Genomic DNA, 43006 nt, shown 5'->3' on the forward strand with positions numbered 1-43006 from the left:
GATGAGGCTTTTTTGTTGAATGTGGCGGAGGGATAGGGATTTGAACCCTAGAACGGGATAAACCGTTGCCGGTTTTCAAGACCGGTGCATTCGACCACTCTGCCATCCCTCCGAACGCGGTGAATAATAAGGGTATTGGCGAAAATGTAAAGCCTTGATGTGTTCAATGGCACAACAAATGTGCAAAATGACACAAAAAGGCTCGCGTTTGCACAATATTTACCCTTTTTAGTCTTTAAAACGCTTTGATTGCAAGCTTGCCTCTCTTGTTGGCGAGCACTAACAAGAGAGGTTTTTATCACAGCAATAAGACTTAGTGCACTAAACCACGACGCTTTAATAGTGCGTCAGTAGATGGTTTTTTACCGGCAAAGTCGATGTAGCTTTGCATTAGATCCTGGCTGTTACCTTTTGACAATACGGTGTCGCGGTATTTTTGACCGTTCTCTTGGGTTAATCCGCCGTGCGCCATCATGTGTGCAAAAGCATCTGCTGCAAATACTTCGGTCCAAAGGTAAGCGTAGTAACCCGCAGAGTAACCGCCGCCGAAGCTGTGGCTAAAGTAGGTGGTTTTATAACGCGGTGCGATTGGGCTGTAGTCTAAACCGTGTTTTGCTAGTGCTTGTTTTTCAAAGGTAGCAACATCGGCAATTTCAGTGCCAGCAGGAATTGAGTGCCATTCCATATCAAGCAATGCAGCCGCTAGGTATTCAACCGTGCCAAACCCTTGGTTAAAGGTGTGCGCTTTTAATACTTTAGCAAGTAATTCGGCAGGAATCGGCTCGCCTGTTTGGTAGTGCTTAGCGTAGTTTGCTAGCACGGCAGGGTCGATGCTCCAGTCTTCATTAGCTTGTGATGGAAACTCAACAAAATCACGTGCCGTTTTGGTACCAGCTAAGCTTGGGTAGTTAACTTGTGAGTATAAACCGTGAATAGCATGACCAAACTCGTGGAACAATGTACTTACTTCGTCAAACGTTAACAGGGTAGGTTGACCTTCAGCAGGCTTTGGTACGTTAAGCGCGTTATACACGACAGGCTTAGTATTTTGCAAGAATGATTGGCTAACAAATTCATCCATCCATGCTCCGCCACGCTTGCCTGGGCGTGCATACATATCTAGATAGAACAAGCCTAGCGAGCTGCCGTCTTTGTTAAAGATTTCATAAGCGGTAACGTCTTTGTGCCATACAGGTAAGTCGTTACGTGACTTGAAGGTGATACCATAAAGTTTTTCCATAGCGAAAAACAGGCCGTCAGTGAGTACGGTGTTCATTTCAAAGTAGGGTTTAACTTGGCTGTCGTCTAGGTCATATTTTGCCGCACGCACTTTTTCGGCATAGTAAGCCCAGTCCCATGCTTCAAGCGTAAAGTCTTTACCGTCTTTAACTATTTCAGCTTGAATATCTGCCGCTTCAATTTTGGCTTTAACTAATGCTTTAGGCGCTAAGTCATCCAAAATGCCATAAACCGCTTCTGGGTTTTGAGCCATTTGGTCGCCTGTAGAATAAGCTGCCCATGTTGGGTAGCCTAATAGTTTGGCTTTTTGTGCTCGCAGTTGGGCGATTTTGATATTAAGCGGGCTGTTTGTGTCCATTGCGCGATAAGCTGACGTTTCCCAAAGCTTTTTACGTAGGTCGCGATTTTTAAGGCTAGACAGTAGCGGTTGGGTTGTGGTGTTCACTAAGGTAATCATGTAACCGGTTTTGCCTGCTGCTTTTGCTGCAGCGGCTAATGATGCGATGTCATTGTCTGACAAGCCGTCTAGCATGGCTTTGTCTTCAACTACAATTACGTCGTCTTTAAATGATTTTAAAACGTTTTGTGAGAAGCTGGTTTCAAGTTTAGCCAGCTCTCCATTTAGCTCACGCATTTGGGCTTTGTCTTCTGTTGACAATTCAGCACCTGCGCGCACAAAGCGATCGTAATAAACGTCTACTAAACGTAAGTCTTCACCTGTTAATGTGGCTTTGTTTTTGTAAATAGCTTGAATACGAGCAAAAAGCTTTTCATCTAGATAAATGTTGTCCATGTGAGCAGTTAACTTAGGCACAACTTGCTCTTCGACACTAATGAAGTTGTCGTCTGAAATTAAGCCTGTAAGGTTAAAAAACACCCGTTGAGTGCGGTCTAATATCGCGCCAGTTTTTTCAAGTGCAACAACGGTGTTGTCGAATGTTGGTGCGTCAGCGTTGTTGGTAATGGCTGCGATTTCAGCTTTATGCTCTTTCATACCTTGTTCAAAGGCGGGTAAATAGTCTGCAGCGTTAAACTTGTCGAACTGCGGCGCCATGTATTGTAATGGGCTTGGGACTAACAGCGCGTTTTCGGCGGTTGCAGGTGCTTTGGTCGTTGTTGTAGGTGCTTCTGCTGTGGTTTTGCTTGCCATTGCGGTATCTGCTGTTTGTTCTGAACATGCACTAAGCATCAATGCCGCACTTACGGCAGTGGTAATAAGAGTTTTACGCATTAATATATCCTTGGGTCTTGGCCCTTTTAGGTGTTTTTATGCCTATTCAAAATGTGTTGTGCGGCTGAATAGTGACAATAAAAACATAAAGTAATAACCCCTTTACAATACCAAGCCTACGCCTTGCAGCAAAGGTTAATGGTATTAACTAAGATTAATTATTGTAACTAAAGTTGCCAATAGTGATGTTTGTTAGATTTTAAGGCTATCTGACCGCAATTGTAGTGGTAATTTGTGGATATTCGCGTAGCTTAATAGCAATAGAGAGTACGACGAGGGTGATAGATGAAAGCGGGTAAACACGATACAAAACTGCTCAAGCTCGCGATGGAGATTGGCATGGGATACGCGCAAAAGCGTGGTTTTGATGATTTTGGTAAAGGCATCTCGCCAAAAGATAAAGTGGAATGTATTTATCGATTACTGGTTCAAGACAATTTAATCCAACCCTTAGCCGAAGATAAAGACGATGGTCCGAATCGTAAGCATAAACTGATATTGTGGATTAGTAAGCAACTGCCTAAAGAACATGAGCTTTTGAACTAAGGTTACCAACCTACACCATAAATTAAGCCCAAATGAAATGGTATTTCATTTGGGCTTTTTAGCATTTAGATTAAGTGTGAATTGCTCATACTCACTGCCATTTTTTATTCGACTCGCTGTAATTCTAGCGCGACTCAATCTCAATAATTTTTAAGCGGATTAACTGCTTTTGCCATTGCTGCTTATTAACACCTTCTACCCAAATAGTGTCACTTTGGCGATGTTGACCATTACGCAGGTAAGTTTCTGGCATACGGAAAATAGCTTCCCAGGCTTCAATTTTTTCTGTTTTGAGCAATGCGCCGTTGTCATTGTAAAAACTCACCTCAACTTCAACAACCGTGACATGTTCGTTACTGGTGCTGTCAAAATCGAACACTAATCCGAGCTCATCGTCTTTCCATTTTGTGTCTGCAAGAGTGATTTTAATGCCGTCTTTAGCCGTGCTACCCAATAATTCTGGTTGTGCTAACGCCGCTGCAGTTAAGCGTGTGGTTGATACTTGAGTATTAACTGCAGGCGCAGCCGGCACGGTAATCTTTGGTGCGACAACAGGTGCTGTTACTGCAGCAACAGAAGCGGCAGTTGCAATTGCAGGCGGTGTTATTGCGTTGGCTTGCTTTGCGATGTCGGCTTTAGCCGCTTGCACTGGTTGGGTTACTGTTTCGGTAATAATGTATTCCCAAGTGAAATCGTCTTTTAGACGAACATTGGTGCCATTTTCTAAGGTGATAACAGCAATATCGGCAGCCATTGCTACTGGTGCAAGTAATAGAAGTAGAGCTGATGCAATCGCATTAAGTTTGGTTTTCATCTATTTATCCTGATTGAAAGTCTTTAACACTTTGGCTCATTCTACGTACTTTTATCGTTGAAATGGAAAAAAGTATTGTTGGGTATTTATATTTTGCTCCAGCATGTCATAGCGCCTTTTTTTATGCTTGTGTCGCGATTGATAGGTTTGTGTAAATTGATTTTAAAGTGTTAATTGTAGGTTAAAAATCATACTAATTTAAACGCTGTTTTTTGATGTCGATCAAATTTAAGTACCTCTTTGTGAGTAATATTGATCATGTTTCAACTAAATTGAGGACATGCGATGAAAACTTATTATTCAGTATTAATGTTATCTTCTGCTTTATTGCTAAGTGCTTGTGGTGGTAGCGATAGCACAACCGATGAAGGACAATTTTCTTTAGGAGTGTCTGATGCTCCTATGGCGGGAGTATCTCGGTTAGGGTTAGTGATGAATGAACTTGTTATGACGGACGCTAATGGAGAAATACACCGTTATAACTTACAACATAGGGAGTTTAATTTACTCGATTATCAGGGCATTAATAGGCATCTTGCCATTGATAATATCGATTTACCTGTTGGCCAATATCATAATGTCCACGTGACAATTGATCAGGGCGATGGTAATCAAGGTTGTTACGTTGAAGATGGCCAAGGCCGACATAGTTTGCAAGTTGAAAATGGTTACTTGCCAATAGATGATGTGCAGATTATTGCTAATCAGCACCGTGTAATGACATTGGAAATTAACTTGTACCAAGGTCTGCAAATGGAGCAAGAACAATACCAATTGCGTCATCGTGCAATGTGGTCAGTCGACAATAGTCAAATGGGACATTTAATTGGAGAAGTCGATCCGCAATGGGTTGCCAGTTGTGAAATGGACTATGCCGATCTCACTCCTATTGGAGGGGAATTTTATCATCTAGCCTATTTATATCCTGAAAGTGTCACCTCTCTTGAGCAAATGGCCGATATGGGGACAACTCCTCCAGACGGGCTAACGGCTCCGCTATCGGTGAGCCGATTATTACAAACTACAGAGGGTGATTGGTATTTCGCAATGGGTTATTTACCCGAAGGGAACTACCGCGTTGGTTATAGCTGTTTAGGTCATTTAGATGATCCAATCCTTGATGACATTAGCGCTGGACCATTTGTCATGTATAAAGATGCAGGCGCTATAACGATTGAAACTGGCCCTCTTGGTGGACAACAAACAGTGCATGAGTGTGGCGATGGCAATGGTGGGCATCATGGTGGTTAATGTTGAAGCCAATTGATCTTGCTATCATTTTATTAATGCTTTATCTGTGACGAAAAAAGAGGTTGCCCATTTTACTTGCTCAATCAACTAAGTCAGTAAGACATCAATCAATGATGTTTTACTGACTCTAGCGGCGTTGTTTTCCTATGTTCATACTCATTGTGTCGCGCTAGATAATGGTTTTAGCGCGCCATAACCTCAGTTGTCTCTGTCAAAATAATCCAATAAAAACCAATCAATATTAGCGATTGCTGAAGGTGATGTGGCTCATAAAATCTAACATTGGTGCTAGAAACGGGTTTTGATTTACAGAGTAAAGAGTAAACTCATCTTTAACATGTAAAATTTATACATGAATAATATTTGAGGAGTAGAGTTATGTTTTGTGTGCAATGTGAGCAAACCATTAGAACACCAGAAGGCAATGGCTGTAGTTACTCGCAAGGTATGTGCGGCAAGTTAGCGTCGACGTCTGATATTCAAGATTTATTAATTTATATGCTGCAAGGTGTTTCTGCTTACGCAGTTAAAGCCCGTGAGTTTGGCATTGTAGACAACGAAATTGATGTATTTGTCCCTAAGGCCTTTTTTGCCACACTGACTAACGTAAACTTTGATGATGACCGTTTAATTGATTATGCCTATCAGGCTCAAACGTATCGTGACCAATTAAAAGCGGCTTATATTGCTGCGTGTAAAGGCAAGGGCGTAGAGCCAGAAATGGTTAGCGCACAAGGCGAGCTATTGCTCGGCACTTCAAAGCCTGAAATTTTAGCCCAAGCACCCATTGCACTGCCTAATCGCGGTGATGTACATGAAGATATTCTTGGCTTACGTTTATTATGTTTATACGGTTTAAAAGGTGCTGCTGCTTATATGGAGCATGCTCGCGTATTAGATCAAACAGACGTTGATGTGGCCGCCGAGTTCCATAAAATTATGGCATTTTTAGGCGAAGACTCTGTTGATGCTGACAAGTTATTTGCAACAGCAATGGAAATTGGCCAATTAAACTATCGCATTATGGCGATGTTAGATTTAGGCGAAACCACCTCATTTGGCCACCCAGAACCGACTCAAGTGAATACCAAGTCGGTAAAAGGTAAAGCGATTTTAGTGTCTGGCCACGACATGAAAGATTTAGAGCTTATTCTTGAGCAAACCGCAGGCAAGGGCATTAATGTCTTTACTCACGGCGAAATGTTACCAGCACTTGCTTACCCAGCCTTTAAAAAATACGCGCATTTAGTCGGTAACTACGGCGGTGCTTGGCAGAATCAGCAAAAAGAATTTGCCACTTTCCCTGGCGCAGTGGTGATGACCTCAAACTGTATTATCGACCCTACAGTGGGTGAATACTCTGACCGTATTTATACTCGCAGTATTGTCGGTTGGCCTGGTGTGACTCATGTTGAAGGTGATGACTTTAGCGAAGTAATTAACAAAGCGTTAGCGCTTGAAGGCTTTGCTTACGATGAAATCCCACACATGATCACCATCGGTTTTGCCCGCAATGCGTTAATGGCGGCGGCACCAACAGTGGTTGAAAACGTTAAGAATGGTTCTATTAAGCACTTCTTCTTAATTGGTGGTTGTGATGGTGACAAATTAGAGCGCAATTACTTCACTGACTTAGCTAAGTCTGTACCTGATGATTCAATTATTTTGACCTTAGGTTGTGGTAAGTACAAATTCAATAAATTGGAATTTGGCGACATTAACGGTGTGCCACGCTTGTTAGATATTGGCCAGTGTAATGATGCTTATTCGGCTATTCAGTTAGCGTTAGCGTTAAAGGACATTTTCGAATGCGATCTTAACGACTTACCGTTAAGTATTGTGTTGTCGTGGTTTGAGCAAAAAGCGATTGTCGTGTTGTTAACCTTGCTGTCTCTAGGGGTGAAAAACATTCGTACTGGCCCGAGTGCACCAGGGTTCTTAACTGAAAATTTAGCCAATATCCTTGAGCAACAATTTGGTTTACGTACCACTACCGATGTTGAATCAGACTTAAAAGCGATGATCAAAGTAGCGTAATCCTGTCATAACAATAGTGCATTTAAGCAAAGCTTATTTGCACGATTGCGATTAAAAGCGATATGAGATTTTCATATCGCTATCGTGTTTTTTACTGCGTTAAAGGTATTAAAATGAGTAGTACTCCCTCAGTTGGTTTTTCATTTTCACAAGCGCTTTCTGCCCAAGCGGCAAAAAAGGTGACTCCTGTTATCGAGGCCCCCGTTATCGAGACTCCGCCTACGGCTCAACCAGCTGTATTGACAGGCTCGAAAGCACTTTTGGCTGCTGATAACTGGCAACGAGGTGAGGTGCAACTGCGCTGTGTTGAAAAATGGAATGAAACCCATGATGTGGTGAGTTTTCGATTTCAAGGACTTGAACCGGTTAAGTTTAATTTTAAACCGGGACAGTTTATTACCTTTAAACTAAATATTAATGGCGACAAGGTTTACCGCAGTTACACTATTTCATCGTCACCTTCACGACCATTTTCGTTAGTGGTCACGGTAAAAAAAATCGCTGGTGGTTTGGTGTCTAATTACTTAACTGAGTCGCTCAATGTTGGCGATGACGTGACGGTTACTGGCCCTGATGGAATATTTAACTTGATCGACATTGAGGCCGATAAGTACTTATTGTTAAGTGCCGGTTGTGGTGTGACGCCAATGCATTCTATGTCGCGCTGGTTGTGCGATACCACTACCGACAGTGATATTGCCTTTGTACACAGTGCCAAAACGGTTAATGACATTATGTTTGCGGATTCGATGGCGTCAATGGCATCACGAAGCCCGAGTTTTAATCTTAATTATGTACTTGAGTCAGACAGTAATAAGCAAGATTTAACCGATAAACATACTTCTACAGGTTGCGAAGGTGGCCGCTTGAGTTTAGAAACCTTAGTCAAGTTAGTACCAGATTATCAACAGCGTACCGTATTTGTGTGTGGACCAGAACCCTACATGGCTGCGGTAAAATTAATGCTTGAAGCTGCTGAATTTGATATGAGTCAGTTCAACCAAGAAAGCTTTGGTGCAAGTAGTGCCATGGGGTTGAAAGCTGCGTTAGACAGTAATCCATCAACAGAACGGTTTATGCTGAGCATTGGCGATAAGCAGGTTCAGTTAACGGGTGATCAAAGCTTACTTGATGGCATTGAGTCGGCAAAGTTACCGATGATTGCTGCATGTCGTTCTGGCGTATGCGGTGCGTGTAAGTGTCAGGTTGTTTCAGGCACTACAGTGTCGTCTAGCAAAATGGCGTTAACTGCTGACGAAATAGCAGCAGGCTTTGTGTTGGCTTGTTCAACTAAAATAACCTCGAATGTACGCTTACAAATGTGATCGGTTTTACCGCAGTTTATAGACGCTGACCTTGTATCGGTCGGCTCATGCGCTATTAGTTTATAGCGATACTATTGCAGTCGATTAAATTTGCGTTGCCATTGAAGGAATTAAATATTTTTGGGCAAAATCATTGGCATTTACAGGTTTCCCAAAATGATAACCTTGCCATATGTTGGCACCTTGCTTTGCCACAAAATCGGCTTGAAATTGGTTTTCGACGCCTTCTGCTACCAACGATAATTGTAAATTATTTGCCATGGCGATAATGGTGTTAACTAACTGTCGGCTTTGTTCTGAAGTTTCAAGATTACGAATAAAACTGCGATCAATTTTAACCGAATTAAACGGGTAGTTTTGCAAATAACTGAGTGATGAATAGCCGGTACCAAAATCATCTAAAGACAACCGGATCCCATGATGGTGTAACTTATTTAATATTTCTTGGGCATGTGTAGCATCGTGTATAAACGCATTCTCTGTTAGTTCTATTTCAAGTAAGTTGCCAGGTATTTTATATAACTCAAGCAGTTGCACAATCTTATCTATCAAGTAACTATCTTTGAGCTGTACAGGAGAAATATTAATCGCTAGGTAAAAGTCTCGGTTATATAATTCGCGCCAGTAAGCTAATTGTTTCAACGCATTTCTCAACACAAAATAACCGATTTCAATGATCTGTCCAGATTGTTCAGCATTTTCAATAAAGTCGACCGGTGACACTTGGCCTAAAGTTGGGTTATACCACCTGATAAGTACTTCGGCACCAATAACATTTTGGCTTTGGGTGTCGACAAAAGGTTGGTAATTTAACGACAACTCATTGCGATTAAGCGCACCTCTTAATAATGACTCCATTTGTATACGATTAGATAGTTCGGATTCCATTTTGGGGTTAAAGAACTTATAGCCATTGTTATTACTTATTTCACAGTGTGAAAGTGCAGCGCTGGATTTTCTGGAGAGCTCCATAAAACAACTACCATCGTTAGGATAAAATGATACGCCTATTGCGGTGGTAATGGATGCTGGGAAGTCCTCAACATGGATAACTTGAGCAAAATGTTGACACAAACGACTGCAAAAAGCCGCCATCTTATCGACATATAGCTGTTTTTTGGTGGAGATGACGATGCAGAATGTGGTTTCACTGACAGTAGCAAGGTAGGCGTTATTAGTAATAAAGCGCTGTAGCTTCTGAGCCACTAAATTACGCACTTTTTCACTCACGTCATAACCTAAACCGTCTTGAATCACCTTTAAGTTTGTGATGCTGAAATGGACTACTGAAATACTGGTAAATTCATTTTTTGTCGTCAGTTGGTTAAACATAGTTTCGAGCTGGTTGAATTTGGGTAAACCAGTAGCAGTGTCGAAACGTTGCTGAATATCTAATAGTTTTTCCGCCGCAACTCGTGAGTCGATTTCTTGCATTAAATCGCTGTTAAGCTTCTCTAATTCTGATGTGCGCTGCGCAATATGAGTTTCTAATTGTAGGTTAACTTGTGATAATTTTTGTTTTTGATCTAACATTTCTAGATTACTTTCAATGTTTTGGCTAAAACATTCCAACAGCATAATAAGATCATCGGAGTAGTTATTTGATTTTTTGTCTAGTATGCAAATGGTGCCAAAGGGCTCTCCATCAGGCCAATTAAGTGGTAAGCCATAATAAGAAACCATACCCACAGCAAGATCAGGGTTGTGACTCCAGCGAGGATCTTTTAGGGCATTTTCGACATGTAGTGCTGTTTGCTGCTCAATCACTGATTCACAATATAAACTATGTCCCAGCATGTCTTTCATCCCAGGCCCATATGGGCTGTCGGCATTATTGTTGGCGACAAACACTTCCATTTCATTAGTATGAAGTTTCATAATTAACGATGCAGGCACTTGAGCGACCTTAGCGATGAGGTCTACTGTAGTTTGCCAAGACATGAGCATTTCTGGTGGTATCGAAATCGTGTTGTTTTTCAACAGCGGGATTACCTCTTCTTTATAGTATTGCGACTCAATAAATAAACCTTAGTTCGATAGATATAACGATTATAAATACGCTTAATAGTCTATCGTTCTGTAAATTCGATTGTTATAGCTGATAATAGAAGTTTTAAAAACTAAGCCTATAAAAATAAACGAATTTTACTTATACGATGCAAGGCATGTTATGGGATCTGTAGAGGCTATGGAATGAAGGGGAAATACGGGCTGTGTAATTTCGAAAGCATCCGTGTCTTCGCTGCGTAACGGTTCTGGCTATGCTAAGCGCAGTGGAGGCTCTTCATCCATGAATCTCTTACATTTCTTACATACCATCATAAATATGTCATATAACGGTGTTGAGCATAAATGTTGTCTGAAGACTTAAATTTATGCGGTTGTTATTTACAAACTACTTAAATAACCTAGGTTATGCAAACATTAGTTAAATCGCTATCGGATGAAAAATATTCGTTTTGTGATGCAACTCACGTAAGAGGTTGAGTGTAAACAAACAGCTATGTGATTTTTCTTTCAAGTTAAACTGTATGAGTCTTTAATAAAATCTCATAACGATTGAAGCTAAATTCATTTTCTTGGTATTGAGAGTGAAGCGTCATGCCTAGTTTTGTGGCCACGTTTATCGAGCCGCTATTTATATCGACAACATTGGCATAGACGATGCCTAAATCCATCTGTTGTTTGGCATATTCGATACAGGCTTTGTTGGCTTCTGTGGCTAAACCAATACCCCAGTAGTCTGGGTGTAAGCGATAACCAATATCGACGGCATTAATACGTGTTTCATTTTTAAAACCGCAAAACCCAATAACAGTATTGGTCTCTTTCAGTACCACAGCCCAACGGCCAAAACCGTATTGCTGATATTCAGCTAACCAAATATTGGTAATGATATTTTCGGCATCGGTTAGTGTTGTGCACATTCCCGCATCACCAGTATAGAGGCTGACTTGTTTTGGGGTATTAAAGTGTAATACGGCTGGCGCGTCATCAAGAGTAAATTCTCGGATAATTAGCCTGGGTGTTTCAGTTATCACTTTCATTGGTTTCCCCCATTATTATTTTTATGACCGCAACGACTTAATCACTATGCCACAACTAACCTTATCCCTTAAGTGGCTTGAGGTTAGCTAAAACCCATTACAAAGTGGCTCAAGCTTGTGGTAGGTTAACATATTCAATTTCTCCGTTTAAGAAGAATAATATGACCTGCCTTCGTGTTGTTTACCCACTATTAGCGTTAGCGATTTCAGCTTCGTTGTTGTCTGTTAATGCTGGTGCAAGTGAACTCGACCAATCTGTGGTTCAAGCATTACCAAAGCTTGAGCAACTGTATATACACCTGCATCAACACCCTGAATTGTCATATCAAGAAAAAGCCACTAGCCAACGTATGGCGCAAGAACTCAAGCAATTAGGCTTTGAGGTTACGTCTAATTTTGGCGGTTATGGTGTGGTTGGTATTGTCAAAAACGGTAATGGACCCGTGGTGATGATCCGTGCAGATATCGATGGCTTACCCATTATTGAGCAAACGGGCAAAAAGTACGCCTCGACCGTAACAACCCTTAATGCAGACAACAGTCGCGTTGGGATTATGCATGGTTGCGGCCACGATATTCACATGACCAGTTTAATTGGCACCGCGCAGCAACTAATGCTCCACAAAGCCGACTGGCAAGGTACTTTGATGATGGTGGCTCAACCCGCAGAAGAAGTCGGTGGTGGCGCCAAAGCTATGCTCAAACAGGGTTTATTTAGCCATTTCCCTACACCAGACAGCATTATTGGTTTGCATGTGAGTGCGTCAATTCCTGCTGGCAAAGTCGGTACCGTAAGTGGTTATGCCTTGGCGAATGTTGATTCAGTTGATATTACCATTAAGGGTAAAGGTGGGCATGGCGCTTATCCGCACGCAACGATTGATCCTGTGGTACTTGCTGCGCGCACTGTACTTGCACTGCAAACCATTGTTAGCCGTGAAATATCGCCGTTAGAGCCTAATGTGGTCACTGTTGGGTCTATTCATGGTGGCTCAAAACACAATATTATTTCCGATGAAGTGAAGCTTCAGCTGACCTTGCGATCGTATAATCCTAAGGTTCGTGAGCAGCAAATAGCGGCGATTAAGCGTATTACTTCAGGTATCGCTATTAGTGCTGGCTTGCCAGATGACCTTATGCCAGTGGTGTATGTGCATGATGATGAAACCATTCCATCAACCTATAACGATCCCACGTTAGCCGCTAAGGTTAAAGCCAGTATTGAAGCCGAGTTAGGCAGTGATAATGTGCTGGTGGCACCACCGGTAATGGCTGGCGAAGATTTTGGTTTATATGGGCTCACTGCAGAGAAACGTCCTATTACTTTATTCTGGCTTGGCGGGGTAGAACCTAGCCAGTATCAAGCGAGTGTTGAGTCTGGCGATACCTTGCCGTCTTTGCATTCTAGTCAGTTTGCCCCAGATTATTCGTTAACTATCCGCACTGGGGTTAGGGCTATGACAAAATCCGCGATGGATTTATTTAATCAACCAGCAAAATAAACGCAAAGTATTAAAGGATAGGGTTTCATTCAACGATAAGCGTAATAGCCGCCTTCGGTACTATATAATATACTGACGGCTATTCTCATTTTTGGAACATGGGCAGTATATGATTATCTTTAGCACCAACCTTGGCGATTTTACCGTAGAGCTTGAAATGGAACGTGCGCCGGTTTCTTCAAAAAACTTTTTAAAATACTGCCAAGATGGTTTTTATGAAGGCACTATTTTTCATCGGGTTATTAAAGGTTTTATGGTGCAGGGTGGTGGCTTAACCGCCAAAATGAAAGAAAAGCCAACCCGTGACCCTATTGCCAATGAAGCCAATAAAGGGTTGAACAACGTGTTAGGTACTTTGGCGATGGCTCGAACAGATGCGCCGCATTCTGCTACTGGGCAATTTTTTATTAATGTCGCCGACAATGATTTTCTAGATCACGCTGCAATGACTAATGCGGGTTGGGGTTATGCAGTGTTTGCAAAAGTGACTGCCGGTATGGATGTTATTCAGCAAATGGAGCGAGTTAAAACAACGACGATGGCAGGCCATGAAGATGTACCGCGTGAGCCGATTATTGTTGAGAAAGTGACGATTGTTGACGAGAAGCCCGTCGCTTAAGTGCGCTGCACTATGTAAACACTCGCTATTAATCATTAGCGAGTAAGTAATAGCTATTAAGCACTAGCGATTAACTATTAGCTATTAGTACTAGCTTAAAACAACGCAATAAAAAAGGTTCGACATCACTGTCGAACCTTTTTTGATCGGTTGTTAAACCACAGTACTCACATTAAAGAGTGAAACGAATACCAATGGCAACGCCGTCATCTTCAGACACTTCCATTCTGGCTTGTTGTGCTTTGTCGGCACTGGTGAAATCGCTGTAATCACGGCGAGCTTCAACATATAAAACAGTATCTGGGTCAAATACATAATGTAAACCTACTACGAAAAACTGACGTTTGAATACGTCATCTGGATCGGTATTGTAGTTAGGTTGGATCACGTAGTTAGAGCCAGCATCAAGAATATTGTACGAAATAAAAGTACGAATATTATTATCGAACTTATATGAGAACAATGATTCAACACCCACAGCGTCGTTAATTAAACGACCGATATTGTCGGTGTCATGATTTTCGTTTTTGTTTACGTTGGCAGCAGCATAAAAACCATTCTGGTCAAAGTTACCCCAAGTGATACCCATACCGTAAATAAGATCAACAGCAGTGGATGAGCCACCGTTACCAAAGGTCACATCAAACTCACCACGGTTAACACCGGCAGTTAGTACCAGTTTATCAGTTGCTTGGTAAGTTACTGCGCCGCCATAGGTATAGTTATATTCAACTTGTTGTGCCGACGTTGAACTTGCTGCCCATAATTCTTCACAGGCATCTTGAGTAATATTTTCAACATCACAAGTATAGAAAGCACTGTTTTTAAGCTGGGCTTGCACGGCAAAACTTACGTCGCCAAAGCTGTTACGGTACTGAACTGTTTTGTCACCACGACCAACGCCGTTTACCGCGCCGTCATCTTTGTTATAAGTGTAAACACCGGCAGTGTTTCCGTCCCATACAAAGCCATAGTTTGTGCTGTAGACCACGTCATACCAAGCACCCCATTGCTTGCCAATGGTGATGCTACCGTATTTGTCATGCGATAAACCGGCATAACCAAGACGGTTATAGAAAAATTCTTCTTGAATTGATTCAAAGCGATTGTTGTAAACAATGTCTGTGCTACCTACCGGATTCACACCCCATTCAAGCAAGGCGTAAGCTTTCCAGTCATTTTGGAGTTGACGACTAAAACCAAAATTAATCCGTGAAGCACCGTTAACAACTTCTGTTTCACCTTGGGTATTGATCACGCGCGCATCAATAAATCCACCAATTTTAACCGCATTGACATCATCTTTATAAACTTCGATTGCCGACGCTGCAGGTGCGATAAGAATTGTTGAAATTAATGCTGCAATTAATGTTCTGTTCATTTTAGTCTCTTGTCTTGTTGTTTGAGTAAGCACAGCTTAGTCCGTTAATATTTCTTTCCATTGAGGCGACGGAGAGTATCAAACCTATGAGTGACTCATAAAGTGAAATATGCTCAAAAAAGGCGATATATCTCATAAAATTCGTTGTTCAATGACTTAGCAAAACTGAGTGTTAGTAATGAGTTGCGTGATAGTTAATAATTGTGAGTAAATGTTATTTGGTGGTTGCTTATGCACTTAATATGGTTTTTTATCTATTTTTTAAGGAGGGTGTTTTTTAAGCGTTTATTTGATGTAGATCGCGACTTTATTTCACCAATGGCATACGCTTAATTTAGCACTGTTATCGATTTTATCGGGGGCGACATTATGGACATGACTTTGCAATTTCACGGCGCAACTCAAGAGGTCACTGGATCTTGCCATTTACTTACAGTCAAAGGGCAGCAAGTGCTGCTTGATTGTGGATTAATTCAAGGGAGTAAAGCTGACGCGTTACGTAATCACGATCCTTTTCCATTCGACGCGGCACAAATCCATGCCGTGGTATTAAGCCATGCACACATTGATCATTCTGGCCGTCTGCCTTATTTGATAAACCAGGGGTTTACTGGACCCATTTATACTCAAAAAGCCACCGCAGAGTTATGCGATGTCATGTTGCGTGATGCCGCCATGCTGCAAGAAAGAGATACCGACAGGCAAAATAAAAAACGTGCAAAAAATGATTTAGAACTGCTAGAGCCGCTATTTACCGAGAAAGATGTTGATCAAGTGATGGCGCAGTTTGTGATGGTAGATTACGGTCAACGCGTACAGGTTTCCGATGCGGTAGAGGTTTGTTTATCTGATGCAGGACATATTTTAGGTTCTGCTGTGGTTGAGTTGTGGTTAGGCGATAAACCGGAACAGAAAAAACTGGTTTTTAGTGGTGATTTAGGTCGTGCAGGTATGCCCGTTTTGGATGATCCAACGTTTATTGAACAAGCTGATTTAGTGCTAATGGAAAGTACTTACGGTGATAGATTGCACCGCAGTTGGGAAGATACATTGGTTGAACTGAAATCAATTTTTAAACGAACAACTCGTGAAAGTAGAGGCAATATTTTGATCCCGGCATTTTCTGTTGGCCGATCTCAAGAGCTGCTTTATCTGTTCCATCTATATGCCAAAGAGTGGGACTTATCGCGTTGGCGTATTTGTTTAGACAGTCCAATGGCGATTAAAGCAACTGAGGTATATGTTAATAATTATCCGTTGATGGACGATGACTTTAAGCGTTTTACCCGCATGTCACCAGGCAACCATCCGTTGTTATCTAGTGCTGAATTTGTGTGTAGCACCGAAGAGTCGATAGAGCTGAACGATATTCATGAAGGGTTAATCATTATTGCAGGTAGTGGTATGTGTAATGGTGGCCGAATTCGTAATCATTTTGTGCATAATCTATGGCGTAAAGAAGTCGATATTATTATTTGTGGTTTTCAGGCAATGGGAACGCCAGGGCGAATACTAGTCGACGGCGCTGAAGAGCTGACGATTCATGGCCAAAGTATTAAAGTGGCTGCCAGTATTCATACTGTCGGTGGGTTATCAGCCCATGCCGACCAAGCTGAATTATTGTCTTGGTATCGTCATTTTGAGCAATCACCCGCGGTGATCTTGGTGCATGGTGAACTAGAAGCACAGCAAGTATTGATTGAAGCACTTAATCAAGACAGTGCCAATAAACCGAAAAATAGCGCGATTGCCCAACGAGGAGATTGCTTAGACTTAAACGCGTTACCTGAGTTTGTGTGGCTGAATACGGCGAGTGAATATAATGAGCTATCAGAAACGTGATTCGAGTGAGTGTGTTATTAAGTTAACGATTGCTTAGCCTGCGGGCTAAGCATCAATTTCGTGTTGCAGCTTTTCAATATCATCTAATATCCGCATAAATTTTTGGCCAAATTCAGTCACCTGGTATTCCACTCTTGGTGGAATTTCAGGGTAATTAATTTTATTCAAAATGCCAAATTCGATGTTTTTTTTCAAACATTGATTCAATACTTTGGTGCTGAGGCCTTCAACTGATTTTACCATTTCACCGGGACGGTTAATGTTATTGGCTAATAACTGATACACAGTTAGTGACCATTTGCAGCCGTAAATGGTTTCGACCATACGGGCACTTTTTTCTGGAGCAGACTTTCGCAGAAATAATTTTTCTTTTGTATTCATTAATATGTACCTAAAAGTGCCTATAGGACTTAATTGTACTTACTATTCAATCGGATAGTTTGCCAATAAGCTTAACACACTTACTCTTTTATTAGGTGTGTTCAAATGACGAATTCAACTCAAACAACAGCGCTGATTATTGGCGGCACAAGTGGTATCGGTTTTGAAACGGCGAAGCAACTCGTGTCTCAAGGTGTTGATATTATTATTGTTGGCAATAAAGCCGACAAACTCAATGTCGCAGTGGCACAACTGTCTTTACTTGGGAGTGTCAGTGGCGTTCAGGCCAATTTATACGACCAACAAGACCTGAGCCGTTTGATCAATATTATCGACTCCATGGATCATAAAATCGATCATCTAGTTAATGCTGCAGGTTATTTTAATCCTAAGCCGTTTTTAGACCATCAAGTGAGTGATTACGATATATACATGGAGCTGAACAAGGCCATTTTTGTGATTTCACAAGCGGTAGCCAGAAACATGATTAAACATCATGGCGGTAGCATAGTGAACATTGGTTCTATGTGGGCTAAACAAGCCATTAAAGCCACACCATCAAGTGCATATTCTATGGCTAAAGCGGGTTTACATGCATTAACTCAACACATGGCAATGGAGCTGGCGGACCATAACATTCGCGTTAATGCTGTATCACCAGCCGTTGTGAGTACGCCAATTTATCAAGCCTTTATTGAACCGCAAGATATGGCTGGTGTGCTTGATAGTTTTAATTCATTCCATCCAATTGGCCGAGTTGGAAGTCCAGCCGATGTAGCCAACAGCATTGTGTTTTTGTTATCAGAGCAAGCGGCTTGGGTGACAGGCGCGGTATGGGATGTTGATGGTGGCGTGATGGCTGGTCGTAACTAATTAATACCTTACAATTGGATTGCACACAGCCACTACCCGGTTAATGCAAAAAACTCTTTAGCAGGGGCTAATTAAGTAGCAAAGAGCTCATTAAGTTGGTGCCATAGGACTGCCGTATCTGTATCTGAGATATGGCAGTGTGGGGTGAGCTTTGTTGCCACGTCTTAGTGACTAATTTAGCCACTAGCTTAGTCACTAACTCATAAACCAACTTATACACTAAGGCATTAGATTAAATCACACTGAATAAGCGTTAATATTTCATTCTATAAATAGCTGTGACGCGTTAAGCTATAGATAAATAAGTGATGTGAGCGGCGTGATGAAGTTAGTAACAATTAATAAAAGCCAGTATCGTTCGGTTAACAATCAAGTACAGATAGGTTTAGTGGCAACACTGGCTATTTTGTCGGTGATATTTGGTCAGTTGATGATCTATTTTTTTGGCGTTAAGCCATTACCCGGTGCTGAGGCTACTGGCAATTTTCACCTTAATTTTACTGGGGTGATTTTGGCGTTAATGGTGTGCAGTTTATTAATACGTAACCTGCGTACCAAACCGAAATTTTATGAAGTGTATTATGTGTGGCAACTGAAGCAGTTGCAGAACAAAATTTACCGCAAGCTGAAATCAGTTCAACAAGCCGCCAAAGACAATAACCGTGATGCATTAGTGATACTCAGTTTTTATTATCAAAGCTTGGCGCTAGTGTATGAGTTAGATAACAACACCTTAACTATTTCAAACGTCAATAATGAGCTAGATAAACTGCAAAAATGTATCGATGCCGCCGGTGTTTCTGTTGATGCTGATGAGTTTACTCCCGAGATGCTACAAGCCTTTTAGATCATCATCTATTGATAATTTTTTGCTAACTAGATAGCTTGGTTTTCAGTGGATGCCAGCAATTCTTACCTTAAATAAGGAGCCATGATGTCAATATTGGCGGATATTCCTTTTTCATTACTCGAACTCGCGCCGATGCGCGAAGACGCCAGCGTCGCTGAAACATTACAAGGTAGCCTACGTTATGCTCAACATGCCGAAAATGTTGGTATTAATCGTTTTTGGTTGGCTGAACATCACAATATGCCAGGCATTATTTGTTCGGCAACCTCGATATTAATTGGCTATATAGCAGGTGGGACTCAACGTATTCGTGTTGGTGCTGGCGGGATCATGTTACCTAACCACGCACCCTTAGTGGTTGCAGAGCAGTTTGGCACCTTGGCCAGTTTGTATCCCAACCGTATAGATTTAGGCTTAGGCCGCGCACCCGGTAGCGACCAAGTGACTAGTCGTGCATTGAATCGTGATGATAGCCGAGCTGAACACTTCCCAGAAGAAGTGAGCGAACTACAGTCATTATTAGGTCCGCGATCACAGCGTCAACAAGCTGCATCCGCCCAAGTGCGAGCGATTCCGGGCGAAGACACTAATGTGCCAATTTGGTTATTAGGCTCAAGTTTGTTTAGCGCTCAGTTGGCTGCTAAACGTGGATTGCCATATGTATTTGCAGGCCACTTTGCACCGCGTTTTTTATATGATGCAGTTGAGCTTTATCGACGTGAATTTATTCCTTCAGCAGTATTGAGCAAGCCTTATGTTATGTTGGGATTACCTTTGGTCGCCGCCCCAACAGATGCTGAAGCAGAATACCTTAGCACTAGCTCTAAACAACGTATTTTGGCATTAATTCGTGGCAATGAAATGTGGCTTAAACCGCCTGTCGATAGTATGGATGGGTTGTGGAGCGAGCAAGAGAAAAGCTACGTCGATAACTTTTTAAGTTTGTCGGTGTGTGGCGGACCAGCAACGATTAAACATCGACTTGAAGTGATTGTTCAACAGCTTGGCGTTGATGAGCTTATGTTTACCAATGACTTGTATGACAGTGAACACCGTTTACGCGCCCTGGATATTTTAATGAGCGTTAAACAATAAAATTGTCTGAATAACGATAACATCCACAAATATGATTAAGCGTTCACAACGTGTGAGCGCTTTTTTTTGTGGCATAACAAACCTGTGTTCATTGATATTCATAAAGTGGGCACGGGTGCTCTCTAACATGGGTAGTGGCTATTTGGGTTGCCTTGTAATGTTGAATTAATTGATTCATATTAAGTTAATCAATGACTACACGGAATGTTGCCAATGCCTATGCTGAGCGTTAATCGTTTATGCCACCCGAACCTTGTCTTATTACTATTCACTGTTTTACTTAGCGCTTGCTCTGTCAATTCAGAAAATAGCCAAAACGCTTACCATTTACCTCAGTTTAATCATGCTTTGATTCAATCCACTTCTGCCGAAAATGTGCCTGAGATTTCCAGCCTGACTTATCTCTCCGAAATACAGCGACAAGAATTAGCTGGGTTTATCGCCAGAGATAACATTAAAGCACTGCCCAATCGCTTAAAAGTGTCTGAGTTTATTAACCATAAAATGACTAATTTCAATTATGAAGGGAAAAATTATACCAGTACTGAGTCATGGAGTAATCAGTCTGGTAATTGTATGGCATTAGCATTGCTGACCTATTCAGTCGCAAAAGAATTGAATGTATATCCGGTATTTCAAGTGGTTCATGCCGCGCCAATATTGACCAATATCACCTCCGATATTCTTGTTACATCAGACCATGTACGCACATTTTTGTATGATGAAAAACCGAGTGGGCATTTTCTTAGTGGCGGTATTGCTACTGTGATTGATTATTTTCCAGATCGTTTTGATCGCACCGGTGAAATCGTCTCAGAATCTAAATTTTTAGCGATGTTTTATCGTAATTTAGCGGCCGATGCCATGCTAGAAAAAAAGTATGAATTTGCTTTTATCTTACTTGAGCAAGGGCTAAAGCTAGCGCCAGATTATGATGCTTTGATTAATATGATGGCCATTACTCATCGCCGTTTAGGTGACGAACAGACAGCCGAAAAACTCTACCTATATGCCCTTGATATTAAGCCGAATTCCTTGGCAGTATTAAGTAATTACCGCTTATTACTGGAATTACAAAGCAGAACTGCTGAAGCAAAAAAGATCGACCAATACTTGTTGTCGCTTGAGTCGAGTAACCCATACAGCTACTACAGTTTGGGTATTGAGGCATTGGAATTCAAAGACTATAAAACCACCGTCATCTTCTTAGAAAAGTTTATTGATAACGCGCCTTATTTCCATCCGGCTTATTTTGCGCTAGCCAGAGCTCAATTGGGTCTAGGTAATACAAAAAAGGCTCAGAAAATATTAAAAAAAGCGATTGAACTCACTGATATGCCAGACAGTAAAAAGCACTATTTAGCCAAATTAGATATGTTAAAAAAAGTGCCTGATTAAGTGTTGATGGTTCATTAAACAGTCGTTGTTCACCACGATGATGGCCTTTGAAATCAACATAGAAAAACCAAGACAGATGTCTTGGTTTTTTGTTTGTAAGTCAGTAAAACTGGTTTACCAAAAGCTTAAATCGCTTGACCGTTTACGGTTAATTTTACATCGATGTTGCCACGTACTGCGTTTGAATATGGGCAAACTTGGTGGGCTGTTTTCACTAACTGTTCAGCTTCTGCTTGGTCGAGTACAAGTTCAACTGCTAGCGCTACTGTTAATGCAAAACCACCATTGTCATTGGCACCGATACCGACAGTTGCTGTAGTTGGAGCTGCCTTGATAGCGACTTTACTTTGGCTGGCTACATGCAGAATCGCGTTAGAAAAACATGCGGCATAACCGGCAGAAAATAACTGTTCTGGATTAGTAAACTCACCACTGCCACCCATTTCTTTTGGGTAACTTAATTGTAAATCTACTTTTTTATCGTCGGTAGAAACTTGGCCATTACGGCCTGCTAATGCTGTTGCTGAAGTGGTATATAGTGCTTTCATAGTAAACCTCGTGTAAAAGTAAGTTAATTTAAGTTGTGCGCAATCTAATTGTGTTTACTATAACTAAGCCAAAAATAATTTGCAACTACATTGTGCGCAATTTAATTTTCATTGTTGTCTTATTATTTAACAATCACTGTCTAAAAATCACTATTCAATGGCTGTAAACCTTAGTTGTGCTTCAGTATCAATTTGATTAGCTTGTCATTCTTCTGTCACCTTTTTGTCATCATTAGCTCTCACAATAGCCACTCATTAGACCTCTTAGGCAGTGCTAAGCATCGCCACATAATATGCGAACGATAAAAAATAAGGATAGGCTATGAAACGGTTTGTAACTCGTCGTGACTTTTTGGCTATGTCAGCTAAAGGTGCTGGGGCGGTAGTGGTGTCTTATGGATTAATGGGCTGTAGCAGTGATGACGATGTCGTATCGGGTCAATTTTTACAAGGTGTTGCCAGTGGCGACCCTGCTGCAGATGCGGTGATTTTATGGACTCGCGTTACGCCTGATGTTGAAGGTGATATTACTGTGTCATGGGAAGTCGCCACTGACAGCAACTTTAGTCAAGTAGTCACAAACGGCCAAACGATAACAAATCAAAACCGTGACTATACCGTTAAAGTTGACGCTGTCGGGCTTGAAGCTGGGCAGCAGTATTTTTATCGCTTTAAGGCCGGTGATACGGTATCGGAAATAGGGCAAACACGCACATTACCTCAAGGTAGCGTGGCATCTGTTAAGTTGGCGGTAATGTCATGCGCTAACTTTCCTGCTGGTTATTTTAATGTGTATGAAATGGCTGCACAGCAAAATGATTTGGATGCTGTCGTGCACTTAGGCGATTATTTATATGAGTATGCTCGTGGTGAATATGCCAGCGAACATGCTGCCGAGCTTGGGCGTGAAGTGTTGCCAGCCGGTGAATTATTTTTATTAGACGACTATCGCACCCGTTACAGCCAATATCGTAGTGATGCGAGCTTACAAAAGCTACATGCCAAAGTACCGTTTATTACCGTGTGGGATGACCATGAAGTGGCCAACGATACCTGGAAAGAAGGTGCCGAAAACCATAATGATGGTGAAGGGGATTTTGATCAACGCAAACAAGCCGCACTACAAGCTTACTTTGAATGGCTGCCAATTCGTCCATGGAGTGAAGGTAATCATGAAGAAATTTACAGAAGTTTTAATTACGGTAACTTGGTTGATTTGCACATGCTCGATACTCGGGTATTGGCTCGCGATAAACAATTAGAATATAGCCAATATATTGATGCGACCACAGGTGCATTTAACAGCAGCACATTTCTCGCGGATGTAACCGATACTAACCGCACCCTGTTAGGCCAGACTCAACTATTGTGGTTACAACAAACTTTGTTGCAGTCTACTGCTAAGTGGCAAGTATTAGGTCAACAGGTGTTAATGGGCAAAATGTTAATGCCTGCTGCTATTGCGACTCAGCAAATGAGTATTCCGCAGTTTGCTGAGCTTGCCGGATTAGCGCAGCTAGCGGGCCGTGCTCAAGCGGGCGACCCAACGTTAACCGCAGAAGAGTTAGCTTACTTACAAGCGAATCAAGCCAAGCTGACGCCAGAGGTGATTGCATTACTACAGCTGCCGGCAATTCCATACAACTTAGATGCGTGGGATGGTTACGCCTACGAGCGCGAAGTGATTTTAGCGACAGCAAAGTCGTTACAACATAACTTGGTGGTTATTGCCGGTGATACCCATAATGCATGGGCCAACGATTTAACCGATAGTGGTGGCGATATTGTCGGAATAGAATTTGCCACAAGCTCGGTGTCATCCCCAGGTCTTGAGTATTACTTAGGCTTGTCTGATGCTGAAATGCCGGCAACTGAAGCAGCAATAGTCGGTTTGATCGCCGATCTTAAATACGCCAATTTAAAGGATCGCGGCTACTTATTACTGACATTTACTGAAAATGAAGTTCGCAGTGATTGGCAATACGTTGATACGATTTTAGATAAGACATTTGTTCAATTAGATGCTCGTGGTTACAGTGCCACCAGTACCGCTGGTAGCCCTAAAGTCACGCCGGTGTCGTAATCAGCTGATGTGAATTAGTCGATACAATTCAGCCACCTTAAAGGTGGCTGAATGATTTATATAAGCGGCATAACGCTTAATTAAACATATAACTAATCTACCGTTAGTCTATTGTTAGCACGACAATTTTTAACGGATGATTGTCATCAAACGCGGGGAAGTCTGGGTGGCAATCTAACCACTGAGTCGCAGTGACTTTACGGCCTTGCTTTTCTACGCAACGGACTAGGCTGTCGTACCATGCTTGGCGATCAACTTTAGCGACATTATTACAACAGACAATTTTACCGCCGACTTTTGTGGTTAATACTGCTGGTTTAAATAAACCTTGGTAATCATTGACTAAGTCGACAATGCCAAAGGCGCTTTTAGCAAACCGTGGCGGGTCTAAAAACACTAGGTCGAACTGAGTCACACGCAGTTTAGGGTATTTAGGCAGTTTTTGATTACGACGACCGCCAATAGGCAAACCCGCTAATTGACGCAGTGCCGGAAACGCATCACTTTGAACAAATTCACACACATCAGTGACATTGTTTAGCTCAGCATTTTTTTGTCCCGCAGCTAATGCAAATGATGAAAAGTCGACATTCATGACTTTACGAGCACCGCCCATCGCTGCAGCAGTACCAATACCACAAGTGTATGAAAACAAGTTTAGAACACTCTTACCTTGGCTGTTAGCGCGTACATATTCACGCCCAATACGCATGTCTAAAAATAGCAGCGGATCTTGACCTTCATGGCGCAACTTGGAGGTAAAAGCGATGCCATTTTCATGGATGACTTGCTCTGATTGCGAGAAGTCTTGGGCTTCATTTTCGGCATGATTGACCACACGAGAATGGCTGCCTGAGCGATCGTTATAGACGATATGATAGTCCGCGTGCGCAGTCAGTAGGCTTGATATGTCTTCAAGTTGCTGAGCCGATAAGGTTTGGTGAAATGTTTGAATCAGCCATGCATCGCCGTAACGGTCAATGTTAAGGCCATTTTCACCTTCAACGGTACCGTGAAAAACCCGATAACAATCAGTATTATCTTTGGCAGCTTGCTCAAAAAAAGTGGCTCGCTTGGCTAAAGCATCGGCTAAAACAGCTTGAATGGACATGAGGGCTCATTAAATGGTGTGGCTATTGGCGCGGATTATAGCAAACATTCTAACTTAGTGAAGTTGCAGTACAGACTATTAAGCGTCGCAATTAATCTGGTAGATGCACCTTAAAGGTTTTGTCTGCAATGATTTTGCCATTTAACTCCAGCGTCATGCGCCAATTACCGACTTTATTAGTGATCGGTGCCCAGATGCAATCACCCAGATAAAAGCGCCAATCATTTTCTTTGATAAATATCTCACCATCAAACGGTGGGCTAACATTACCGTCGTCATCGGTAATGTTAGGGTGGTAAATACAATAAGTGAGTACTTGGTTTTTAGCCTTTTTGATGCGCGTGATAAAGCCAAATTCGGTGTCGATAATCGCAGGCACATGAACTGTTGCCGCTAAAAATCGCGGTAATTCATCACTATCGCTATTCCATTGGCTAAAGAGTCCGCTATAAATAACGCTTACATCGGCTTTTAACTTACTCAAGGGCTATCCCTTTATAGAATGATATTTAGTGTTTATCGCTCAAGTGCTTAATCGCCGCTTGCAGAGCAAAATCATAACCTTGTGCGCCTAGGCCACAAATTACTCCTAGGGCTTTATCTGAAAAGTACGAATGGTGCCTAAAAGGTTCGCGGGCATGTACGTTAGATAAATGTACTTCAATAAACGGAATCGCTACCCCAAGTATGGCATCACGCAAAGCTACACTGGTGTGCGTAAAGGCTGCTGGATTGATAATAATAAATTGAGCGTCGGTAGCATGAATTGCATCAATCAATTGATACTCGGCATTGGACTGAATATGTTCAAGCGTAACGCCTGCCTGAGTCGCATTTCGAGTTAATTCGTCCACAATAGTGGTGAGTGTTTGGTGACCATAATGTCCGGGTTCGCGACGACCTAATAGGTTGAGATTAGGACCGTTGATCAATAAAACTTTTGCTGTTTGGCTCATGATGGTTCCTATAAAAATCGCAAGGTAAGTCGGCTTAATATGCAGCACAAAAGAGGGTTCAACAAGCATTCTTACCGAAGACGGTTATCAGGTAAACCAAAAAATGCTCAACTAGGGTAAGACCTTAGCCATTGAGTGATGGCGGATTCACTTTGTTGCTAATAATTTGCTAGTGATTTGCTAATGACTTGCCAAGAATTCGCTAGTGATTTTTCCATAATACGCTAGAAGTCAGATTTATTTTGGCGCATTGCTTTAGTGGCACCGCGTTGTTTTTTGGTTTCAATGCGTCGCTTTTGGCTGCCTTTTGTCGCCTTGGTTGGTATACGTGCTTTTTGTACTATGCCGACGCTTCTTACCAGTTCAATAAATTGTTCCAGTGCGGTTTGGCGGTTAAAGTCTTGGCTGCGTGATTGCTGACATTTTATAATCACTTTGCCACTTTTGGTAATCCGGTGATCGGCTTTTTCAAGCAACTTTTGTTGGTAGAACTCGGGCAAAGAAGATGAGGCAATATCAAAGCTGAGTTGCGCTGCTGTTGATACTTTATTGATGTGCTGGCCACCCGCACCACTTGAACGGACAAACTGCCATTCAATTTCGTTATCTTGCAATATGACGCGCTGAGTTATTTGTATCATTCTGTTGTCGTGTTCCCCTTAATTAACGGTCATAAACTTGTAACGCTGCTTATTGTTTTTAACGCGGCATGTTTATGTGCTGTGGTTACATTCTACCGCAATCTGGGAAACTTTTCAGGGTTGTCTGCAGTGACATGTATGGCAAGAAGTGGTTTAGCCTTAGCAAGGGTATCGAACTAAAAAGCCTGACAGGCCTCAGAGTTATGACATATTTAATGAAATAACTAGAATAGTTTTGCTATCATATCCGTCATTGTCGCTTTACACGATAACATCACCGTATAAAGTCTGTTCTATGGCCTAGTTAGAGGGCCGGAGTTGCCGTTATGTTATGCCAAATCCCCGATATCACTAAAGGTGTCATCAGCTTATTTGTCAGTGGCCGTTTATCGGCACAAGATTACCGTACCCGTTTACAGCCCGCCATTAAGAGTTATCGTAAAGACTGGAATCAAGTGTGTCTTTATATTGAAGCTGATGTGCTGTTGGAAGGCTGGGAGTTTGGCTCATTAACGGGTAGTGGAGAAGTTCAGCTACCTGCATTTGATGCGTTAGTGTTTGTGGGCGGCCCAGATTGGGTGGGTAATTCTGTTCGGCTGATGGGACCCTTTATGCAGGGCGAAGTTGCATGGTTTCCATTAGAGCGTAAACAAGAAGCCATTACTTGGATTGCCAAACGATCTCTGCGCTAGGGTCATTTTTGGCTGTTTTTTGCTCGGTTATCGCTTGTTTGTATCGAACTACGGTACATCATAAGTTTTGCCTTGTAGCTAATTGTCACAAACTACTGCAAAATTCATCTAGAAAGGTCAACAGACCCTAGTATTGATTTTATTACTTTAGAAAAGGATAGCTTATGTCATTGTCAAAGTTGTTTGCTGTATCAAGTGCGTTATTGTTAACCCTTAGCTTAACGGCATGTGCTCCAGAAGTGGGCAGTGAAGCTTGGTGTAAGCAAATGAAAGAAAAAGAAAGTGGTGATTGGACTGCCAATGAAGCAGCTGATTACGCTAAACACTGCGTATTTAAATAATATCGTTTAGGAGTGGGTGGTTGAGTTATTCCGTTTTGCCCTTTATGGCTAATATAGCCAAATTATTGATTGCTTTAGTGCTACTGCAATTTGTGGGTGCCAATTTAGGTGCGCATCAATTACACGTGGGCAACAGCAACGAAGAGCAAAATAACCACCCGCATCTTCAGTTCACTACCGAAGTGATAAGCATCGCCGAGTGTGTCGATTGTGCTTGTGCACTCAATGGTTCATTGCTGCACTCGGTTAATGATGACCATCAGCACGCTGACAATATTACCGATATTGAGCAAGTTGATGTGTGTTTAGATTGTCAGTGTCATGGTGGTCATGTGGCACTTGCTAATCTTAACGAGAATATAGCTAGTGACCATTTTCATGACCTTTATGCAGACACTAAGCTGAACTATTTACCTCCTGAGTCTTTCCCTACTTATCGTCCTCCCATCGTTTAATTCCTTTAAAACACGTTTGTACTGTTTAGCTTCACCTCTATATTCGCTGTTATTGTGCTAATGAATGCTTTTTTGCATTCCATTATGGCGTGATATCTCGCTTGTAATGACGGTGGCTAAGCCTATTTCCGTTGATATTTATTGTCGACGGTCTAGATTGTTTTTAGGATTAACCATGAAAACCAAATCAGTCCAAGTACGACCTTTATTGGCAGCGTTGAATGCCAACGCTATGTTGAGTCATTTTGTGAGTCGTGCTCCGTTAAATGTTGCGCCATGCACTCAGCTCATCTCTCCGTCAAGCATTCGGCAATATGACCGCACTAACTCCAGCGTTTCGCGAGCATTATTGTTCAGTGTAGCGCTATTGCTATCATTATTTGCACTGTCTAGTTCGGCTGTGCAAGCCAGCAGTGAATCAACAGAGGCCGCTCATCTAGAGTCGTTGTTAACCTTAAGTGCAGAGCAGCGCCAGCTGGCGGGAGTGGAAGTGGCTGAGTTAAGTGCGACTGCGTTTAATTTACAGGCAGTCGCTACAGCTCAGCTGGTTGTTGATAAAGACAAAACCATTACCATAGCGCCGCAATTAGATATGCAGGTGCTTAAGCGCCATGTGGTGCCAGGGCAACAGGTGCAAAAAGGCCAACCATTATTGACTATCGGTGGGGCGGATATTGCTGCGGCGCAAGCTGATTACGTTAATGCAGCAACGGAGTGGGATCGCATAAAGCGCATGAGCAAAGGAACGATTAGTGCCAGTCAGCGGATGCAAACTGAGGTCAATGCAGAGCTTAAACGTGCCATTTTACAGTCGGTAATGATGTCCAAACAACAGATAGCCGAGCTAGCAACGTCGCCTGGTTCAATTGGTCAGTTTCAGTTGTTGGCTCCTATAAATGGCCGTGTTCAGCAAGATGTTGCCACAGTAGGACAAGTGCTAACCGCGGGCACACCTTTGATGCAACTAACCGATGAATCGTATTTGTGGGTAGAGGCTGAACTGACGCCATTACAAGCAGATCAAGTCAATATGGGCACCGATGTTTTGGTGCGAGTAGGAAGCCGTACTCGAGATGGTGTCATTATTGGGCGTTCGCATGAAATTAACTCGCAAACCCGCACTGAGCAAGTGTTGGTGCGGATGGCAAATCCAGGTCATGACTTACATGCTGGCGAGTTTGCCGAATTATACCTAGCAGCAAATCAAGGGGCTGAGCCGCTTGGATTTATTGTGCCAGATGCAGCGCTAACACGCAGTGGTGACGGTGATTGGCAGGTGTTCATAGAGCAAGACGGTGGATTTAGTGCAGTAGAGGTTTCTGTGGTGGAGCGTCAACGCGGACTGAGTTTTATTCGTGGTTTAGTACCACAAACTCGCGTTGTTGTATCTGGTGCTTTTTTCTTAGCATCTGAGCAAGCAAAATCTGGCTTTGATATCCATAACCACTAAGCGCTAAGGCATCATAATGTTATATAAATTAATTGAGATTGCCGTTGAAAAGCGGTTATTGGTGTTACTTGGATTACTGGCCACTGTGGTGGCATCGGTATTCATGTTACCAAAACTAAATTTAGATGCGTTTCCGGATGTCACCAATGTGCAGGTGACCATTAATACTGAAGCGGAAGGTTTGGCGGCAGAAGAGGTCGAGAAGCTGATTAGCTATCCTGTCGAATCGGCAATGTATGCATTACCGGCGGTGACCGAGGTGCGTTCATTATCACGTACTGGCTTATCGTTAGTGACCGTGGTGTTTGCCGAAGGTACTGATATTTATTTTGCTCGTCAGCAAGTGTTTGAACAACTGCAAGCTGCAAAAGAGTCGATTCCTGCGGGTGTTGGCACCCCTGAAATCGGCCCAAACACTTCAGGTTTAGGGCAAATTTATCAATACATTTTACGGGCCGAGCCCGAAACCAATATCAGCGCATCTGAGCTGCGTAGCTTAAATGACTATTTAGTGAAGCTGATATTAATGCCTGTGAGTGGCGTGACTGAAGTGCTTTCATTTGGCGGCGAAGTGTTGCAATACCAAGTGCAAGTTGACCCTAATAAACTGCGCAGTTATGGCTTGTCGCTGACCCAAGTTAGCCAAGCATTGGAAAGTAATAACCGTAATGCTGGTGGTTGGTTTATGGACCAAGGCCAGGAGCAATTAGTGGTTCGTGGTTATGGTTTGTTGCCCGCTGGCGACGCAGGTTTACAGGCCATTGCCGACATTCCGTTAACCGAAATCAATGGCACGCCAATACGAGTGGCCGACATTGCTAATGTGGCTTTTGGTAGCGAAATAAGAGTCGGTGCAGTGACCATGTCGCGCAGGCAAGCAGCGGCTAATGGCTCGTCGTCCGATGTACAAGCGCTGGGTGAAGTGGTTGCTGGCGTTGTGCTTAAACGCATGGGCGCCAATACCAAAGCCACTATTGATGACATCAATTCACGTATTAGTTTAATTGAGCAATCCTTGCCAAAAGGAGTGTCATTTGAGGTGTTTTACGACCAAGCGGATTTAGTCGATAAAGCGGTCACGACTGTGGTTGAAGCGCTATTGATGGCCTTTGGATTTATCGTGATTATTTTGGCGTTATTTCTGGTCAATATACGGGCGACATTGTTGGTATTACTGTCGATCCCAGTGTCGATCGGGATCGCGTTATTGATCATGTCTTATTACGGCATGTCAGCTAACTTAATGTCTTTAGGTGGTCTTGCTGTTGCGATCGGTATGCTAGTTGATGGTTCAGTGGTGATGGTCGAAAACATCTTTAAACATGTTAGCGGCCAAACTGGCGCCAACCAATCTGCTGATGTTCATTTTGATAGTGATAGTGATAGTGATAGTGATGTTGATGTTGATAGCGAATCTGATTCACAAACCCAAAGCATGGCGATTAGGATCATTCTGGCGGCAAAAGAAGTGTGCAGTCCTATCTTCTTTGCAACAGCGATTATCATCGTAGTATTTATGCCGTTATTTGCCCTAGAAGGTGTAGAGGGTAAATTATTTCAACCCATGGCAGTGAGCATTATTCTCGCCATGATGGCGGCATTAGTAGTGGCGTTATTTGCGGTGCCTGCATTGGCGGTGTTTCTATTTAAACGCGGTATTGTGGTACGTCAAAGCAAGGTGTTGGCACCCATTGACGCAGTCTATCGACGAGTACTGACACTGGTGCTATCAAGCCCTAAATCAGTGATGTTAGCGGCAGTTGTTTTGTTTGCTGCAAGCATGCTGTTATTGCCAAAGTTGGGCACTGAATTTGTGCCTGAATTAGAAGAGGGCACCATCAACTTACGGGTGACACTGGCGCCTACAGCCAGTTTGGCCACTTCGGTTAACGTCGCGCCTAAAATTGAAGCCATGCTGCTTGAGTTTCCCGAGGTGGAATATGCGTTAAGTCGAATAGGGGCTCCCGAACTTGGCGGCGACCCTGAACCTGTGAGTAATATTGAAATATATATTGGCCTTAAACCAATAGCGCAATGGACATCGGCAAGCGATCGCTTTGAGCTACAGCGTTTGATGGAGCAACGGCTAGCGATATTCCCAGGATTATTGTTAACCTTCTCACAACCGATTGCTACTCGAGTCGATGAGTTGTTATCGGGCGTTAAAGCGCAGTTAGCGATTAAGATATTTGGTCCAGATTTGAGCATCTTGTCGGAAAAAGGTCAGGTGTTAACCGATTTAGTCGCTGCCATTCCTGGGGCGGTTGATGTGTCGCTAGAGCAAGTCAGCGGTGAAGCCCAGTTAGTGGTTCGACCTAAACGTGAAGTCCTTGCTCGCTATGGTATTAGCGTCGATGAAGTCATGAGTTTAGTCACTCAAGGTATTGGTGGTGCCAGTGCAGGCCAAGTGATTGATGGTAACGCCCGTTATGACATTAATCTACGATTAGCAGCGCAATATCGTAATGCGCCAGATGCGATTGAAGACTTGCTACTCAGTGGTGCTAATGGCGCGATTGTACGCTTGGGCGATCTCGCTGATGTGGTGATTGAAATGGCACCGCCGAATATTCGTCGTGACGATGTACAGCGCCGAGTAGTGGTGCAAGCTAATGTATCGGGGCGTGACATGGGTTCAGTGGTCAACGATATTTATGCCATTGTGCCGCAAGCAGACTTACCTGCGGGCTATACGGTTGTGGTGGGCGGCCAATATGAAAACCAGCAACGGGCGCAACAAAAGCTAATGTTGGTGGTGCCCATTTCTATCGCACTTATTGGCTTATTGTTGTATTTCTCGTTTGGTTCACTCAAACAAGTGGCATTGATTATGGCTAACGTACCATTGGCATTAATCGGCGGCGTAGTGGCTTTATATGCCACCGGCACCTATTTGTCGGTGCCCAGTTCAATCGGCTTTATCACCTTGTTTGGTGTTGCTGTATTAAATGGTGTAGTGCTGGTGGACTCGATTAACCAGCGCAGACAATCAGCAGATGAAAGCCTGTACGACAGTGTTTATCAAGGCACGGTAGGGCGGTTACGTCCGGTGTTAATGACAGCACTCACCTCTGCATTGGGGCTGATCCCTATCTTGTTATCATCTGGCGTGGGCAGTGAAATTCAACAACCACTAGCGGTGGTGATCATTGGCGGCTTGTTTAGCTCAACTGCTTTGACTTTACTGGTTTTACCGACGGTTTATCAGTGGTTGTATCGAGATAAGTTATCATCGAGATAAAGCCAATTAGCTAAATAACATTTCAATTTTAAGCCTAATTATCTGATTAGGCTTTTTCATTTTTATTCGTAAATCGCTCGAAAATAAACCTTGCTTATTTAAGATTACAGTTGTAATTTAAATAGACAGATTACATCTGTAATCCATTTATAATCTAATAAGTTCTAACAACAAATGAGCGGTATCGCATGAAAGAAATCAGCAATAGTGAATTAGTCGTGTTGCAGCAGCTTTGGCAGCAGTCGCCATTGACCTCGAGTGAAGTGGTTGATGCATTAGAGCAAAGCCATGACATGCATGAAAAAACGGTTAAAACTTTGCTTAATCGTTTAGTCAAAAAGCAAGCCGTCAGTTTTGAAAAACAAGGTCGGGTTTACCATTACTCACCTTTAATTGCTGAGCAGGACTATACCGTTAAAGAATCGCTTTCTTTTGTAGACCGCATGTTTGCTGGCAAGTTAACCCCATTGGTTGCCGGTTTTGCACAAAAGAACAAGCTGTCGGCAGAAGATGTCGCCGAACTGCAAACCTTACTTGATGATTGGCAAAAGGAACAAAAGTGATGATCAATTGGTTTATGGAACAAACCATCTCATTGAGCGTGGTGTGTTTGGCTTTACTGGTAATGCACCGGTTTATATTGTCTAAATTTGGGGCGCACTATACCTATTTTATATGGATATCCGTGCCACTCTTAATCTTTGCAGATTTACTGCAAATAATATTACCACACCACTTTAGCTGGTTTGGTAGCAATAACGCAGCCTCAATCATCCAGCAGTATTATGTGTTTGCTAGCGATACCGCTGCGCTGTCGGCAGGCTTACTTGACCTGTTATACCTGCCTTATCTCTACGGTATCGTTATCACGTTATTAGTCGCGAATATCGTGATGGAATACAGCTACCTGCAACGGTTAATCCAGCGTGGACGTCAGCTAGATATTACTTCTGTAAAGCTTAACGTATTAGCCCATCCAGATATTGAATCACCTATGCTCGCAGGGTTTATTACCCCCAGTATTTTGGTGCCAACAAGCTTTACTTTACTGGAAGAAAGCCAGCAGCAAGCCATTATTCAGCATGAGATTTATCACTATCAACGTGGTGATTTATGGGCAAATGCCCTGGCTTATGGATTAACCGTATTGTTTTGGTTCAATCCGTTGATGTGGTTGAGCTATCGCCGTTTTAGACAAGATCAAGAATTGTCATGCGATGCGCAGGTAACTGCCAGCATGAAAGCCCAAGCTAAAATTGCCTATAGCAGAACACTATTGGCCTATTCACAACATGCACCTTTGAGCATGTTACACACCCATTATGGGGATAAAACCATCTTAAAAGAGAGGATCTTACAGATGAAAAAGCAACATGGAAAAAGCACCTTAGCATTGATTGGAATGACATTTGCTATTGGTGTTGGTGCCTTTATGTTTAATCAGCAGGTATTTGCAGGTAATAATCTTAGCGTTGAAAATAAAGCCGATGCTATGGCGATGCCTGTGATAAGAATTGAGCCTAGCTATCCAATTGATGCCGCTAAAGAAGGGCTTAATGGCTATGTGCAAATGTCATTTGATATCAGTCAAAATGGCAGTGTGAGCAATGTTAGAGTGACCAAGTCGTCGCCGAAACAAGTGTTTGATGCATCGGCTGTTGAGGCACTTGAACAATGGAAGTATCAACCCTCTGCAACTGGGTTTAAAGACCTACAAGTACAGTTAGACTATGTGATCCATCAGCCTGATAAATCAGTTGAAAGAATCACGGTAAAATAACTAATAACAAAGATACTGAAAATGATTCAATGCCTCATTGCTATGAGGCATTGAATCATTTTTATAGATCTGGCTTTTTGGGCTGCAGTTTTAGCCCTAGTTTATTGGCGAGCGGCTCGATAGCGGCGCCTTGGACAATGACCGACATCAGTACAATGAAAAACACCATGTGGATCATTTCACGCGACCCCTCTACTCCTGCTGCAGCGGGAATAAGCGCGAAAACAATTGGCGTAGCACCTTTTAATCCGATCATAGAAACAAACAAGCGTTTGCGCCAATTAGCTTGTTTAAATGGTAAGTAACACAGCTGCACAGCCAGTGGGCGCGCGACGACAATAAGCAATATAGCCGGTAGCAATGAGGCTATGAACACAGGCATTAATTGTTGCGGGAATATCTGTAAGCCTAAAATGATGAACATTAATGACTGCGCTAACCACGATATACCATTAAAGAAATGCTTACTGACTTCGGCGCCCTTCTTTAAATAGTTGCCGATGATCACCCCAGCAATATAAACCGCAATAAGCTCGTTCCCCCCTAAGATTTCGGTACTTGATACTGTAATGGCAAAGCTGGCCAAAATAAAAACGGGGATAAGTCCAAATTCAGGCAGTTTAATGTTATTAAGTGCCCAAACGGCTAATTTACCCATTATTAACCCAACGACAGCCCCAACACCAATTTGCTGGCCGAGACTCGATAACACTGAAAGTGCTGTGGGTGCGCCGTTGGCACTATTGATAATAAAGTCGGTTAACATCACCACCATTAGTAAGGCTACAGGGTCATTGGTAGCCGATTCGAATTCTAAAATAGTGCCAGTACCGTGTTTTAATTTAAGTTTTTTCGACTCTAAAATAGAGAATACGGCCGCCGCATCGGTAGACGACACCACTGCGGCAAACAACATGCAAGTAATGAGGTTAAAGTCGAGTAATGCATTCAATATAAAGCCAAAAATAATGGTAGTGAATATCACCCCCACAGTGGATAACATGCCACCTTCTTTCCAAGAAAACTTAATGTGTTTCATTGGGGTATTGAGGCCACCCACAAATACTATGGTGTTTAATGCTAAGGTGCCAATCACTGAAGTAAGTTGCAGGTCGTCGTATACAAAACCAAATTCACCATTGCCAAATGCCAAGCCGACACCCATAAAGATCAATAACGACGGTAAGCCTAATGTTTTAGAAGGGTGATGGAGTAAAATGCCAATCGCAATAAGTATGGAGATCCCTAAAATAATAATATCAGGTGGCATATGGGCAACTCCTTGCGTGGGAAGATTGTATCAAATGGCTATTTTAACACTAAAATCGTCTAAACTTATTTCATGAGCATTTATTAATATTTTTTATCTTCAGTATCTGGTTGATTATTGTCGCTGCCGTTTATTGATTAAACTATATAGGTGTAATTAATAGCCTCTCGCAATAACCTTTTTGTTAACACATCTTGCTTAGTTATCTTGCTTAGTTATCTTGCTTAATCATCTTGTTGATAGTGGATGCGACATTTTTAGTTAACATATTGACCTCATAAGTGAGGTGTTAATATTAACGTAGACAGTGTAAATCGGAGTCAACATGGCAATATTCATTAGTGTGTGGGGCGTAATTACGTTTAGTTTTGGCCTGTTCATGCTGTTGGCTCCTACACGATTTGCTGACCAAATTGTCCGTTTTAGCTACCAACGTTATTTCCATTATGCTGAAATTATATCGCGGTTAGTCCTCGGGACTGTCTTACTGTTAGACGCGCATAACACTTCATCGCCATTAGTGTTTGAAGTGATAGGTAATTTGTTGTTTATTATTGCCGTTTTCCTTGTTTTTATGACTGAAAAACACCACAAAAAGTTTGCTTTATGGTCTGCCTCATATTGCGTTAAAGCATTTAGGCCCGCGGGATTGTGTGCCATTATTTTTGGTTTGTGGACCGTTTATGTTAGCTATTATTAAGTTGATTGGACCTAAAACGTTATATTTTCGCTTTTTTTGTTAAAAATTTATGCCATTCAAATATCCTCCTAAGCTGCATAGCCATTGGACTTGCATATTTCTGTAATGTTAATGAAATGTGAGTGTCATGTTTACGCAGTCTTTTTGTCATTTTCGCAGGTTAGCTTGTCATCCAGCCGATTTACTCACACGCTTATATCCGCCTTCGGAGATGATAATGGAACTGAAAAATATTTTTAAACTCACTGCACTTTCTACAGCCCTTGCTGCAACATTAGGGCTCGCTGGTTGTGGTGGTGATATTAATATCAATACTGGTAGCGATACTGTTACACCGACTACGCCAACAACTCCAACTACACCCACTCAGACAGCTCAAGAAAAATCATACAGTGGCTTTGCAACTAAAAGCACCACAATGACGGCCGTAGATGGTAAAGAAGTTTGGGTATTAAAAGGTACATTAGCCCCTTCAACAGCAGCATCAACAATTACCACCGGTGGCCAAGATGGCGACAAGATTGTGTTGGGTAATGACGTGGTATGGCATCTTGATGGCGCAGTGATCGCTGGTGGTGATAATGCCAATTCAGTTGAGTTATCGATATTACCTGGCACCAAAATTTTAGGTGGCAGCGATTCTTATTTAGTGGTTAGCCGTGGTTCTAAAATTATGGCTGATGGTACGGCAACTGCCCCTATCGTATTTACGTCTGTTGAAACGGCTTTAGGCCAAGAAGGTAAAGCGGGTCAGTGGGGTGGTTTAGTGTTACTGGGTAATGCGCCTGTAAACACCTGCCCAGATTTAACTAATTGTTCAGCGTCTTTTGAAGTGGGTAACCACAGCTACGGTGGTAATGACACCGAAGACAATTCAGGTTCAATCAAGTATGTACGCGTTGAGTTTGGTGGTTTCAAAATCAATGACACCCAAGAAATGAACGGCATTAGTTTTGCCGGTGTGGGTGCGGGTACTGAAGTTGACCACGTACAAGTTCACATGAATAACGATGACGGTTTTGAATTCTGGGGCGGTAATGTTTCAGTATCAAATATCGTACTGACAGAAAACTTTGATGACTCGTTTGATTGGACTAACGGTTGGCAAGGTAGCGCGCAGCACGTTTATATTCGTCAAGCTGACAATGCTTCTAACCGTGGTGTTGAAGCCGACAGTAACAGTGACGCAAGTGCTGTACCTATGTCAAAACCAGTGTTAGCTAACTTTACTATTCAGGTTGCAAACGGCACCAACAGCGGCGGTGACGATGCGGAAGGTATTTTATTCCGTAAAGGCACTGGCGTGAATACCTATAACATTCTTGTTAAAGGTGACGTTGATTCTGGCGAATGTTTAGAAGTTAACGATGACAATACCGTTAACAACGCCAACACTGCTGAATTGACGATGCAAAACAGCTTAATTGACTGTGTTGAACCGTTCAAAAATGCCAAGGCAGATGCGGCAGCGGGTAACACGCTAACACTAGACGTTGAAGCATGGTTTAACGGTCAAGAAGGTAACCTTGTTGGTGCGGCTGATTTAACAGATTACATGCCAAACTCTTCATCTGTTGCACTTACTGGCGGTAAAGTGAGTTTAAGCAATTTAGATGCTCGTTTAGTTGATGCTGACTATATCGGCGCATTTGATGGTACCAATGATTGGACCACAGGTTGGACAACAGCCATTCATGATGATGTAGTGGCTACGCCAACAGAACTACCAGTAATGACGTCTTGTCCTGTAGGCACAACAGCTTCAGCTGCGGCAACAGGTTTATACAAAGACGCATCAATTACGTTAATTTGTACCCTTGAAGGCAATGTCTTAAGCAACACGACGCTTCTCGCTGGCCAAAACGTAATGTACAAAATTGATGGCGGAGCAGTAGTCGTGGGTGGTGATAACACAACACCTGCAACATTAGCCATTCAAGCGGGTACTAAGCTATTCGCGACATCTAACAGTTTTATCGCGGTGAGTCGTGGCTCAAAAATTATTGCTCAAGGTAGTGCAACTCACCCAATTGAAATGACCTCTGAAGAAGATGTGATTGCGGGTGCAAGTGGCGAACGTGGTCAATGGGGTGGTTTGGTTATTCTAGGTAATGGTTTAACCAACACATGTCCTGATCATAATGCTTGTTCAGCGTCGTTTGAAGTCGGTGACTTTCCATACGGTGGTAACAACAACGCTGATAACAGCGGTCAAATCAGCTACGTAGTGATTAAGTATGCTGGCTTTAAAGTGAATGATACTCAAGAAATGAACGGTATCTCATTTGCGGCAGTGGGCAGCGGAACTCAAGTAGACCATATTCAAATTCACGCTAACGGCGACGACGGTGTTGAGTTTTGGGGTGGTGCAGTTAACTTGAAATATGTGTACTTAACAGCCAACTTCGATGACAGCTTAGACTGGACTAACGGTTGGACAGGTAAAGCGCAGTTTGTGTATATCACTCACGAAGACGGTAATGCAAACCGTGGTATCGAAGGTGATAGCCATAAAGGTGCTACGGATACTCCGGTGTCAGCGCCTAAATTAGCTAACTTCACTATTTTACCGGGTACAGATATTGCTAACGCAAGTGGCGATAAAGGTGAAGGTATCTTGTTACGTGTTGCTACTGCTGGTGAGTTATACAACGTGTTAGTTCAAGGTCGTAAAGGCAGCACTGCTGATACTGAGTCTGGCGAATGTTTAGAGTTAGATGGCTCTTACGCTGGTTTAGTCGACAACGTAAACAACAGCACTTTAACTATGTCTCATTCAATTATCGACTGTAACGAGCCCTTTAAGTACAGCTCTGATAATGCCGCAACAGCAGACGCTGTGAATGTTGAAACCTGGTTCATGGGCCAAGAAGGTAACTCAACAGCTGCAGTGACTATCACTGACGGTATGCCAGCAGCTACAGATACAACGCTACTTGGCAAAGGTAAAGACTTAAGCACAGATGATAGCTTCTTCGAATCAACCAACTTTATTGGTGCATTCGATGGCCAGAATGACTGGCGTCAAGGTTGGGCTTACTTTCCACAGTAATCACCTCGATAACGTTAATTTGTGACCTATTAATAGCCGCCCGCAAGGGCGGCTATCTCTGAACCGCATACAGGATAGTTAAGTATGAAAACCAAGCCGAGTTTTACCGTTAATAAGTTAAGCCTTGCCATTATCTCTGTGATTTCTGCGGCGACACTTTTAACAGCTACCCCCGTATACTCGCAAGAACCAGCGCCTGTTCGTGATCCTGGTGAAGTGATTCCAATTGAACCAATCGAAGTAATTTCAGTTACCGGGCGTCTACGTAGCTCTGCATCAGAAGCAACTGAAGAACGTCGTGAACAAATTGCTGTAGCCGATATTATGGGCTCAGAACAAATTTCAAGAACCGGTGACGGTGATGCAGCCGCAGCGCTTCGTCGTGTGACAGGTTTAACCTTAAAAGATGGCAAATTCATTTATGTTCGTGGCTTAGGTGAGCGTTATTCAAGTACCTCACTGAATGGCGCGACAGTGCCATCGCCAGACCCAACCCGTAACGTAGTGCCTTTAGATATGTTCCCTGCATCGATCATTGAATCGTTATCGGTGCAAAAGTCTGCCTCAGCCAATTCTCCTGCCGCATTTGGTGGCGGGCATGTTGATATTCGCACTAAATCAATTCCGGCCGATTTCTTCTTTAAGGCAAGTGTTGGCGGCCGTTATAACACCAATGACTCAAATGACAGCTACACCTACAACGGTGGTGGCGATGATTGGACTGGCCAAGACGATGGCACTCGCAGCATGCCAAGCAACATTAATAACACCATTAATCAATATGGTGGAATTAGCCCGATTGATATCGTGAGCAATTCTAATGGCGCTATAAATTACCCTGCAGCACAACAAGTTAACCGCGAATTGGCACTAGACATGTATCGCGATATGACGGTGCGCAGCCAAAGTACAGACCCTGCAATGCGCGGCGATATCGCCATTGGTGATCGTTGGGATATTACCGACGATATTATCTTTGGTGCATTGTCAGCCGTGTCTTACAAGAAACAAGCTGAAAACTACACTAAACGTGAAGTTGAGCTTGATGGTGATAGCAGCCAAGTACAAGTTGAAAACCAGAAAGACATCGTCGGTACAGACTCAATAGTCCAAGTGTCTGGCATGCTTAACTTAGGCTTAGAGATTGGCTACAACCATAAAATCGAAACCTTCACTACTTACCTGCAAGACACTTCTGATGACGTGTCTATGGGGATTGAAGAAACCATCGATACCTTGGGCGAACCAAATGCACTGCAAGTTTACGCCATTGATTACGAAGAACGTTCGCTTATCAGTAACCAAATTAAAGGGCATCATTTTGTTGAATATTTGAATGACTCTGAATTTAATTGGAAGTTTTCTGATGCACGCTCTGAGCGTTATGCCCCGAATGAAGTGTCGTATACCTACAACGTGATTTTAGATGAGAGCAATCAATTATTATCACGTAATCTCAATACTCAAGATGCACCCAAGTATGTTTATAGTCGCCTAGAAGATGACAGCCAAAACTATGGTTGGGACTTTATGTACCCCATTAATCTAGACGGTGCAGTGGTTAAACTGACTACCGGCTATGAATACTTTGAGCGGACTCGCGAAAGCTATGCAACTCGCTTAGGTTTTGATGTTGATTTAAGTCCAACCGATGCCAATGGCGCTATTTTATCCGGTGATTTTAATGAGATTTTTTCTGATGAAAACATCACCGACAACACCTTAGGGCTAGAGCTTAAAGACGCATCAACCGACACAGAAGACTACATTGCCGCCGAGAAAAACGACGCTGCGTTTGTGAGCATGGACATCGACTTTGACGATGTTTGGCGGGTCTATGCTGGTATTCGTTATGAAGATTTTCGTCGCGTCACTTTGCCTATCGACCCTGATGGTGAAATATCAGATGAAGGTGGCCGTTATCAGTTATCTGACTACGTGATAGCAGAAGACGGTTGGTTCCCATCGTTGTCATTAACCTGGAAGCAAACCGACACCACCCAATGGCGTTTTGGCGCGAGTAAAACCATTGTACGACCAGATCTACGTGAAGTGTCACCGGTTCGATTCCAAGACCCGGTTACTGGTTTTGACTTCTTTGGTAACCCAGAGTTAAAGAGTTCAGACATTCTTAACCTAGATTTACGTTGGGAATACTATTCTGATTCAGGCAATAATTTCAGCATGGGCGCATTCTATAAAGATGTAGACGCACCGATTGAACCTATTCAACGTATTTCAGAAGCTGGGCGTCAGCTAAAGTTTTATAACGCGCAGTCGGGCTATGTGTACGGCCTTGAAACCGAGTTCTTACAAGAGCTTGAGTTTTTGGGTAGCGATGGCAGTATTTGGGAAGACTTCTTTGTTGCGGGTAACTTAACCCTTGGCGACTCAGAAATCGATATTGCTGCTAACGGCGAAATTGACCCAACCAATAAAACCCGTCGTATGACTGGGCATTCACAATGGGTGGCTAACTTGCAGTTAAGTTACGACTCGTCAGACAGTTATCACAGTGCCACATTGGTGTATAACGTGTTTGGTGAACGTATTGCTTACGGTGGCCGTGGTGGTTTAGACGATGTTTTAGAAAAGCCATTCCATAGCCTTGATTTTACGTATAGTTTCTTCCCGACAGATAGCGTTACGGTAAAAGTAAAAGCGAAAAATATCTTAGGTGAAACCACTGAATACGAACAGCAAGATCTGCAAGTGTACGCCAAAGACCCTGGCACAGAGTTCACCTTGCAGTTTAGCTATGAGTATTAATAGGTTTAATAGCCATATGTAATCGTCACGCTCAAGAGTCACGTTTAAAAGAGTACTTGTTTTTAGCGGTTTTTACTCATCATTTCAATCGCTAAAAATGTGCATGGCCACTTTCTTCGGAACAAAGAAAGTGGCCTTTTTTGTTTAAGCATATTATGAAATTTATGCCGGTAATGCGCTTATATACATCCAAAAGAGCAGGTCAACAGCATGAGTGTGCGCTTTTTACTCACAATGAATGATTTCAATATAGAATCACTTCCAATCATTCATGAAGAGAAAAAAGTTATGATCAAATGTAGTTTGAAAAATATACTGAGTCTGTTCGTAAAACGTTCGTAATCTCGCCCAGCCCAAATATCACTTCACCAATTTTCTTGGTCAGATATCTAGCTTGTTGAATGATGTTATCCATTCTTAACTTACCATCATTATTGACGGCATCAGATTGTAAGAACTGTTCTAGTCGTGCATACCATTCTTCTG

The 43006-nt window shown here is 42.6% G+C and carries 35 protein-coding genes and 1 tRNA gene; 22 read left to right on the forward strand and 14 right to left on the reverse strand.

Features of this window, described 5'->3' with window-relative positions:
* Positions 1-22: 22 nt before the first annotated feature.
* Both H5202_RS01640 and H5202_RS01645 read right to left on the reverse strand, forming a co-directional pair.
* Positions 23-112: transfer RNA gene (locus H5202_RS01640), tRNA-Ser, on the reverse strand.
* Positions 113-313: 201 nt separating this feature from the next.
* The gene (locus H5202_RS01645; protein ID WP_182770374.1) at positions 314-2470 is read right to left on the reverse strand and encodes a M3 family metallopeptidase; all 2157 of its coding nucleotides are present in this window, start codon (positions 2468-2470) and stop codon (positions 314-316) included.
* 285 nt (positions 2471-2755) lie between these two features.
* On the opposite strand from H5202_RS01645, the gene H5202_RS01650 reads away from it, so the two are divergent.
* Positions 2756-3016 carry a DUF5062 family protein gene (locus H5202_RS01650; protein ID WP_124732307.1) on the forward strand — a complete coding sequence of 87 codons (261 nt, stop codon included), beginning with the start codon at positions 2756-2758 and terminating at the stop codon, positions 3014-3016.
* A gap of 124 nt (positions 3017-3140) precedes the next feature.
* On the opposite strand, the gene H5202_RS01655 is transcribed toward H5202_RS01650, so the two are convergent.
* A complete protein-coding gene (locus tag H5202_RS01655) occupies positions 3141-3830 on the reverse strand; it encodes a DUF3157 family protein (RefSeq protein WP_182770376.1) in 690 nt (229 codons plus the stop codon).
* A gap of 285 nt (positions 3831-4115) precedes the next feature.
* On the opposite strand from H5202_RS01655, the gene H5202_RS01660 reads away from it, so the two are divergent.
* From H5202_RS01660 to H5202_RS01670, 3 genes are all read left to right on the forward strand, one after another.
* Positions 4116-5081 (forward strand): DUF4382 domain-containing protein, encoded by a 966-nt coding sequence (locus H5202_RS01660; RefSeq protein WP_182770377.1) that lies wholly within the window; start codon positions 4116-4118, stop codon positions 5079-5081.
* Between the two features lie 378 nt (positions 5082-5459).
* A complete protein-coding gene (gene hcp / locus H5202_RS01665; protein ID WP_182770379.1) occupies positions 5460-7118 on the forward strand; it encodes a hydroxylamine reductase in 1659 nt (552 codons plus the stop codon).
* 113 nt (positions 7119-7231) lie between these two features.
* Complete coding sequence (locus tag H5202_RS01670; RefSeq protein WP_182770380.1) at positions 7232-8443, forward strand: hybrid-cluster NAD(P)-dependent oxidoreductase; 1212 nt, start codon at positions 7232-7234, stop codon at positions 8441-8443.
* An 84-nt stretch (positions 8444-8527) separates the two neighbouring features.
* Here the strand turns inward: H5202_RS01670 and H5202_RS01675 are convergent, their stop codons facing one another.
* Together H5202_RS01675 and H5202_RS01680 are read right to left on the reverse strand one after the other, a co-directional pair.
* Positions 8528-10384, reverse strand: a complete 1857-nt coding sequence (locus tag H5202_RS01675) for a sensor domain-containing phosphodiesterase (protein ID WP_182770382.1) — start codon at positions 10382-10384, stop codon at positions 8528-8530.
* A 581-nt stretch (positions 10385-10965) separates the two neighbouring features.
* The gene (locus H5202_RS01680; RefSeq protein ID WP_182770383.1) at positions 10966-11490 is read right to left on the reverse strand and encodes a GNAT family N-acetyltransferase; all 525 of its coding nucleotides are present in this window, start codon (positions 11488-11490) and stop codon (positions 10966-10968) included.
* A gap of 161 nt (positions 11491-11651) precedes the next feature.
* On the opposite strand from H5202_RS01680, the gene H5202_RS01685 reads away from it, so the two are divergent.
* Positions 11652-12992 carry a M20 metallopeptidase family protein gene (locus H5202_RS01685; protein ID WP_182770385.1) on the forward strand — a complete coding sequence of 447 codons (1341 nt, stop codon included), beginning with the start codon at positions 11652-11654 and terminating at the stop codon, positions 12990-12992.
* Between the two features lie 109 nt (positions 12993-13101).
* The gene (locus tag H5202_RS01690; protein ID WP_041413233.1) at positions 13102-13611 is read left to right on the forward strand and encodes a peptidylprolyl isomerase; all 510 of its coding nucleotides are present in this window, start codon (positions 13102-13104) and stop codon (positions 13609-13611) included.
* A 172-nt stretch (positions 13612-13783) separates the two neighbouring features.
* On the opposite strand, the gene H5202_RS01695 is transcribed toward H5202_RS01690, so the two are convergent.
* The gene (locus H5202_RS01695; RefSeq protein ID WP_182770387.1) at positions 13784-14992 is read right to left on the reverse strand and encodes a porin; all 1209 of its coding nucleotides are present in this window, start codon (positions 14990-14992) and stop codon (positions 13784-13786) included.
* Between the two features lie 369 nt (positions 14993-15361).
* Here H5202_RS01695 and H5202_RS01700 point away from each other — a divergent pair, with 369 nt between their 5' ends.
* Positions 15362-16834 carry an MBL fold metallo-hydrolase RNA specificity domain-containing protein gene (locus H5202_RS01700; RefSeq protein ID WP_182770389.1) on the forward strand — a complete coding sequence of 491 codons (1473 nt, stop codon included), beginning with the start codon at positions 15362-15364 and terminating at the stop codon, positions 16832-16834.
* 45 nt (positions 16835-16879) lie between these two features.
* On the opposite strand, the gene H5202_RS01705 is transcribed toward H5202_RS01700, so the two are convergent.
* Positions 16880-17215: a winged helix-turn-helix transcriptional regulator gene (locus H5202_RS01705; protein ID WP_011639018.1), complete on the reverse strand. Its 336-nt coding sequence runs from the start codon at positions 17213-17215 to the stop codon at positions 16880-16882.
* Positions 17216-17320: 105 nt separating this feature from the next.
* Here H5202_RS01705 and H5202_RS01710 point away from each other — a divergent pair, with 105 nt between their 5' ends.
* From H5202_RS01710 to H5202_RS01725, 4 genes are all read left to right on the forward strand, one after another.
* A complete protein-coding gene (locus H5202_RS01710; protein WP_182770390.1) occupies positions 17321-18088 on the forward strand; it encodes an SDR family NAD(P)-dependent oxidoreductase in 768 nt (255 codons plus the stop codon).
* A gap of 322 nt (positions 18089-18410) precedes the next feature.
* A complete protein-coding gene (locus H5202_RS01715; RefSeq protein WP_182770392.1) occupies positions 18411-18935 on the forward strand; it encodes a DUF3087 domain-containing protein in 525 nt (174 codons plus the stop codon).
* Between the two features lie 87 nt (positions 18936-19022).
* Entirely contained in the window at positions 19023-20033 is a 1011-nt protein-coding gene (locus H5202_RS01720; protein ID WP_182770414.1) for an LLM class flavin-dependent oxidoreductase, read from the forward strand.
* Between the two features lie 213 nt (positions 20034-20246).
* Entirely contained in the window at positions 20247-21431 is a 1185-nt protein-coding gene (locus H5202_RS01725; RefSeq protein WP_182770394.1) for a tetratricopeptide repeat protein, read from the forward strand.
* A gap of 125 nt (positions 21432-21556) precedes the next feature.
* Here the strand turns inward: H5202_RS01725 and H5202_RS01730 are convergent, their stop codons facing one another.
* The gene (locus H5202_RS01730; RefSeq protein ID WP_182770396.1) at positions 21557-21979 is read right to left on the reverse strand and encodes an organic hydroperoxide resistance protein; all 423 of its coding nucleotides are present in this window, start codon (positions 21977-21979) and stop codon (positions 21557-21559) included.
* A gap of 322 nt (positions 21980-22301) precedes the next feature.
* On the opposite strand from H5202_RS01730, the gene H5202_RS01735 reads away from it, so the two are divergent.
* Entirely contained in the window at positions 22302-24062 is a 1761-nt protein-coding gene (locus H5202_RS01735; protein WP_182770398.1) for an alkaline phosphatase D family protein, read from the forward strand.
* Between the two features lie 103 nt (positions 24063-24165).
* Here the strand turns inward: H5202_RS01735 and H5202_RS01740 are convergent, their stop codons facing one another.
* The 4 genes from H5202_RS01740 to arfB form a co-directional block, all read right to left on the reverse strand.
* Entirely contained in the window at positions 24166-25173 is a 1008-nt protein-coding gene (locus H5202_RS01740) for a class I SAM-dependent rRNA methyltransferase (RefSeq protein ID WP_059745752.1), read from the reverse strand.
* 91 nt (positions 25174-25264) lie between these two features.
* On the reverse strand, positions 25265-25657 hold the full coding sequence (locus H5202_RS01745; protein ID WP_182770400.1) for a DUF3859 domain-containing protein: 393 nt from the start codon (positions 25655-25657) through the stop codon (positions 25265-25267).
* A 25-nt stretch (positions 25658-25682) separates the two neighbouring features.
* Positions 25683-26129 carry a type II 3-dehydroquinate dehydratase gene (gene aroQ / locus H5202_RS01750; protein ID WP_011639010.1) on the reverse strand — a complete coding sequence of 149 codons (447 nt, stop codon included), beginning with the start codon at positions 26127-26129 and terminating at the stop codon, positions 25683-25685.
* A gap of 224 nt (positions 26130-26353) precedes the next feature.
* Entirely contained in the window at positions 26354-26770 is a 417-nt protein-coding gene (gene arfB / locus H5202_RS01755; protein WP_123776674.1) for an alternative ribosome rescue aminoacyl-tRNA hydrolase ArfB, read from the reverse strand.
* Positions 26771-27096: 326 nt separating this feature from the next.
* On the opposite strand from arfB, the gene H5202_RS01760 reads away from it, so the two are divergent.
* The 7 genes from H5202_RS01760 (at position 27097) to H5202_RS01790 (ending at position 34729) form a co-directional block, all read left to right on the forward strand.
* On the forward strand, positions 27097-27462 hold the full coding sequence (locus tag H5202_RS01760) for an STAS/SEC14 domain-containing protein (RefSeq protein ID WP_101085080.1): 366 nt from the start codon (positions 27097-27099) through the stop codon (positions 27460-27462).
* Between the two features lie 164 nt (positions 27463-27626).
* Positions 27627-27803 (forward strand): DUF3012 domain-containing protein, encoded by a 177-nt coding sequence (locus tag H5202_RS01765; RefSeq protein ID WP_011639007.1) that lies wholly within the window; start codon positions 27627-27629, stop codon positions 27801-27803.
* Between the two features lie 44 nt (positions 27804-27847).
* Complete coding sequence (locus H5202_RS01770) at positions 27848-28258, forward strand: hypothetical protein (RefSeq protein WP_182770416.1); 411 nt, start codon at positions 27848-27850, stop codon at positions 28256-28258.
* A 175-nt stretch (positions 28259-28433) separates the two neighbouring features.
* Positions 28434-29708, forward strand: a complete 1275-nt coding sequence (locus H5202_RS01775; protein ID WP_259397157.1) for an efflux RND transporter periplasmic adaptor subunit — start codon at positions 28434-28436, stop codon at positions 29706-29708.
* Between the two features lie 16 nt (positions 29709-29724).
* The gene (locus H5202_RS01780; protein WP_182770401.1) at positions 29725-32949 is read left to right on the forward strand and encodes an efflux RND transporter permease subunit; all 3225 of its coding nucleotides are present in this window, start codon (positions 29725-29727) and stop codon (positions 32947-32949) included.
* 188 nt (positions 32950-33137) lie between these two features.
* Positions 33138-33512: a BlaI/MecI/CopY family transcriptional regulator gene (locus H5202_RS01785; RefSeq protein WP_101085084.1), complete on the forward strand. Its 375-nt coding sequence runs from the start codon at positions 33138-33140 to the stop codon at positions 33510-33512.
* A complete protein-coding gene (locus H5202_RS01790; RefSeq protein WP_182770403.1) occupies positions 33512-34729 on the forward strand; it encodes a M56 family metallopeptidase in 1218 nt (405 codons plus the stop codon). The genes H5202_RS01785 and H5202_RS01790 overlap by 1 nt, the downstream gene beginning before the upstream one ends.
* 61 nt (positions 34730-34790) lie before the next feature.
* Here H5202_RS01790 and H5202_RS01795 read toward each other — a convergent pair whose 3' ends face one another.
* Positions 34791-35999: a potassium/proton antiporter gene (locus tag H5202_RS01795; protein ID WP_182770406.1), complete on the reverse strand. Its 1209-nt coding sequence runs from the start codon at positions 35997-35999 to the stop codon at positions 34791-34793.
* Positions 36000-36324: 325 nt separating this feature from the next.
* On the opposite strand from H5202_RS01795, the gene H5202_RS01800 reads away from it, so the two are divergent.
* From H5202_RS01800 to H5202_RS01810, 3 genes are all read left to right on the forward strand, one after another.
* On the forward strand, positions 36325-36699 hold the full coding sequence (locus H5202_RS01800; RefSeq protein ID WP_182770407.1) for a hypothetical protein: 375 nt from the start codon (positions 36325-36327) through the stop codon (positions 36697-36699).
* Between the two features lie 217 nt (positions 36700-36916).
* Positions 36917-39751 (forward strand): hypothetical protein, encoded by a 2835-nt coding sequence (locus tag H5202_RS01805; RefSeq protein WP_182770409.1) that lies wholly within the window; start codon positions 36917-36919, stop codon positions 39749-39751.
* An 84-nt stretch (positions 39752-39835) separates the two neighbouring features.
* A complete protein-coding gene (locus tag H5202_RS01810; protein ID WP_182770412.1) occupies positions 39836-42520 on the forward strand; it encodes a TonB-dependent receptor domain-containing protein in 2685 nt (894 codons plus the stop codon).
* Positions 42521-42812: 292 nt separating this feature from the next.
* Here H5202_RS01810 and H5202_RS23915 read toward each other — a convergent pair.
* A partial coding sequence (locus H5202_RS23915; protein WP_220493739.1) for a hypothetical protein occupies positions 42813-43006 on the reverse strand: 194 nt, incomplete at its 5' end.

This window comes from Shewanella sp. SG41-4 (assembly GCF_014164505.1).
Taxonomy (GTDB): domain Bacteria; phylum Pseudomonadota; class Gammaproteobacteria; order Enterobacterales; family Shewanellaceae; genus Shewanella.

Bases quoted from the DNA above. Each gene is read 5' to 3' on its own strand.
- H5202_RS01645 (WP_182770374.1), bottom strand. From the start codon at position 2,470: ATGCGTAAAACTCTTATTACCACTGCCGTAAGTGCGGCATTGATGCTT.
- H5202_RS01650 (WP_124732307.1), top strand. From the start codon at position 2,756: ATGAAAGCGGGTAAACACGATACAAAACTGCTCAAGCTCGCGATGGAG.
- H5202_RS01655 (WP_182770376.1), bottom strand. From the start codon at position 3,830: ATGAAAACCAAACTTAATGCGATTGCATCAGCTCTACTTCTATTACTT.
- H5202_RS01660 (WP_182770377.1), top strand. From the start codon at position 4,116: ATGAAAACTTATTATTCAGTATTAATGTTATCTTCTGCTTTATTGCTA.
- hcp (WP_182770379.1), top strand. From the start codon at position 5,460: ATGTTTTGTGTGCAATGTGAGCAAACCATTAGAACACCAGAAGGCAAT.
- H5202_RS01670 (WP_182770380.1), top strand. From the start codon at position 7,232: ATGAGTAGTACTCCCTCAGTTGGTTTTTCATTTTCACAAGCGCTTTCT.
- H5202_RS01675 (WP_182770382.1), bottom strand. From the start codon at position 10,384: ATGTCTTGGCAAACTACAGTAGACCTCATCGCTAAGGTCGCTCAAGTG.
- H5202_RS01680 (WP_182770383.1), bottom strand. From the start codon at position 11,490: ATGAAAGTGATAACTGAAACACCCAGGCTAATTATCCGAGAATTTACT.
- H5202_RS01685 (WP_182770385.1), top strand. From the start codon at position 11,652: ATGACCTGCCTTCGTGTTGTTTACCCACTATTAGCGTTAGCGATTTCA.
- H5202_RS01690 (WP_041413233.1), top strand. From the start codon at position 13,102: ATGATTATCTTTAGCACCAACCTTGGCGATTTTACCGTAGAGCTTGAA.
- H5202_RS01695 (WP_182770387.1), bottom strand. From the start codon at position 14,992: ATGAACAGAACATTAATTGCAGCATTAATTTCAACAATTCTTATCGCA.
- H5202_RS01700 (WP_182770389.1), top strand. From the start codon at position 15,362: ATGGACATGACTTTGCAATTTCACGGCGCAACTCAAGAGGTCACTGGA.
- H5202_RS01705 (WP_011639018.1), bottom strand. From the start codon at position 17,215: ATGAATACAAAAGAAAAATTATTTCTGCGAAAGTCTGCTCCAGAAAAA.
- H5202_RS01710 (WP_182770390.1), top strand. From the start codon at position 17,321: ATGACGAATTCAACTCAAACAACAGCGCTGATTATTGGCGGCACAAGT.
- H5202_RS01715 (WP_182770392.1), top strand. From the start codon at position 18,411: ATGAAGTTAGTAACAATTAATAAAAGCCAGTATCGTTCGGTTAACAAT.
- H5202_RS01720 (WP_182770414.1), top strand. From the start codon at position 19,023: ATGTCAATATTGGCGGATATTCCTTTTTCATTACTCGAACTCGCGCCG.
- H5202_RS01725 (WP_182770394.1), top strand. From the start codon at position 20,247: ATGCCTATGCTGAGCGTTAATCGTTTATGCCACCCGAACCTTGTCTTA.
- H5202_RS01730 (WP_182770396.1), bottom strand. From the start codon at position 21,979: ATGAAAGCACTATATACCACTTCAGCAACAGCATTAGCAGGCCGTAAT.
- H5202_RS01735 (WP_182770398.1), top strand. From the start codon at position 22,302: ATGAAACGGTTTGTAACTCGTCGTGACTTTTTGGCTATGTCAGCTAAA.
- H5202_RS01740 (WP_059745752.1), bottom strand. From the start codon at position 25,173: ATGTCCATTCAAGCTGTTTTAGCCGATGCTTTAGCCAAGCGAGCCACT.
- aroQ (WP_011639010.1), bottom strand. From the start codon at position 26,129: ATGAGCCAAACAGCAAAAGTTTTATTGATCAACGGTCCTAATCTCAAC.
- arfB (WP_123776674.1), bottom strand. From the start codon at position 26,770: ATGATACAAATAACTCAGCGCGTCATATTGCAAGATAACGAAATTGAA.
- H5202_RS01760 (WP_101085080.1), top strand. From the start codon at position 27,097: ATGTTATGCCAAATCCCCGATATCACTAAAGGTGTCATCAGCTTATTT.
- H5202_RS01765 (WP_011639007.1), top strand. From the start codon at position 27,627: ATGTCATTGTCAAAGTTGTTTGCTGTATCAAGTGCGTTATTGTTAACC.
- H5202_RS01770 (WP_182770416.1), top strand. From the start codon at position 27,848: ATGGCTAATATAGCCAAATTATTGATTGCTTTAGTGCTACTGCAATTT.
- H5202_RS01775 (WP_259397157.1), top strand. From the start codon at position 28,434: ATGAAAACCAAATCAGTCCAAGTACGACCTTTATTGGCAGCGTTGAAT.
- H5202_RS01780 (WP_182770401.1), top strand. From the start codon at position 29,725: ATGTTATATAAATTAATTGAGATTGCCGTTGAAAAGCGGTTATTGGTG.
- H5202_RS01785 (WP_101085084.1), top strand. From the start codon at position 33,138: ATGAAAGAAATCAGCAATAGTGAATTAGTCGTGTTGCAGCAGCTTTGG.
- H5202_RS01790 (WP_182770403.1), top strand. From the start codon at position 33,512: ATGATCAATTGGTTTATGGAACAAACCATCTCATTGAGCGTGGTGTGT.
- H5202_RS01795 (WP_182770406.1), bottom strand. From the start codon at position 35,999: ATGCCACCTGATATTATTATTTTAGGGATCTCCATACTTATTGCGATT.
- H5202_RS01800 (WP_182770407.1), top strand. From the start codon at position 36,325: ATGGCAATATTCATTAGTGTGTGGGGCGTAATTACGTTTAGTTTTGGC.
- H5202_RS01805 (WP_182770409.1), top strand. From the start codon at position 36,917: ATGGAACTGAAAAATATTTTTAAACTCACTGCACTTTCTACAGCCCTT.
- H5202_RS01810 (WP_182770412.1), top strand. From the start codon at position 39,836: ATGAAAACCAAGCCGAGTTTTACCGTTAATAAGTTAAGCCTTGCCATT.